51 protein-coding genes and 1 tRNA gene (1 of these 52 running past the window's edge) are annotated in these 56,538 nt (G+C 72.2%); 32 read left to right on the top strand and 20 right to left on the bottom strand.

All coding sequences use genetic code 11. From position 1 onward, the window contains the following. Positions 1 to 91: 91 nt before the first annotated feature. From AB0P17_RS23965 to AB0P17_RS23985, 5 genes are all read right to left on the bottom strand, one after another. On the bottom strand, positions 92 to 370 hold the full coding sequence (locus AB0P17_RS23965; protein ID WP_365813936.1) for a hypothetical protein: 279 nt from the start codon (positions 368 to 370) through the stop codon (positions 92 to 94). A 628-nt stretch (positions 371 to 998) separates the two neighbouring features. Further along, the gene (locus tag AB0P17_RS23970) at positions 999 to 1,832 is read right to left on the bottom strand and encodes an S-methyl-5'-thioadenosine phosphorylase (RefSeq protein WP_365813937.1); all 834 of its coding nucleotides are present in this window, start codon (positions 1,830 to 1,832) and stop codon (positions 999 to 1,001) included. 126 nt (positions 1,833 to 1,958) lie between these two features. Further along, positions 1,959 to 2,336: an FmdB family zinc ribbon protein gene (locus AB0P17_RS23975; protein ID WP_365813938.1), complete on the bottom strand. Its 378-nt coding sequence runs from the start codon at positions 2,334 to 2,336 to the stop codon at positions 1,959 to 1,961. A gap of 66 nt (positions 2,337 to 2,402) precedes the next feature. After that, complete coding sequence (locus AB0P17_RS23980; RefSeq protein WP_365813984.1) at positions 2,403 to 3,779, bottom strand: MFS transporter; 1,377 nt, start codon at positions 3,777 to 3,779, stop codon at positions 2,403 to 2,405. Between the two features lie 393 nt (positions 3,780 to 4,172). Further along, a complete protein-coding gene (locus AB0P17_RS23985) occupies positions 4,173 to 5,726 on the bottom strand; it encodes a potassium/proton antiporter (RefSeq protein ID WP_365813939.1) in 1,554 nt (517 codons plus the stop codon). A gap of 312 nt (positions 5,727 to 6,038) precedes the next feature. Here AB0P17_RS23985 and AB0P17_RS23990 point away from each other — a divergent pair, with 312 nt between their 5' ends. Next, complete coding sequence (locus AB0P17_RS23990; protein WP_365813940.1) at positions 6,039 to 8,873, top strand: penicillin acylase family protein; 2,835 nt, start codon at positions 6,039 to 6,041, stop codon at positions 8,871 to 8,873. A gap of 58 nt (positions 8,874 to 8,931) precedes the next feature. On the opposite strand, the gene AB0P17_RS23995 is transcribed toward AB0P17_RS23990, so the two are convergent. Beyond that, positions 8,932 to 9,555 (bottom strand): 5-formyltetrahydrofolate cyclo-ligase, encoded by a 624-nt coding sequence (locus AB0P17_RS23995; protein ID WP_365813941.1) that lies wholly within the window; start codon positions 9,553 to 9,555, stop codon positions 8,932 to 8,934. Between the two features lie 102 nt (positions 9,556 to 9,657). Here AB0P17_RS23995 and galU point away from each other — a divergent pair, with 102 nt between their 5' ends. The 7 genes from galU (at position 9,658) to AB0P17_RS24030 (ending at position 15,208) form a co-directional block, all read left to right on the top strand. Further along, entirely contained in the window at positions 9,658 to 10,560 is a 903-nt protein-coding gene (galU, locus tag AB0P17_RS24000; protein WP_365813942.1) for a UTP--glucose-1-phosphate uridylyltransferase GalU, read from the top strand. Between the two features lie 87 nt (positions 10,561 to 10,647). Further along, positions 10,648 to 11,928, top strand: a complete 1,281-nt coding sequence (gene glp / locus AB0P17_RS24005) for a gephyrin-like molybdotransferase Glp (RefSeq protein WP_365813985.1) — start codon at positions 10,648 to 10,650, stop codon at positions 11,926 to 11,928. A 71-nt stretch (positions 11,929 to 11,999) separates the two neighbouring features. Then, entirely contained in the window at positions 12,000 to 12,599 is a 600-nt protein-coding gene (moaC, locus tag AB0P17_RS24010; RefSeq protein ID WP_365813943.1) for a cyclic pyranopterin monophosphate synthase MoaC, read from the top strand. Further along, positions 12,596 to 13,126: a MogA/MoaB family molybdenum cofactor biosynthesis protein gene (locus AB0P17_RS24015; RefSeq protein WP_365813944.1), complete on the top strand. Its 531-nt coding sequence runs from the start codon at positions 12,596 to 12,598 to the stop codon at positions 13,124 to 13,126. The genes moaC and AB0P17_RS24015 overlap by 4 nt, the downstream gene beginning before the upstream one ends. Further along, on the top strand, positions 13,123 to 13,746 hold the full coding sequence (locus tag AB0P17_RS24020; protein ID WP_365813945.1) for a GNAT family protein: 624 nt from the start codon (positions 13,123 to 13,125) through the stop codon (positions 13,744 to 13,746). The genes AB0P17_RS24015 and AB0P17_RS24020 overlap by 4 nt, the downstream gene beginning before the upstream one ends. 142 nt (positions 13,747 to 13,888) lie before the next feature. After that, complete coding sequence (glpR, locus tag AB0P17_RS24025) at positions 13,889 to 15,028, top strand: gephyrin-like molybdotransferase receptor GlpR (RefSeq protein ID WP_365813946.1); 1,140 nt, start codon at positions 13,889 to 13,891, stop codon at positions 15,026 to 15,028. Positions 15,029 to 15,134: 106 nt separating this feature from the next. Continuing rightward, positions 15,135 to 15,208: transfer RNA gene (locus AB0P17_RS24030), tRNA-Ala, on the top strand. Positions 15,209 to 15,284: 76 nt separating this feature from the next. On the opposite strand, the gene sigJ is transcribed toward AB0P17_RS24030, so the two are convergent. Further along, on the bottom strand, positions 15,285 to 16,220 hold the full coding sequence (gene sigJ, locus AB0P17_RS24035; protein ID WP_365813947.1) for an RNA polymerase sigma factor SigJ: 936 nt from the start codon (positions 16,218 to 16,220) through the stop codon (positions 15,285 to 15,287). 185 nt (positions 16,221 to 16,405) lie between these two features. On the opposite strand from sigJ, the gene AB0P17_RS24040 reads away from it, so the two are divergent. The 4 genes from AB0P17_RS24040 (at position 16,406) to AB0P17_RS24055 (ending at position 20,935) form a co-directional block, all read left to right on the top strand. Further along, entirely contained in the window at positions 16,406 to 16,816 is a 411-nt protein-coding gene (locus AB0P17_RS24040) for a hypothetical protein (protein ID WP_365813948.1), read from the top strand. Positions 16,817 to 17,129: 313 nt separating this feature from the next. Further along, positions 17,130 to 18,707 carry an amino acid adenylation domain-containing protein gene (locus AB0P17_RS24045; protein ID WP_365813949.1) on the top strand — a complete coding sequence of 526 codons (1,578 nt, stop codon included), beginning with the start codon at positions 17,130 to 17,132 and terminating at the stop codon, positions 18,705 to 18,707. Between the two features lie 134 nt (positions 18,708 to 18,841). Continuing rightward, entirely contained in the window at positions 18,842 to 20,122 is a 1,281-nt protein-coding gene (locus AB0P17_RS24050; protein WP_365813986.1) for a hypothetical protein, read from the top strand. Positions 20,123 to 20,155: 33 nt separating this feature from the next. Continuing rightward, entirely contained in the window at positions 20,156 to 20,935 is a 780-nt protein-coding gene (locus AB0P17_RS24055; protein WP_365813950.1) for an enoyl-CoA hydratase-related protein, read from the top strand. Between the two features lie 56 nt (positions 20,936 to 20,991). Here the strand turns inward: AB0P17_RS24055 and AB0P17_RS24060 are convergent, their stop codons facing one another. Beyond that, a complete protein-coding gene (locus AB0P17_RS24060; RefSeq protein ID WP_365813951.1) occupies positions 20,992 to 22,233 on the bottom strand; it encodes a damage-control phosphatase ARMT1 family protein in 1,242 nt (413 codons plus the stop codon). Positions 22,234 to 22,405: 172 nt separating this feature from the next. Beyond that, entirely contained in the window at positions 22,406 to 23,344 is a 939-nt protein-coding gene (locus AB0P17_RS24065; protein WP_365813952.1) for a nitroreductase/quinone reductase family protein, read from the bottom strand. 539 nt (positions 23,345 to 23,883) lie between these two features. Here AB0P17_RS24065 and AB0P17_RS24070 point away from each other — a divergent pair. Together AB0P17_RS24070 and AB0P17_RS24075 are read left to right on the top strand one after the other, a co-directional pair. Then, positions 23,884 to 24,390, top strand: a complete 507-nt coding sequence (locus tag AB0P17_RS24070; RefSeq protein WP_365813953.1) for a DUF5949 family protein — start codon at positions 23,884 to 23,886, stop codon at positions 24,388 to 24,390. A 16-nt stretch (positions 24,391 to 24,406) separates the two neighbouring features. Beyond that, positions 24,407 to 25,054, top strand: coding sequence for a vitamin K epoxide reductase family protein (locus AB0P17_RS24075; protein WP_365813954.1), 648 nt, complete (start codon positions 24,407 to 24,409; stop codon positions 25,052 to 25,054). A 97-nt stretch (positions 25,055 to 25,151) separates the two neighbouring features. Here AB0P17_RS24075 and AB0P17_RS24080 read toward each other — a convergent pair whose 3' ends face one another. Continuing rightward, positions 25,152 to 25,436: a hypothetical protein gene (locus AB0P17_RS24080; protein ID WP_365813955.1), complete on the bottom strand. Its 285-nt coding sequence runs from the start codon at positions 25,434 to 25,436 to the stop codon at positions 25,152 to 25,154. Positions 25,437 to 25,713: 277 nt separating this feature from the next. After that, positions 25,714 to 25,953 carry a chaplin gene (locus AB0P17_RS24085; RefSeq protein WP_365813956.1) on the bottom strand — a complete coding sequence of 80 codons (240 nt, stop codon included), beginning with the start codon at positions 25,951 to 25,953 and terminating at the stop codon, positions 25,714 to 25,716. 314 nt (positions 25,954 to 26,267) lie between these two features. Between AB0P17_RS24085 and AB0P17_RS24090 the strand changes: the two genes are divergently transcribed. The 9 genes from AB0P17_RS24090 to AB0P17_RS24130 all read left to right on the top strand — a co-directional run bounded on the left by AB0P17_RS24090 (position 26,268) and on the right by AB0P17_RS24130 (position 38,151). Beyond that, on the top strand, positions 26,268 to 27,410 hold the full coding sequence (locus tag AB0P17_RS24090) for a DUF3344 domain-containing protein (protein ID WP_365813957.1): 1,143 nt from the start codon (positions 26,268 to 26,270) through the stop codon (positions 27,408 to 27,410). A 168-nt stretch (positions 27,411 to 27,578) separates the two neighbouring features. Continuing rightward, positions 27,579 to 28,808 (top strand): glycosyltransferase, encoded by a 1,230-nt coding sequence (locus tag AB0P17_RS24095; protein ID WP_365813958.1) that lies wholly within the window; start codon positions 27,579 to 27,581, stop codon positions 28,806 to 28,808. Next, entirely contained in the window at positions 28,805 to 30,457 is a 1,653-nt protein-coding gene (locus tag AB0P17_RS24100) for a sugar transferase (RefSeq protein ID WP_365813959.1), read from the top strand. The genes AB0P17_RS24095 and AB0P17_RS24100 overlap by 4 nt, the downstream gene beginning before the upstream one ends. Further along, on the top strand, positions 30,457 to 31,965 hold the full coding sequence (locus tag AB0P17_RS24105) for an O-antigen ligase family protein (protein ID WP_365813960.1): 1,509 nt from the start codon (positions 30,457 to 30,459) through the stop codon (positions 31,963 to 31,965). Before AB0P17_RS24100 ends, AB0P17_RS24105 begins: the two co-directional genes overlap by 1 nt. Positions 31,966 to 31,970: 5 nt before the next feature. Next, on the top strand, positions 31,971 to 34,091 hold the full coding sequence (locus AB0P17_RS24110) for a lipid II flippase MurJ (protein WP_365813961.1): 2,121 nt from the start codon (positions 31,971 to 31,973) through the stop codon (positions 34,089 to 34,091). Further along, positions 34,081 to 34,932 carry a polysaccharide deacetylase family protein gene (locus tag AB0P17_RS24115; protein ID WP_365813962.1) on the top strand — a complete coding sequence of 284 codons (852 nt, stop codon included), beginning with the start codon at positions 34,081 to 34,083 and terminating at the stop codon, positions 34,930 to 34,932. The genes AB0P17_RS24110 and AB0P17_RS24115 overlap by 11 nt, the downstream gene beginning before the upstream one ends. A gap of 5 nt (positions 34,933 to 34,937) precedes the next feature. Then, entirely contained in the window at positions 34,938 to 36,080 is a 1,143-nt protein-coding gene (locus AB0P17_RS24120) for a glycosyltransferase (protein ID WP_365813987.1), read from the top strand. Continuing rightward, positions 36,077 to 36,901, top strand: a complete 825-nt coding sequence (locus AB0P17_RS24125; protein WP_365813963.1) for a lipopolysaccharide biosynthesis protein — start codon at positions 36,077 to 36,079, stop codon at positions 36,899 to 36,901. Before AB0P17_RS24120 ends, AB0P17_RS24125 begins: the two co-directional genes overlap by 4 nt. Beyond that, positions 36,901 to 38,151 (top strand): GNAT family N-acetyltransferase, encoded by a 1,251-nt coding sequence (locus AB0P17_RS24130; RefSeq protein WP_365813964.1) that lies wholly within the window; start codon positions 36,901 to 36,903, stop codon positions 38,149 to 38,151. Before AB0P17_RS24125 ends, AB0P17_RS24130 begins: the two co-directional genes overlap by 1 nt. Before the next feature lie 33 nt (positions 38,152 to 38,184). Here AB0P17_RS24130 and AB0P17_RS24135 read toward each other — a convergent pair whose 3' ends face one another. Next, positions 38,185 to 39,456: a glycosyl hydrolase gene (locus tag AB0P17_RS24135; RefSeq protein WP_365813965.1), complete on the bottom strand. Its 1,272-nt coding sequence runs from the start codon at positions 39,454 to 39,456 to the stop codon at positions 38,185 to 38,187. 147 nt (positions 39,457 to 39,603) lie between these two features. Between AB0P17_RS24135 and AB0P17_RS24140 the strand changes: the two genes are divergently transcribed. After that, the gene (locus tag AB0P17_RS24140) at positions 39,604 to 41,052 is read left to right on the top strand and encodes an ATP-grasp domain-containing protein (protein ID WP_365813966.1); all 1,449 of its coding nucleotides are present in this window, start codon (positions 39,604 to 39,606) and stop codon (positions 41,050 to 41,052) included. A 68-nt stretch (positions 41,053 to 41,120) separates the two neighbouring features. Then, positions 41,121 to 42,389: an FAD-dependent oxidoreductase gene (locus AB0P17_RS24145; protein ID WP_365813967.1), complete on the top strand. Its 1,269-nt coding sequence runs from the start codon at positions 41,121 to 41,123 to the stop codon at positions 42,387 to 42,389. Positions 42,390 to 42,487: 98 nt separating this feature from the next. On the opposite strand, the gene AB0P17_RS24150 is transcribed toward AB0P17_RS24145, so the two are convergent. The 3 genes from AB0P17_RS24150 to AB0P17_RS24160 all read right to left on the bottom strand — a co-directional run bounded on the left by AB0P17_RS24150 (position 42,488) and on the right by AB0P17_RS24160 (position 44,490). After that, positions 42,488 to 43,375 (bottom strand): chaplin, encoded by an 888-nt coding sequence (locus tag AB0P17_RS24150; protein WP_365813968.1) that lies wholly within the window; start codon positions 43,373 to 43,375, stop codon positions 42,488 to 42,490. A 182-nt stretch (positions 43,376 to 43,557) separates the two neighbouring features. Beyond that, complete coding sequence (locus AB0P17_RS24155; RefSeq protein WP_365813969.1) at positions 43,558 to 43,791, bottom strand: chaplin; 234 nt, start codon at positions 43,789 to 43,791, stop codon at positions 43,558 to 43,560. Between the two features lie 288 nt (positions 43,792 to 44,079). After that, positions 44,080 to 44,490 carry a rodlin gene (locus AB0P17_RS24160; RefSeq protein WP_365813988.1) on the bottom strand — a complete coding sequence of 137 codons (411 nt, stop codon included), beginning with the start codon at positions 44,488 to 44,490 and terminating at the stop codon, positions 44,080 to 44,082. Positions 44,491 to 44,721: 231 nt separating this feature from the next. On the opposite strand from AB0P17_RS24160, the gene AB0P17_RS24165 reads away from it, so the two are divergent. From AB0P17_RS24165 to AB0P17_RS24185, 5 genes are all read left to right on the top strand, one after another. Continuing rightward, positions 44,722 to 45,132 carry a rodlin gene (locus tag AB0P17_RS24165; RefSeq protein WP_365813970.1) on the top strand — a complete coding sequence of 137 codons (411 nt, stop codon included), beginning with the start codon at positions 44,722 to 44,724 and terminating at the stop codon, positions 45,130 to 45,132. 167 nt (positions 45,133 to 45,299) lie between these two features. Beyond that, positions 45,300 to 45,707: a rodlin gene (locus AB0P17_RS24170; RefSeq protein ID WP_365813971.1), complete on the top strand. Its 408-nt coding sequence runs from the start codon at positions 45,300 to 45,302 to the stop codon at positions 45,705 to 45,707. A gap of 29 nt (positions 45,708 to 45,736) precedes the next feature. Then, positions 45,737 to 46,144: a rodlin gene (locus tag AB0P17_RS24175; protein ID WP_365813972.1), complete on the top strand. Its 408-nt coding sequence runs from the start codon at positions 45,737 to 45,739 to the stop codon at positions 46,142 to 46,144. A 134-nt stretch (positions 46,145 to 46,278) separates the two neighbouring features. Continuing rightward, entirely contained in the window at positions 46,279 to 46,953 is a 675-nt protein-coding gene (locus AB0P17_RS24180) for a TetR/AcrR family transcriptional regulator (RefSeq protein WP_365813973.1), read from the top strand. Next, positions 46,950 to 48,077, top strand: a complete 1,128-nt coding sequence (locus AB0P17_RS24185) for an ABC transporter permease (RefSeq protein WP_365813974.1) — start codon at positions 46,950 to 46,952, stop codon at positions 48,075 to 48,077. The genes AB0P17_RS24180 and AB0P17_RS24185 overlap by 4 nt, the downstream gene beginning before the upstream one ends. On the opposite strand, the gene AB0P17_RS24190 is transcribed toward AB0P17_RS24185, so the two are convergent. The 4 genes from AB0P17_RS24190 to AB0P17_RS24205 form a co-directional block, all read right to left on the bottom strand. Then, positions 48,059 to 49,720 (bottom strand): alpha-L-fucosidase, encoded by a 1,662-nt coding sequence (locus tag AB0P17_RS24190; protein WP_365813975.1) that lies wholly within the window; start codon positions 49,718 to 49,720, stop codon positions 48,059 to 48,061. The two genes, AB0P17_RS24185 and AB0P17_RS24190, sit on opposite strands and share 19 nt — an antisense overlap. Further along, a complete protein-coding gene (locus AB0P17_RS24195) occupies positions 49,717 to 51,615 on the bottom strand; it encodes a family 20 glycosylhydrolase (protein ID WP_365813976.1) in 1,899 nt (632 codons plus the stop codon). The genes AB0P17_RS24190 and AB0P17_RS24195 overlap by 4 nt, the downstream gene beginning before the upstream one ends. 169 nt (positions 51,616 to 51,784) lie before the next feature. Continuing rightward, complete coding sequence (locus tag AB0P17_RS24200; protein ID WP_365813977.1) at positions 51,785 to 52,810, bottom strand: hypothetical protein; 1,026 nt, start codon at positions 52,808 to 52,810, stop codon at positions 51,785 to 51,787. Continuing rightward, positions 52,807 to 53,217 (bottom strand): PadR family transcriptional regulator, encoded by a 411-nt coding sequence (locus AB0P17_RS24205; RefSeq protein WP_365813978.1) that lies wholly within the window; start codon positions 53,215 to 53,217, stop codon positions 52,807 to 52,809. Before AB0P17_RS24205 ends, AB0P17_RS24200 begins: the two co-directional genes overlap by 4 nt. A 172-nt stretch (positions 53,218 to 53,389) precedes the next feature. Between AB0P17_RS24205 and AB0P17_RS24210 the strand changes: the two genes are divergently transcribed. Then, positions 53,390 to 54,193 (top strand): exodeoxyribonuclease III, encoded by an 804-nt coding sequence (locus AB0P17_RS24210; RefSeq protein ID WP_365813979.1) that lies wholly within the window; start codon positions 53,390 to 53,392, stop codon positions 54,191 to 54,193. Positions 54,194 to 54,345: 152 nt separating this feature from the next. On the opposite strand, the gene AB0P17_RS24215 is transcribed toward AB0P17_RS24210, so the two are convergent. After that, on the bottom strand, positions 54,346 to 54,978 hold the full coding sequence (locus AB0P17_RS24215) for a MerR family transcriptional regulator (protein WP_365813989.1): 633 nt from the start codon (positions 54,976 to 54,978) through the stop codon (positions 54,346 to 54,348). 142 nt (positions 54,979 to 55,120) lie between these two features. Here AB0P17_RS24215 and AB0P17_RS24220 point away from each other — a divergent pair, with 142 nt between their 5' ends. Continuing rightward, positions 55,121 to 56,538, top strand: partial view of an NAD(P)/FAD-dependent oxidoreductase gene (locus tag AB0P17_RS24220; RefSeq protein WP_365813990.1) — the 5' portion only. The gene runs 172 nt beyond the window's last position; 1,418 of the gene's 1,590 nt are visible here — the first part of the coding sequence; the start codon lies at positions 55,121 to 55,123; its stop codon lies beyond the right edge, outside the window.

Genomic DNA, 56,538 nt, shown 5'->3' on the forward strand with positions numbered 1-56,538 from the left:
CGGCCCAGCTCCACCCCCCTCCGGAGCAGACGTCCTAGAACCGGCCGCGCCCGCGTGGCGCCGCTCCGTACCCGACTCCACACCGCGCGGATCAGCACAGCGTCACCGCCAGCCGCGAGGTGGCGCTCGCTCCGGCCAGCGCCGTGGCGGTGGCGCGCGGCACGGACAGAACGATCAGGGCCCCGCCCTCCGGCGAGATCTCCGGGGCCTTCGGGACATCCGCGACCCGGGCGCCCACCGCCACCACACGCGCCTCGGGCCCGCTCTCCCCGAGCCCCGCGGATCCCGGCGGCGGTACCGCGGACGCGATCACATCGACACGGTCTCCCCGGCGCAGCAGCCGGACCGTCGCCGCGTCGGCGATACGCACGGGCGCGGACACCATTTTCATCGGTCGCGGAGTCCGCTGACCTCGGGAGGGCGGCGGCGACGCGCTGAGGGGGCCCGGGGCGGCCCCCGCACGGGCCTCGGTGCCCGCGGTGCCGCCGGCCGCGCCGCCGGCTCCGGCTGCGGCCAGCGCGGCAGCCGTCACGGCCAGACCGGCCGCCGCCGCCCGCCGTCGTTTCCTCAGGACCCTGCGCAGCCGCTGCCGTGATCCGCCCACGCACAGCGGGGGGAACGGCGGCACGTCGCGCGGCTCCGGCGTAGCACCGGACGGAAGAAACAGGGGACGCGGGGCGACGAGGGGCGGGTGTGCGTAGGGGGGAAGCGCGGGGGCGCGGGAGGGATCATGCGTGAAGGAACCGGACACGGCGAACACCGCCTGACGTGAGAAGTTTCTGCGATCGCTCCTCACGATGCACCGGCTGCCGAGATCCCGCTGAGGCCTGTGGACCCGTTCCCGATTGTGGATAACTCCCTCACCCGCAAGGGTGGTTCAGGGGGTTACCCGTCGAATTGCCCCGCTTCCGTGCGTAGCCTGAGCGGGAGTCCGGCAATTCAAGATCGCGCGACGATTCAAGATCAACGGGCGAGTCCAAGATCAAGACGCATCGGGGTCAGGGCAGTTGAATCCCGGTGTCGATTCCGTCCAGCGCGTGCGCGCACAGACAGTCGCGTGCGTCGTTCGACGGCAGTCCGGCCACGGCATCGAAAAGCACGGTGCGCAGCCGGTCGACGTTGGCGGCGAAGACCTTGAGGACCTCCTCGTGGGAGACGCCCTCGCCGGCCTCGGCCCCCGCGTCCAGATCCGTCACGAGTGTCATGGAGGTGTAGCAGAGACCCAGTTCACGGGCGAGTACGGCCTCGGGGTGACCGGTCATCCCGACGACCGACCAGCCCATCGCCGCATGCCAGCGTGACTCCGCCCGCGTGGAGAAGCGCGGGCCCTCGATCACGACGAGCGTTCCGCCGTCCACCGGCTCCCAGTCACGCCCACGCGCTGCCGCCAGGGTTGTCCTGCGCCCTTCGGGACAGTACGGATCGGCGAGTGAGATATGGACGACTTTGGAGGCGCTGCCGTCCGGCAACGGCAGTCCGTCGTAGTACGTCTGGGTGCGGGCTTTCGTGCGGTCCACCAGCTGATCGGGTACGAGCAGTGTGCCCGGGCCGAACTCCGGCCGCAGTCCGCCTACCGCGCACGGTCCCAGGACCTGCCTCACGCCCACGGAGCGCAGGGCCCACAGATTGGCGCGGTAGTTGATGCGGTGCGGGGGAAGGCCGTGCGAGCGCCCGTGCCGGGGCAGGAACGCGACCTTCCGGCCGGCGATCTCACCGAGGAAGAGAGAGTCGCTGGGCAGTCCGTACGGGGTCTCCACCTGGACCTCCGTCACATCCTCCAGGAAGGAGTAGAAGCCGGAGCCACCGATCACGCCGATCTCTGCATTCATCATCCGGTCACAGTAGCGGGACCCTCGCACCCACATTCGGTACGGGCCTGCCGGGCCCGCGTGTGTGGGGCCACGCAAAGGACCCCGGCCGTGGGGAACGGCGGGGTCCTGGCGGTGAAAGGAGAAGAATCAGGCGGCCGAGGAGCCGCTGGAGCTGCTCGACGAGCCGGACGACCCGCTCGTCGACGAGGAGCCGGAGCTCGACGAGGAGGACGAGGCGGACGCCGAGGCCTTGGAGTCCGAGGACGGCTTCGCACCCGAGGAGCCGGAAGAACCGGAGCCGGAAGACCCCGAGGAGCTCGCCGCCGCGGGCGCGCTGCTCGACGACGAGCCGCGGCTGTCGTTGCGGTAGAACCCGGAGCCCTTGAAGACGATGCCGACCGCGGAGAAGACCTTCTTCAGGCGTCCTTCGCAATTCGGGCACACCGTGAGGGCGTCATCGGTGAACTTCTGCACCGCCTCGAGGCCCTCGCCACACTGGGTGCACTGGTACTGGTAGGTCGGCACTTGCTCCTCCTGGCACTCTCACTCAATGAGTGCTAACGACGCTCCATAGTGACCTATTCCGAGCGATCAGTCCACTGTCACCGGGGCGCGGTGACTCATGCCACGCGCGGCGACCCGTCCCGAAGCCTTCGGGGCGAGCCGTGAACGCAGTGCCACCAGGGTGGCCAGCGCCAGCGCCGTGCCCGCGAGCGGGACCACGAATCCGGCGCTCGAGCCATGGGCGTCGGCGAGCTGCCCGGCGGCCGTGACCGCTGCCGCCTGCCCGAGCGCGACCGCGCCGGTCAGCCAGGTGAACGCCTCGGTGCGCGCCGAGGCGGGCACCAGCGACTCGACCAGTGTGTAGCTCGTGATCAGGGCGGGAGCGATACACAGGCCGACCAGCAGTCCGAGGCCGGCGAGGAGCGGTACCGAGTGCACGGTCCAGAGCGCGGAAGCGGCCACGGTCAGCCCCGCGTATCCCACCAGCAATCTGCGGCGCGGCCCGATCTTCCAGGCCACGGCACCGCAGACGATCCCGGCGAGCATGTTGCCCGCCGCGAAGATCCCGTACAGGAGGCCGTTCAGACCGGGATCGCCGATCTCCTCCGCGAACGCGGTGAGGGAGACCTGCATCCCGCCGAAGACCGAACCGATCCCGAGGAGGGCCACAGCCAGTACACGCACGCCGGACACGGAAAGAGCCGATACCCGAGGGGAGCCTGAGCCGGCGGCCCCGTCGTGCCGGTCCGGCCGGGGCTCCGTGGTGCGCTGGGCGGCGAAGAGCAGGCCGCCGACCAGCGTGAGCGTGGCCTCGGCGATCAGTCCGGCCGCCGGATGGATGCCCGCACAGAGCGCGGTGGCGATCACGGGACCGATGACAAAGGTGAACTCGTCCGTCACGGACTCGAAAGCGGCGGCGGTCGGCAGCAGGGACGACGAGCCGCGCCCACCCGAGCCCGAGCCCGGGCCCGAATCCGCGCCGGCACTCGAACCCGTGCCCGCGTCCGAAACCGAGCCGGAGTCCGCCCCGGGGGACGTTCCGGCCGGGCCGAGCAGCGCGGCCCAGCGTGAGCGGACCATCGGGCCGATCTGCGGGACGGAGGCGCCCGTCGGCAGGGCCGCGGCGAACAGCGCCCAGAGCGGAGCGCCGGTCAGGGTGAGCGCCACCAGCGCTGCCACGGACGCCGCGTGGATCACCACGCCCGGCACCAGCACGGCGCGCTGCCCGTACCGGTCCGCGAGCTTGCCGCCCTGCGGGGCGAAGAGCGCCATGGACACACCTGTCACCGCGGCGACGGCGCCGGCTGTGCCGTAGGAGCCGGTGGTGTGCTGGACGAGAAGGACGATGCCGATCGTCAGCATCGCGAAGGGCTGCCGTGCGGCGAAGCCGGGGAGCAGGAACGTCCAGGCGCCCGGGGTGCGCAGTAGCCGCCCGTACCCGGGGCGGGGCGTCGCGCCCTCCACCCCGAAAGCGCCCGTGCCGGTACCGGCGCCGGTGTCGACCGTGTTGCGGGACACGGCCCTTGCCTTTCTGCCGCCTGGTAGCGCGCCCCTGTACGGCCTCCGCCGGTCACGGGGCCGGGCGCAGCCGAGAGCTGTCCTCTTGCGCGGAACTGCGGTAGATACCAGGGCCCACTGAGGGGACAGCCACGGCCGCCATACGGTCGCGCCAGCACTGCGTCAGGCAGATTTGGTCGATCAGTAGATGCAGATGTCGAAGGATTACAGAGAGACGCAGACGACGGACGGGGCCGATCATCTGCGTCTTTATCGTACAGGCAGGTGTCTCCTGAGCACCTGGGCAAGCCCGCTCACAGAGAGCGGGCGAAGGGCGGGCGAGGAGTGGGCAGAGGGCGGTTACGGGGTCTTTCCGCCCGTGCCGGCCCCCGTACCGACCCCGTTGCCCGTGCCCAGCCAGCCGGCCAGCTTTCCGCCCTGTCCGACGGCCCGCAGGCGCCGTTCCGCCGCGTCGCGCACCGGGTCCGTGGCCACCACGAGCAGTTCGTCGCCGCGGCGCAGCACGGTCGCGGGAAGCGGTACGAAGCTCTTCCCGTCCCGTACGACCAGCGTGACCGCGGACCCCGGCGGCAGCCGCAGCTCCGCGACCTCCACGCCGTGCATCTTCGACCCCTCGGGGATCGCCACGGAGAGGAGGTGGCCGCGCAGCCGTTCCAGCGGTGCCGACTCGATCCCCAGGTCGGACGCCTCGGAGGAGTCCCCGAGCCGCAGCGCCTTCGCCAGCCAGGGCAGCGTCGGCCCCTGCACCAGCGTGTACACGACGACCAGGATGAAGACGATGTTGAAGATCCGCAGGCTGCCCTCCACCTGTGTGACCATCGGAATGGTCGCCAGGATGATGGGCACCGCGCCGCGCAGCCCCGCCCAGGACATCAGGGCCTGTTCCTGCCAGGGGATCCGGAAGGGCAGCAGGCTGACCAGGACGGACAGCGGCCGGGCCACCACGGTCAGGACCAGGCCGACGACCACGGCGGGCAGGAAGTCGTCGCCCAGTTCATGCGGGGTCACCAGCAGGCCGAGCAGGACGAACATGCCGATCTGCGCGATCCAGCCCAGTCCTTCGGCGAAGCCGCGGTTCGCCGGGGCGTGCGGCAGCTTCGAGTTCCCGAGGATCATGGAGGCGATGTACACGGCGAGGAAGCCGCTGCCGTGCGCCGTGGCGCCGACCGCGTACGCCGACACCGCGATGGCCATCACGGCGATGGGGTAGAGCCCGGAGGCCGGCAGGGCGACGTGCTTCAGCCCGTACGCGCCCGCCCAGCCGACCGTCAGCCCGACGACGGCGCCGATGGCCAGTTCCAGGACGATCTCGCCGACGAGGATGTACCAGTGCTCGACCGGTCCCGCCGCCGAGAGCGCGACCACCATGATCACCACGGGGGCGTCGTTGAAGCCGGACTCGGCTTCCAGTGCTCCGGTCACCCGGGACGGCAGCGGGACCTTGCGCAGCACGGAGAAGACCGCCGCGGCGTCCGTCGAGGAGACGACGGCCCCGACGATCAGTGCCTGCCGCCAGTCCAGACCGATCAGATAGTGCGCGGCGGACGCTGTGACGCCGACGCTCACCGCGACCCCCACCGTCGACAGGGCGGCAGCGACGGGCAGCGCCGGTTTCACTTCCTTCCACTTGGTGCCCAGGCCGCCTTCCGCCAGGATCACCACCAGTGCGGCATAGCCGATGACCTGGGTCAGTTCGACGTTGTCGAACTTCACGTGGAAGAGGCCGTCCTGCCCTATGACGACACCGATCCCCAGGTACAGCAGCAGGCTGGGGAGGCCGCTCCGCGACGAGATCCGGACGGCGGCGACCGCGATCAGCAGCACGAGCGAGCTGATGAGCAGCAGTTCATTGAGATGGTGAACAGACAGCGGCCGATCCTTCCCCTCGCGCACGCCGGATCGTTCCTCCGGGAGCGGTACTTCGTTACCTTACCTAATCTTTAACGTTTTCTTGACGCTTTCGATCGCCAGTGCGAGCGTTGATGTGATTTCCATCGCGGTCGACGGGTGCGTCAGGCGTACGAGGCGGTACGACAAGGGCGAAGGGTGGTGAATTAGCAGGGGAATCCATGTGTCAGTCTCTGTGTGATCATTCTGTGATCGTCGCATCAGTCGCACTACATGACACCGAGTCGGGGGCGTGGAACCCCTGCGCCTATGGTTGCTCCAGCATTCCAGGACCACCCTGCCCCTCGAAGGACAGCGATGCCCGCCAACACAGCCCCCCCTTCCGTCAAAAAGAAGGGGCGACGCGCCCGTCTGATCGTGATCGTCCTGGTGCTGGCGCTTGTCGCGGGTGTCGGCTATGGCGCGTTCTGGGGCGTCAGTACGGTCCGTGCCTCCTTCCCCCAGACCACGGGAAAGGTCACGCTCAAGGGCCTGTCAGGACCCGTGGACGTCCGGCGCGACAGTTACGGCGTCCCGCAGATCTACGCGAACAGCGACGCCGACCTGTTCCGCGCGCAGGGGTACGTCCAGGCGCAGGACCGCTTCTGGGAGATGGACGTACGGCGGCACATGACCGCCGGCCGGCTCTCCGAGATGTTCGGGAAGGGCCAGGTCAAGACCGACACCTTCCTGCGCACCCTGGACTGGCGCGGAGTCGCCCAACGCGAGTACGACACCGTGCTGTCGGAGGAGACCAAGAAGAACCTCCAGGCGTACGCGGACGGCGTCAACGAGTACCTCAAGGGCCGTGACGGCAAGGACATCTCGGTCGAGTACGCGGCCCTGAGCTTCACCAACGACTACACGCCCGAGAAGTGGACCCCGGTCGACTCGGTGGCGTGGCTCAAGGCGATGGCCTGGGACCTGCGCGGCAACATGAAGGACGAGATCGACCGTTCGCTGCTGACCAGCCGGCTGAGCGAGCAGGAGATCAAGGACCTGTACCCGGCGTACCCGTACGACCGGAACAAGCCCATCGTCAGCGAGGGCGGGATCGACCCGATCACGGGCGCGTACGACCCCGAGGCCCAGCCCGCCGGCGACAGCGCGGGGACCGGCACCGGCACCGGCACCGGCAGCAGCGTAGGCACGGACGGCAGCACAGGCACCGGCACAGGTACGGGCACTGGCACCGGTACCGGCACCGGAATCAACACCGACGGAGGCATCGACCAGGCAGGCGACGCCGCCCAGGGCTTCGAGGCGCAGCTCGGCGCCCTCTCCGGCACCCTGGACGAGATCCCCTCCCTGCTCGGCCCGAACGGCAGCGGCATCGGCTCCAACTCCTGGGTCGTCTCCGGCACGTACACGACGACGGGCAAGCCCCTCCTCGCCAACGACCCGCACCTCGCGCCGCAGCTCCCCTCGCTCTGGTACCAGATGGGGCTGCACTGCCGCAGCGTCTCGGCTACCTGTAAGTACGACGTCGCCGGCTACACCTTTGCCGGACTGCCCGGTGTGATAATCGGTCACAACAAGGAGATCGCCTGGGGCTTCACCAACCTGGGCGCCGACGTGACCGATCTCTACCTGGAGAAGGTCAGCGGCGACACGTACCAGTACGGCACGCAGAAGAAGAAGTTCAAGATCCGCGAGGAGACCATCAAGGTCGCCGGCGGTGCCAGCAGGAAGATCACGGTCCGCTCGACCGACCACGGTCCCGTGGTCTCCGACCGCAACAGCGAGCTGGAGAAGGTCGGCGAGAAGGCGCCGGTGGGCGATGTCGCCCCGGACCGGGGCACCGGCTACGCGGTCTCCCTGGAGTGGACCGCGCTCCAGCCCGGCAAGTCCATGGACGCCGTCTTCGAACTCAACAGGGCCAAGGACTTCGCCGGCTTCCGCAAGGCCGCCGAGCACTTCGAGGTCCCCTCGCAGAACCTCATCTACGCCGACGAGAAGGGCAACATCGGCTACCAGGCGCCCGGCCGGATCCCGATCCGCGCCGAGGGCGACGGCAGGATGCCGGCGCCGGGCTGGGACCCGAAGTACAAGTGGAAGGGGTACATCCCCTTCGACGAGCTGCCGTACGAGTACAACCCCGAGCGCGGCTACATCGTCACCGCCAACCAGGCCGTCGTGAACGCGGAGAAGTACCCGTACCTGCTGACCGAGGACTGGGGCTACGGTGCCCGCAGCCAGCGGATCAACGACCTCATAGAGTCGAAGACCAAGGACGGCGGGAAGATCTCGACCGACGACATGCAGACCATGCAGATGGACAACACCAGCGAGATCGCCAAGGTGCTGATGCCGTATCTGCTGAAGATCGATGTCCCGGACCCGGCCATCCGCGAGGCGCAGAAGCTCCTCGAAGGCTGGGACTACACGCAGGAGCCCGACTCGGGTGCCGCCGCCTACTTCAACGCGGTCTGGCGCAACGTCCTCAAGCTGGCCTTCGGGAACAAGCTTCCCAAGGAGGTGCGCGTCAAGGGCGAGTGCCTCAATGTGCGTTCCGCCGACTCGACCGGTCCGGTGGACGGCCAGGACCAGCTCGTACGGGAGTGCGGCCAGCGCGACCCCGAAGAGGCGCAGCCGGACGGCGGTGACCGCTGGTACGAGGTGGTGCGCGGCATCATCAAGGACGAGGACAACTCCTGGTGGAGCTCTCCGAAGAGCCGCAAGGACGACGCCACGACGACGCGTGACGGGCTCCTGAAGCGCGCCATGACGGACGCGCGCTGGGAGTTGACGGCCAAGCTCGGCAAGGATGTGTCCAGTTGGAGCTGGGGCCGTCTGCACCAGCTCCAGCTGGAGAACCAGACCCTCGGCACCGAAGGTCCCGGTTTCCTCAAGGAGATGCTCAACCGCGGCCCGTGGAACCTCGGCGGCGGTGAGGCGGCGGTCAACGCGACCGGCTGGAACGCGGCGGGCGGTTACGAGGTCGTCTGGGTGCCGTCCATGCGGATGGTCGTCAACGTGGGGGAGTGGGACAAGTCCCGCTGGATCAACCTGACGGGCGCCTCGGGGCACGCGTACGGCGCGCACTACACCGACCAGACGGACAAGTGGGCCAAGGGTGAGCTGCTCGACTGGGCCTACACCCCCAACGCGGTGCAGAGCGCCACGAAGGACACGCTGACGCTCGAACCATAGGGCGCGGGCTCCGCGGGCTCCGCGGGCCCCTTCGGCGCCCGGCCCGATGACCGCGGGTTCACCCGGTCATCGGGCCGTCGGATGATCGGAAGTGTCTGACGCCCTCCGGTGTGACCACGGCCTGTACGGGGTGGTCGTGCGGTTCCTCCGGGACCCGCGCGACCACCTCGTTCGCGTACAGCAGCACCACGAGGGACGGCGCGGCCCCCGCGCGTGCCAGCCGGCTCAGCACTCGGTCGTACGAGCCGCCGCCCCGGCCCAGCCGCATCCCCCGCCCGTCCACCGCGAGACCGGGCAGCAGGACCGCCTCCGCCTCCAGGACGGCCTCTCGGCCCAGGCGGGGCCCGTCGGGCTCCAGCAGCCCCCGTCCGGCCCTCACGAGCCGTTCAGCGCCCTCGTAGCGGGCCCAGTCGAGATCGTTGTCGGCCATCAGCACCGGCAGCAGGACCCGGACGCCCCGGGCGCGCAGCGCGTCGAGCAGCGCGCGCGTGCCCGGCTCGCGTCCGACCGACACGTAGGCCGCGACGGTACGGGCGCGGGCCAGGTCCGGCAGATCCAGTGCCCTCCGGGAGAGAACTTCCGCGGCCTTCCGTACGTCTTCACTGGACAGCAGCCCGCGCGCGGCGAGGAGTTCACCTCGCAGAACGCTCTTTCCCGGCGCGCCGGGAACGTCGTCGCTCATGGGGCGTCACAAACCTCTCGTATCTCTCCTATGGGCTTGTATGAGGCGAAAGTTAACCGAAACATCATCTTCCGCCCATAATCACCGGATAGGCTCCGCGCCATGACTCATTCGCCCTCCAGGATCACCAAGGCTGTCATCCCCGCCGCCGGCCTCGGCACCCGGTTCCTTCCCGCCACCAAGGCCACGCCCAAGGAGATGCTGCCGGTCGTCGACAAGCCGGCGATCCAGTACGTGGTCGAGGAGGCGGTGGCCGCGGGGCTTTCCGACGTCCTCATGGTCACCGGCCGTAACAAGCGCCCTCTTGAGGACCACTTCGACCGGAACTACGAACTGGAGCAGGCGCTGACCCGCAAGGGCGACGCCGGGCGCCTCGCGAAGGTCCAGGAGTCCAGCGACCTCGCCACCATGCACTACGTACGCCAGGGCGACCCCAGGGGCCTCGGACACGCCGTCCTGTGCGCCGCCCCGCACGTCGGGGACCAGCCCTTCGCGGTCCTGCTGGGCGACGACCTGATCGACCCGCGCGACCCGCTGCTCGCGCGCATGGTCGAGGTCCAGGAGCGCGAGGGGGGCAGCGTCGTGGCCCTCATGGAGGTCGATCCGGCGCAGATCCATCTGTACGGCTGTGCCGCCGTGGAGCCCACGGGCGACGCCGACGTGGTCAAGGTGCACGATCTGGTCGAGAAGCCCGACGCCGCCGACGCCCCCAGCAACTACGCCATCATCGGCCGCTACGTGCTGGACCCCGCCGTCTTCGGCATACTGCGCACGACCGAGCCGGGCCGCGGGGGTGAGATCCAGCTCACCGACGCCCTCCAGCAGCTCTCCGCGGACGAGAAGGTCGGCGGACCGGTCCACGGCGTCGTCTTCCAGGGGCGGCGCTACGACACCGGTGACCGGGGCGACTATCTTCGTGCCATTGTCAGACTCGCGTGCGAACGTGAAGACCTGGGCCCGGACTTCCGGACCTGGCTCCGCAGTTACGTCAGCGAGGAGATGTAGCACTTGAGCAGTTCGGCAGAACCGGCACCCGCGCCTGCCCCGGACCCGGCCGCCGCCCCGGCCGCCGGGCAGGACCGCCTCTGGTCGGTGGAGGACCATCTCGCGGACATCCTCGCCGCGGTCCGTCCGCTCGACCCCATCGAGCTGCAGCTGCTCGATGCGCAGGGCTGCGTCCTCGTGGAGGACGTCACGGTTCCGGTCGCGCTGCCGCCGTTCGACAACAGCTCCATGGACGGGTACGCGGTCCGTACGGCCGACGTGGCGGGGGCGACCGAGGAGTTCCCCGCCGTGCTGACCGTCGTGGGGGACGTCGCCGCGGGCAGCGGCGCGCTCCCGGAGGTCGGCCCCGGGCAGGCCGCCAGGATCATGACCGGAGCCCCGCTGCCGCCCGGCGCCGAGGCCGTCGTCCCGGTCGAGTGGACCGACGGCGGTACGGGCGCCGGCGCGGCCACCTCCATGCGGCCTGCCGGGGAGGGAGGAGCCGGCGCGAGCGGTGAGGTACGGGTCCACCGCTCGGCCGAGGCCCGCGCCCATGTCCGCGCCCGCGGCAGCGATGTGGGCGCCGGCGACCTCGCCCTGAAGGCCGGTACGGTCCTCGGCCCGCCGCAGATCGGCCTGCTGGCCGCCATCGGCCGGGGCAGGGTCCGGGTCCGCCCGCGCCCGCGCGTGGTCGTCCTCTCCACCGGGAGCGAGCTGGTCCAGCCGGGCGAGTCGCTCGGCGAGGGCCAGATCCACGACTCCAACAGCTTCGCCCTCACGGCCGCCGCCAGGGACGCGGGCGCCCTCGCCTACCGGGTCGGCGCCGTCACCGACGACGCGGAGACCCTGCGCGCCACGATCGAGGACCAGCTCATCCGCGCCGACATGGTCGTCACCACGGGCGGCGTCAGTGTCGGGGCGTACGACATCGTCAAGGAGGCGCTCTCCTCCGTGGGGGACGAGGACGAGGCGGGCAGCGGTATCGACTTCCGCAGAGTCGCGATGCAGCCCGGCAAGCCGCAGGGCTTCGGCTCGATCGGCCCGGAGCACACCCCGCTGCTCGCGTTCCCCGGTAACCCGGTGTCGTGCTACGTCTCCTTCGAGCTGTTCGCCCGCCCCGCGATCCGCGCCCTCATGGGCCTGGAGGACCTCCACCGCCCGACGGTCGGGGCGACGCTCACGGCGGAGGCGGCGCTCTCGTCCCCGGCAGGCCGCCGCCAGTTCCTGCGGGGTACGTACGACGCCGAGGCGGGCGCCGTCGCCCCGGTCGGCGGCGCCGGCTCCCATCTCGTGGCGGCCTTGGCCCACGCGGACGCGCTGATCGTCATCCCCGAGGAGACGGTCACCGTCGAGCCGGGCACGGAGGTCGAGGTGGTTCTGATCGGCTGACGCCCCGCTGTGGCGGTACCGTATCTGCCCACACAGGCCCTGTCGGGCCCGGACCGGGAGCGCCACAGCGAATGACCGTGTTTTCCCGGGGGGCGACCCCCGGACACCCTCAGCAGGCCGACGAGAGCGGCACGAGCGGTCAGGACGGCCTGACCGATGCGGGACAGGACCGCCTGACCCACATCGACGAGTCGGGCGCCGCCCGGATGGTCGACGTCTCCGCCAAGGAGATCACGGCGCGCACGGCACGCGCCAGCGGCCGGGTGCTGGTCTCGCCGCGCGTCGTCGAACTGCTCAGGGGCGGGGGAGTGCCGAAGGGGGACGCCCTGGCCACGGCCCGTATCGCGGGCATCATGGGCGCCAAGCGGACCCCGGACCTGATCCCGCTCTGCCACCCGCTGGCCGTCTCGGGCGTCACGCTCGACCTCTCGGTCGCGGACGACGCGGTCGAGATCCTGGCCACGGTGAAGACCACGGACCGCACGGGCGTCGAGATGGAGGCCCTGACCGCCGTCTCGGTGGCCGCGCTGACGGTGGTCGACATGGTGAAGGCCGTCGACAAGGGCGCGGTCATCACGGACGTACGGGTCGAGGAGAAGACCGGCGGCAGGTCCGGCACCTGGAGCCGCCCGGAAGCGGCCGGTGGCGCGGCGGCCGGAGGCACGGCATGAGCACCACGCCATCCGGGCCGCGCGGCGGCGCCTCCCCGGCGCCGTACCGGGCCCTGGTCGTCACGGCGTCCAACCGGGCGGCCGCGGGCGTCTACGCCGACAAGGGCGGCCCGCTCCTCGCCGACGGCCTCGGCGCGCTCGGCTTCGCCGTCGACGGCCCCTGGGTCGTCCCCGACGGCGACCCGGTCGAACAGGCCCTGCGCGACGGCGTGGCCGCCGCGTACGACGTGATCCTCACCACCGGCGGTACGGGCATCTCACCCACCGACCGCACCCCCGACGCCACGCGCCGCGTGCTCGACTACGAGATCCCCGGCATCCCCGAGGCGGTCCGCGCCGAGGGCGCCGCGAAGGTCCCCACCGCGGCGCTCTCCCGCGGCCTGGCGGGCGTCGCGGGGCGGACCCTGATCGTGAACCTGCCCGGCTCGACCGGCGGCGTACGCGACGGACTCGCCGTACTCGACAGGCTGTTGGTCCACGCCGTGGACCAGCTCCGCGGCGGCGATCACCCCCGCGTCTCCGGATGAACCCGGCCTGGCCCGCGATGCTGGTGGACGGTGAAGTGACCCTCCGCCCCATAAGACTGCGCGACCAGCGCGCCTGGCGTGAGGTGAACCGGCGCAACCGCGACTGGCTGCGCCCCTGGGAGGCGACGATTCCGCCGCCGCCCCCCGGCGGCCCGGTCGCCCAGCGCCCCACGTACCGCCAGATGGTCCGCCATCTCCGTGCCGAGGCCGGCGCGGGCCGGATGCTGCCGTTCGTCATCGAGTACCAGGGGCGGCTGGTCGGTCAGCTCACGGTCGCCGGGATCACCTGGGGCTCGATGTGTTCCGGTCATGTCGGCTACTGGGTGGACCGCGAGGTGGCGGGCCGCGGCGTGATGCCGACGGCCGTCGCGCTCGCGGTGGACCACTGCTTCCGGATGGTCGGGCTGCACCGCGTCGAGATCTGCATCCGCCCGGAGAACGGGCCCAGCCGCCGCGTCGTCGAGAAGCTCGGCTTCCGCGAGGAGGGGCTGCGACCGCGCTATCTCCACATCGACGGGGCCTGGCGGGACCATCTCGTCTATGTGCTCACGGCGGAGGAGGTGCCCGAGGGAATGGTCCATCGGTGGCACCGGGCCCGCCCCGGAACGACAAGAAAATAAAACGCTTATTCGATTTTATGTTCCATACGAACATAAACCGATACGAACAATCACAAAAAAAGTCCGTGGTATCAGCCGGATCGTGCGACACACCGGCTCAATTGGCCGATGCCCTCGTGCGAACCCCTCTACGGTGTGAACCGTGAGCAGCAGCGGCCTCATCTACGCAGTCATCGTCGGGGCCTGGGCCGCCTATTTGGTGCCGATGTGGCTCCGCAGGCAGGACGAGCTCAACGAGGCGCGTCCGACGGAACGCTTCAGCACCGCCATCCGGCTGCTGTCCGGACGGGCGGCCATGGAGCGCCGTTACGCCAAGGAGCTTCAGGGGCGGGCCGCCGAAGGGGCGGGGACCGACGCGGAACCGGAGAGCCGTACGGAGTCGATGAGCTCCGTCGACGTCCGGTCCTTCGCCGCGCCCCCGGACCACACCGAACTCCGGATGAGCGTCCACGCGGAGATCCCCGCTCCGGCCAGGCCGGTACAGCCCAGGTCCGCGGCGCCCGTTCCCGCGCCCCACCCCGAGATCCGTCCGGCCTCCGAGCGCCCCGCGGCCAAGCGGCGCACGCGCCCTGCGGGCACTCCGGCCGAACGGGCCCGGCGCGCGCAGCGCCTCCAGGTCCTCGCCCGCCGCCGGCGCACCACCATGATCCTCTTCCTCTCCTTCACCCTCGGTGCGATCGTCGCGGCCGTCGGCGGCCTGGGCTTCCTCTGGGCGCCCGCGGTCCCGGCCGTACTCCTCAGCACGTACATCGTTCACCTGCGCGGTCAGGAGCGGCGCCGCTTCGCGTTCACCATGGACCGGCGCCGCGCCGAGGCCGCCGCCCAGCGGCTCCGCGAGAACCGCGCCCCTCGCCGGCAGTCGGCCGCGCCCGCGGCCCGCGAGCCCGAACAGGAGCCGGAACCCTGCCCCGAGCCCGAACCGGCCGTCACGGTCTCCCCCCAGGAGGCCGGCCGCCGCGCCCTGGTCGAGCAGACCGACCACGCGGAGTGGGTGGACCAGCAGCGCGAACGCGGCCCCGCCCGCGGCGAGAGCTGGGAGCCGGTCCCGGTCCCGCTGCCCACGTACGTCACGGCCCCGGTCGCCCCGCGCGCCACTGGCGGCGTGGAGGTCGGCGACCCGGAGACCTGGAGCGCGGCCCGCTCCTCCACCGCCGAACCGGCCACGGACACGGCCCCGTCCCCACGCACCCCACCCCCGCGCCGCACCCGCGACCACGGCAGGACCCCGCTCTTCGACCAGTACGACGAAGCCGACGACCGCCCCCGCGCGGCCAACGAGTAACCACCCGCCGCCACCCCACGACCGACCGGCGGCCCGCACACCGTGACCAGCGGCTGACGGATTTCCGGGCACGGGCGACAGGGTGCTAGAGTTTCACTCGTTGCAAGGGCCTGTGGCGCAGACTGGTAGCGCACCTCGTTCGCATCGAGGGGGTCAGGGGTTCAAATCCCCTCAGGTCCACAACATGACTGTTCTTGAGTTCGCTCGGGAAGGGTCGGCGGAATCCCGCCCGATCGGTTGATCGGGCGGGATTTTTTTATGTGCGGGGGGTCGTCCACGGGCGGAGCTTCTCGGGGTTGCGTACCGCCCAGATGTGCGTGATCAGGTTGTCCGTGACCGCGAACGCGGCCACCGTCGCCGTGGTGCCCGCGTGTTGGGCGACCAGGCCGGGGCGGCCGTTGACCGAGCGGGTCAGGAGTGTCATGCCGGGGGCCCTGGCGTCGATGCCGAGGATGTAGTGGGCGATTCGCTCGGCGCCCGTGATCGGGTGGAGCGCCGCGCCGGTGCGGCCGCCGCCGTCGACGGTCATCGTGGCGGCGGGGTTGAGCAGGCCGACGAGGGTCGCGATGTCCTTGGCCTCCCACGCCTGCTTGAAGTCCCGCATGACGCGGGCCTGCTGGGCCGTCGGAGCCGCGGGGGTCCGTGCCGCGCGGACGCGGCGGCGGGCCGATGAGGCCAGTTGCCGGCAGGCCGCCGGGGTGCGGTCGACGATCGTGGCCACTTCGGTGAAGGGGTACCGGAAGACGTCGTGCAGGATGAACGCGACCCGCTCGGCCGGGGTCATCGATTCGAGCACGACGAGAAAGGCCATGTCGACCGACTCGTCCAGGGTGACCCGGTCGGCCGGGTCGCCGTCGCCCGCTCGTCCGTTCAGCCACTCCGTACCGCCGGGCAGCGGCTCCGGGATCCATTCGCCCACGTACCTCTCGCGCCGTGCCCGCGCCGAGCCGAGCACGTCCAGGCAGATGCGGCCGGTCACCCTGGTCAGCCAGGCGCCGGGGGAGTCGATGGCCTCCTGTTCCCGCCGGGGCATGGCGTACCAGCGGGCGTAGGTCTCCTGTACGGCGTCCTCGGCCTCGGCCAGCGAGCCGAGGAACCGGTAGGCGAGATTGATCAGCTGCGGGCGCTCGTTCATGATCGCGCCCGGGCTCGGACCGGGGCGGCCGTGTGCGGGCCCGGATCTGATGGTCATGGTCGTGATGACTCCCTTGTTCGAGTCTTCCCCCACCATGATCGGCGAGACCCCTGCGAGCGGTGAGGCCGGTGCTCCGTCTCACAATCCCGGTGGCTGCGTCGTCGGAGTGCTGAGAGGCGGGGCACCGGCCCCGGCTTCTGCCGAGAAGCAGTGTTGAGAAGCTGAGAAGGGGAGGGTTCGCCATGCCCACACGGACGACGGCACAGCAGCACGGTCCGGGGTTCTCGAAGTTCCTGCGCGCCGCGATCGCCCTGCAGACCGTGGCCATATTCTTCCAGGCGGTCACCGCCGGTCTGCTGCTGTCCACGACGTACGGGGAGACGCTGCACAGCGTCGGCGCCCGCGTGATGTACGCGGCGTCGATGCTGTACGTGCTCGCCGCCGTCCTGGCGTGGCGGCCGGGCGGCGGCTCGCCCAGGCCCGTGCTCCACGCGACCGGGTTCCTGGTGCTCGCGTCGGTGCAGGTGGTCCTCGGTATCGCGCATGTGACGAGTCTGCATGTTCCTCTGGGCACGCTGATGTTCGGTCTGAGCACCCTTCAGCTGGGCCGGACGCTGATCGGTCACCGCGTCCGCGCGGGTGCCGCCGTGTGACGGCCGAAGGCTTCCGCGGCCGTGCTTCCCGCGGGTGCGTCCGGGACCTCGGCCAGGCGGCCCACAGCTTCCCCCACCTGTGGTGTCGCCGCACCGTGTGGCGAAGGTTGCCGGTGGGGCGGAAGGCGGCACATGTGGCTGATTCGACGTCAATTGTTGTCCGAGCGCGAGTAGTTGAGAGTTCAAGCGCGGCCGTTACAGTCGGACGGAAGACCGCGAGGGGCGTCGTCCCCCGCCGGCACGTGGACCGCAAGGCGTTCGAAATACCGGACCCCCATCCGTCGCTCGAAACAGCCAGGAGGTCTCCCCTCCCATGCATCTGGACCACCTCACCCCGCGGGACCGTGAGCTCTTCCGGCGGTTCGGGCACGGGCCCGTCGTGCCCGTGCCCCACGCCCTCGTCCACCACGCGTTCGAGCGGCAGGCGCTGGCCACGCCCGGCGCCATAGCCGCCGAACACCGCGGCGCCACCCTCACCTACGCGGAGCTCGACCGGCGCGCCGACCGGCTCGCGGCCTGGCTCCGCCGGGCCGGGGTACGGCCGGGCGACCGCGTCGGGCTCTTCGTGCGGCGCTCGATCCCGATGCTCGTCGGGCTGCTCGGCACCCTCAAGGCCGGTGCGGCGTACGTACCGCAGGACATCGGCCTCGCGCCCGCCGCCCAGCTCCGCCACGTCATCCGTACGGCCGCCACCCGGGTCGTCCTCACGCAGCGGGAGTACGCGCACCGCGTGCCCTTACCGGCCGGGGTGCGCCATCTCGTCGCCCTGGAGGACATCGACCGCCTCGACCCGCACCCCGACGAGCGGGACGGCCACGCCGACGGGGCCCGTCCGCGTGGCGCGCGGCCCGACGACGGCTGCTACGTCCTGTTCACCTCCGGCACCACCGGCCGCCCCAACGGGGTCACCGTCACCCACCGGAACGTGGCCAACATCCTGCTCACCGAACCCGGCAGCCTCGGTATCGGGCCCGGCCGGCGGGTGGCGCAGATCCTCAACATCGCCTTCGACATGGCGGCCTGGGAGATCCTCGGCTGTCTCAGCCACGGCGGCACCCTCGTCATCCGTGGCAAGGACATCGCGGAGACGGCCCGCACCGCCGACGTCCTGATCGCGACGCCCACCGTCCTCGCCGCCATCGACCCGGCCACCTGCACCCGCGTGCGGGCGGTCGCGGTCGCCGGGGAACCCTGCCCGCGCCCCCTCGCCGACCGGTGGGCCCGGCGCTGCGCCTTCCACAACGCGTGCGGCCCTACGGAGACCACGATCGTCAATACGATGCAGCGCCATCACCCGGACGCGGAGCTGCTGACGATCGGCCGCCCGACCCCCAACAACACGGTGTACGTCCTCGACGAGCGGCGCCGCCCCGTCCCCATCGGCGAGGTGGGCGAGATGTGGGCGGGCGGCGACTGCGTGTCGGCCGGCTACCTCGGCGACGACGCGCTGACCGCCGAACGGTACGCGCCCGACCCGTATCTCGGCGGGGGCCGCCGCATGTTCCGTACGAGGGACCTCGGCCGGTGGACCCCGGACGGCGAGCTGGAACACCTCGGCAGGACGGACGACCAGGTCAAGATCCGCGGCTTCCGGGTGGAGCCGGACTCCGTCTCCGCCGTCCTGGAGTCCGTCCCGGGGTGCACCCGCGCGGTCACGCTCCGGCGGGACGCGCGGCATCTCGTCTCGTTCGTCTGCCCCCAGGACGTCGACCCGGAGGCGGCGCGCGGGGCGGTCGCGGCGGCACTCCCGTACTACTGCGTGCCGTCCGCCGTGCTGCCGCTCGCCGCCCTGCCCGAGACCGACCGGGGAAAGATCGACAAGGAGGCGCTGCTGCGGCTCGCCACGGGGGACGCCGGCCGGGGCGCGCGCGTGGGGGCGGTGGGGGCGTGACCTTCTCCGTCGACGAGCAGAGCGTTCCTCGTGACTCACGGGTGTCCCGGGGGCTTTCGTCGTCCCGGAATGGCTCTTCGGACTCTTCGGACTCTTCGGACTCTTCGGCGTCGCCGCCCGTCGACGTCGACACCATCACCCTTCCCCCACTCACCTCCTGGCCCAGGCGCCTCTTCAAGCACCCCCGCCTGATGCACTACAACCGTCTCGCCGCCCTCGTTCTCCTCGCCAACCTCGGCTTCCTCGCGGCCGGTCCGTACAGCCCCCGTACCCTCGGCCACGCCGCCCTCGCCAACCTCGCGCTCGCCGTCGTCGTACGCCAGCAGTACGTCATCAACCTGCTGTTCCGGCTGGCCACCCGGCCGTCCACGCGGCGGCCGCTCAAGCTCCGCTGGACGCTCGCGAAGGTGTACCACTTCGGAGGAGTACACGTGGGCGGGGCGGTGGCGGGGGCGCTCTGGTTCCTCGGCCAGACCGTCGTGCTGACCGGGGCCGGGGAGCCGGTCACGGCAAGCGGTGCGGGCATCGCGCTGCTCGTCGTCGCGTACGTGCTGATCGCCCTGCTCGCCTGTGTCATCGCCACCGCCCTGCCGCCCTTCCGCGCCCGCTTCCACGACCGCTTCGAGAAGATCCACCGCTACGGGGGCTGGGCGGCGCTCGCGCTCTTCTGGGCGCATACGGTGCTCTCCGCGCTGCCTCCGCTCTCCGCCGGCGGACCGGTCGCCGCGGAACCCGGCCTCTGGGTGCTCGCCCTCGTCACCTTCTCCGTCGCGCTGCCCTGGCTGCGCCTGCGCAAGGTCGACGTACGGATCGAACGGCCCTCGTCCCATGTCGCGCTGGCCCACTTCGACCACGGCGTGACACCGTTCGCCGGCTCGTCCACCGCGATCAGCCGCAGTCCGCTCAAGGAGTGGCACTCCTTCGCCAATGTGCCCGCCCCCGGCCGCTCCGGCTTCCGGCTCACCATCTCCCGCGCGGGGGACTGGACCGGCTCCTTCATCGACGACGCCCCGGCGCGGGTGTGGGTCAAGGGCATCACCACGGCGGGCGTCGCCAACATCGAGACCCTGTTCAGCAAGGTGGTGTACGTGGCCACCGGCAGCGGCATCGGCCCCTGTCTGCCCCATCTCCTCGCCGCCGAGGTGCCCGCACGGCTGGTGTGGGCGACCCGCGACCCCCGCGCGACCTACGGGGACGGGCTCGTCGACGAGATCCTCGCCGTCCAGCCGGACGCGCTCGTCTGGGACACGTCGCGCCACGGCAAACCCGACATGGTGCGGCTCGCGTACGCCGCCTACCGCGACTTCGGGGCCGAGGCCGTCATCTGCATCTCCAACAAGAAGCTCACCTGGCAGGTCGTGCACGGTCTCGAACGCCGGGGCATCCCCGCGTACGGCGCGATCTGGGACTCGTGACATCCCGCCGGACCCCCTGACCGGAGGCATTTCGTGGAGCAGAACATCAAGACCGAACGGCACGGCCCGGACGGCCGGATCGTGACCGTACGGCTCCACCGGCCCCATGTGCTCAACGCCCTCAGCGGCGCGCTCATGAGGGAACTCATCGGCACGCTGGCGGCATTGGACCGCGATCCGGGGGTCGGCTGCTTCGTCGTCACCGGATCGGAGAGGGTCTTCGCGGCCGGCGCCGACATCCGGGAGATGTCGGGGAAGACGGCCGTCGAGATGGCGGACGAGGACTACTTCGCGGAGTGGGAGGAGTTCGCGGCCTTCCGTACGCCGAAGATCGCCGCCGTCAACGGATACGCGCTCGGCGGTGGCTGTGAGCTGGCGATGATGTGCGACATCGTGATCGCGGGGGAGTCCGCCGTCTTCGGGCAGCCGGAGATCAAGCTCGGCGTGATCCCCGGCATCGGCGGCACCCAGCGACTCACCCGGCTGGTGGGCCGGGCCAAGGCCATGGATCTGGTCCTCACCGGACGCACGATGGACGCGGCCGAGGCCGAGCGGTCCGGTCTGGTGTCCCGGGTGGTGCCGGACGACCGCGTGCTGGAGGAGGCGACGCGGGCCGCCACCGCCGTCGCCTCGGGCGCCCGGCAGGCGGTGACGGCGGCCCGGGAGGCGGTCGACCGGGCGCTGGAGACCGGCCTGCGTGACGGGGTCCTCTTCGAACGGCGGCTGTTCCACGCGCTGTTCGCGACCGAGGACCAGAGCGAGGGCATGCGCGCGTTCCTGGAGAAGCGCGCGCCCCGCTTCACCGGCCGCTGAGCGCAGGGGCGGCGGCCCGGTCCGCGACCGCCCCGACCCGCTCGACGCCGCCTTCCCTACGGCCGGGTCTGGATCAGCGCGTGGGTGCCGCTGGTCCGCCAGGAGGGGCCGTGCGCCGCGGCCGAGTCCAGCCGCGCCAGTGTCCCGTCGCTCAGCCCGACGACCACATCGGACTTCAGCGTGCGCAGCGCGGTGACCGGTCCCGGGAAGTACGCGGTGCGCCCGGCGAACGGCAGGGTGGCGGGCCAGGCCCGGTCGCCCACCAGGCGGCGGTAGTTGAGGTCGCCCTTCACCAGCGTCACCGCGGCCTCGGCGAGTTCGCTCCGCAGGTCGCCGGGCATCGCCTCGAACGGCAGCGGCGCGCGGAAGAAGTCGTGCGCCCGTACGTCGAGCCGCCCCGACGCCATCGCCGACCACAGCCGCTTGCCGATCTCGGCCGCGTACCCGGGCGCCTCGCCCAGCCGGCGCAGCGCGTCGACGACATCCGCGAGGGTCGCGTCGGACACGTAGTACGGGCAGGGCTTGACGTGCAGTACGGCGCGGCCGGCCCGGCCGGTACGGAGCAGATGGTCGAGGAGGACGAGATCGGGGATGAGTTCGCGGCCGGAGTTGTCCGCGATCAGGTGGACGGGGCGGGCGGCGGAGTCCGGCGTGCCACCGGCCGCCAGCAGGGACCACAGCCGGGCGCTCTCGTCCGCCACGAGCGGCGAGTCCGGGTCGGCCGGGCCTCCGGGCGCGGCGGCGGGGGCCGGTGCGGGCGACATACGGAACCCCAGATCGGCCCGGTTGCCCCAGAGCGACGCGAGCAGGAGCGCGTACGCCTGGTCGTCGCCGTGCCGCCCGGGTCCCTCCGGCACCGTGGCGAGCCCGTCCAGGGCGAGGAGCTCGTCGTCCACCGCGGCGGTGCGCAGCTCGGCGCGCTTGAACGGGGCGAAGGGATCGACGCCCCGCCAGGGACCGGCGGCGAAGTAGCCGACGGCCCCCAGCAGCCTGCGGTAGAAGTAGCTCTCGCTCCACAGGAACGGCGCGTCGAACCACGACCGGCCCACATGATCGTCGTACCCCCAGCTCCGCCACGTGCCGAGGTCGTGGTCGTCCTGGGCGCCGAGCGGCTCCATGACCCCGTCCGTGATCTCCCCGAGGAGCGCGTCGAGGGCCCGGTGCTGCGCGGGGCCGTAGGGGAACGCGTCGCGGACCTGCTGGATGAGGGCCGGATGGCGGGTGGCCAGGACGCTCCGGGCGAACGAGCCGGGCTCGTTGCCCAGGATCACGGGCGCGTCGTCGTCTGCTGCGGGCACTGCGGGCTCTCCGGGCGGCGTCGCCGTCATGTACTTCTTCACTCCATTGAGGGCGTTGAGGACGTTGAGCACCCATGGTGCCCGTCTGGTGCCCGCCGTGCCCCCCTCAGGACGACGCGACGCCGGGGTGTCCCGACCGTTCGTCCGTTACGTCACGTCACGTCACGCCGCGTCACGGCTTCGGCGGCACGGGCGGGTACGGTATGCCGGCCAGAAGCGGCAGCAGCTTCTCCTCCTCGTAGTCGAGGTGTGCCGTCAACTCCACTGTCATCCGGTCCAGTTCGGTACGGAACCGGTCGGGGTCCGCCGTACCGACGTCCGCCAGCAGCGCGCTCAGCCCGCCCTGGACGCGGGCGACCGTACGGTGTTCGTCGGCGAGGCGGGCGAAGACGTCCGACAGGTGCGGGTACTGGCCCGCGAGCGCCGGGAACAGATGGGCGTCCTCGCTGGTGTGGTGGAACGTCAGTGACTCGCAGAACGCCAGGCAGTGCTGGCGCAGTTGGAGCCCCAGTCCGGGCGCGGGCGGCGCCCCCGGCCCCTGGTGCGCCGCCCGCGCGGCGAAGTGGGCGTCGGCCTCGCGGCGTACGTGGCCCAGCTGGGAGCGGAGCCAGGTGTGGATCTCCACCAGTTTCTCCGCGAGATCGGCAGGGCCCCGCGCCGCGGACTCCGCACCCGCCTCCGCTCCCGCCGCTCCCGTGTCGGGCTCGGAGCGCTCCAGCACCACGACCGGCAGGATCCTGTCGGTGCCGGCCTGGTAGTCGGCGTACCCGGGCGCCGCGCGCACCACGCGCTCGAAGAGCAGGTCGCGCCGCTTGCCCTCGGCGGGGACGGCGATCGCCCCGTACGTCTGCGTACCGATCTCCACCCGCACCATCGGGTGGGCGAGCAGATTGTGGTACCAGGCGGGGTGGCGGTGGCTGCCGCCGGCCGAGCCGACGACGAGCAGGAGGTCACCGTCGCGCACATAGCCGAGCGGCGTGGTGTGCTCCGCTCCCGACCGCGCGCCGGTGGTGGTCAGCAGGAGCAGGTCACCGCCCTCGAAAGGGCCACCGACCTTTCCCTGGTTGGCTCGGAATTCGTCGATGACGGACTGGTTGAAGGACAGGGGCATGCGGCTGTGACTCTCCAGGAAAAGAGAAAAGGGAAGGGTAAAGGGAAGGGTGAGGCCACGCGCGGCTCTTGCCCGGTGAATCCGAGCGCCGCCGCGGCAGCCGGTGACGGCACGGAATGACCGCGGGAAGCAGTCCGGAGGACAAGCGAGAACAAGCGAGGACAAGGGCGACGCGTGAACGCGGGTGTGCCGACTACGGCAGTCGTGCCGGGCGCGGCAGTCGCGTCAGGTAAGCCGGTGCGTCGAAGGCGTCAGACGCGGGGTGCGGAGTATGAACTCATGGCATCGTCCCTCGGTAAAGGTGTCCGCTCGAACGCCGACCTGCCCACAGCTCTCCGGTCGGTGTCACGCTACACGCCGACCATTAGAGTCACCCCGCCGTTCTCTGTCAATCCTGTCCCGTCCGGAAGCCCTCACCCCTCTCGTACGGAGAGACGATTTCCGGCCGGTGTCCCGTAACCTCAACTGGCGCCTGCAATAGCCCACGTGGGTGACACGGGCTCACGGTAATTCTCCGCGGGCCACTACTGTCCCCAGACATGACCTCTACCAATACCGCGGCGAGCAATGCGCAGTACGCCTCCCTCCTGGGCACCCTCTCGGTGATTGCCTGGACGAGCGACCCCGCCGCCGGAGAGCGCAACGCGCCTTTCCTGCTGGCCTATTCACTCGGGGACGGGCGCGACGGCCCCGAGGCCGGCGGGGAGGCGATGCGCAGGGTCCTCGTGGACATCGGGCTGCAGCCCGGCGGCGATCTGGTCGATGTCGCGCAGTCGCCCAGCGTTCCGGTCAAGCTGATCGTCGAGGCGGGCCGGGCCGTGCTGACGATGCCGTATCTGAACGCGCAGTGCACCGTCCCGCCGGAGTGGGAGCAGGACGCGCGCGACATCGGGCAGGTCTACTTCCTGGTCGCCACGCGGCCGTGGGCCGAGGGCGTCCCCGGAAGGCCGGTCGGCGAGGACCAGTTGCGCGCCTTCGCGGGCGACACAGAGATGCTCACGAGCGCCGCCCACTGCCTGCTGCCGGTACGCGGCCTGCGCGGCTGAGCGGCCGGGCAGCGACATGACAGCGGCACCGACCGAGTACAGGACCGCCCGGGACGCGGCGGACGGCGGCGACCGGGACGCGCCCGGCGGATGGGGGGCGAGCCGGGCGTTCGCCCTGCTGCTGGTCGTCACGGGCGCGGCGGGGCTGCTGGCCGCGTGGGTGATCACGATCGACAAGTTCGCGTTGCTGGAGGACCCCGATTTCACTCCGGGGTGCAGCCTGAACCCGGTGGTGTCCTGCGGCAACATCATGAAGAGCGACCAGGCGTCGGTCTTCGGCTTCCCCAACCCGATGCTGGGTCTCGCGGCCTACGCGGGCGTCGTCTGCATCGGTACGGGGCTGCTGGCGGGGGCCCGCTACCGCGGCTGGTTCTGGTTGGGACTGAACGCGGGGACGCTCTTCGGTGTCGGGTTCTGCACCTGGCTCCAGTACCAGTCGCTGTACGAGATCAACGCGCTCTGCCTGTGGTGCTCACTGGCCTGGGTCGCGACGATCCTGATGTTCTGGTACGTCACGGCCCACACCGTCCGGCACCGGATCCTGCCCGCGCCGGCCGCGCTGCGCGACTTCCTGGCCGAGTTCGCCTGGGTGCCGCCCGTGCTGCACATCGGGGTCATCGGGATGCTGATCCTGGCCCGCTGGTGGGACTTCTGGACGAGCTGACCCGTAGCGCGCCACCGTACGGACCGGCGTGGCGCCGATCGGCCCCGCCCGCCCCTCAAGGCAGTAGCCATGAGGGGCGGTGGCGGGACGGCGACTCCTACTTGCCGAGCGGGAGGCCGCCGAGCAGGTTGCTCTTCTGCTGGGGCTTGTTCAGGCTGTCGGTGGCGCCCTTGACCGCGTTGAGCACGGAGCCCTCGTTCTCGGTGTCCAGCGCGTTGGTGTGCAGCGGCTTGGCGTCGCGCAGACCCTCGCTGGCCACGGTGTCCAGCGCTCCGTTGAGGCTGAACGAGGGGGACTGCGTCCCGGCGGCGAACGCCGGGGCGGCGGCACCCAGCGCCACCATCGAACCGGCGACGACGGCGGCGACCTTCATGGGCTTCATGTGCATCCTTTTCCGCTGGGTGTCGTGACGATCGGGTGTCCCGACACGTGATTTCGGTGCGCCCAGCCGCGAGTCGACTCTGCAGTGACTCAACTCGCCGCACGCACAGGCCCTTTGGGGATTTCCTCCCGGGGCCTCGTCTTCTCTAACGATTCCCCGCCGCCCCGGAAACCCCGTGCGGAAGTAAAACTGGGCGGGGCACCCGAATCACCCGGATGAAGGACGCGGAAAAGCCGCTCTGCCCCGAGGGGAAGAGCGGCTCCGCCGGTGAACGGCGTCAGTGGTTGACGCAGAGGTTGCCGAAGGCCGGGTTGAGCAGACCGATGATGTCGACGGTGTTGCCGCAGATGTTGATCGGCACGTGGAGCGGGACCTGGATGATGTTGCCGGACAGGACGCCCGGGGAGCCGATGGCCTCGGCCGCCGCGCCACTGTCGGCAAAGGCGGAGCCGGAAGCGCCGGCGACAGCGGCGGCGGCCGCGGTGGAGAGAACAACAGCCTTGGCGATACGCGACATGGGGAAGGGCTCCTCGGTCGTATGGGGATGACATTGAGCACCGGGCGCGATTGCCCGGACTTCTGGATCAACGTCGAGGCCATCCGGAGGTTGCGGGCCCGAAGGAGTGAAGTTGGGCCGGCCGGGGGACACCGACGGACGTCGATTGAAGTCCTTTTCCCCAGTCGGTTGTACGTTCTGCGCGTTTCAGCGCGTCTGGCGTGATTTTCAGCCCGCGCTCTGTAATGGTCCCGTCTTGTTTCAACCTCATGTTTCAACCTCACGTTTCATCCTCTTGTTTCGATGTGTTTCGACCTTCGAGGTGGAGAGCCAGTATGCGGAATTCTGCGGTTCTTGCTGTGGGGCGCGGCCTCTTGTGCGGTCTGGCTACTCTCGCCCTGTCCGCGATGGCGTTCCCGGCGGCTCCGGTGACGGGCGCGAAGACCGGTGCGAAGGCCGGCGCGAAGTCCGGTGCACGGGCCGGGGCGCGCGAAGAGCCTCGTATCCCTTTCGCGCGGCGCTATCAGGCGGTGCAGCACGGCGGGATCGTACGGGCCGCCAATTCGGCCGTCAGCTGCCGGGCCGAGGGCGGTGCGGCGGATTCCTGCGAGGCCGCGCGGGCCGGCGGGAACGCCGCCAACAGCGAATTCGACATGTTCTACTCCGACATCGACGGCGACCCGAACACCTACAACTCCACCCGGGCCGAACTGCCCCTGCCGGACGGCGCGCGGGTCAGCTACGCGCGGCTGTACTGGGGCGGGAACCTGCGGGCCGGTGAGCAGAAGCCGGCCGCCGACAACGGACGGGTGCTCTTCGCCGAACCCGGCGGCGTGTACCGGGAGGTCCTCGCGGACACGGTGATCGGCCACCGTACGGACGAGGTCGCCGACGCGTACCAGGCGTCGGCCGATGTCACCCCGCTCGTCCGGGACAGCGGCCCCGGGCTGTACACCGTGGCGCAGGTCAATGTGGCGATGGGGCGCTCCGCGGTCGGAGCCTGGGGCGGCTGGACCCTGGTCGTCGCGTACGAGAAGGACGACGCGCCACGGCGCCATCTCGCGCTCTGGGACGGGTTCGAGGCGCTCGGCACGGACCACAGGAGCGCGGGGGTCGACATCGGTCCGTTGCACATGCCGGTAGGGGCCTCCGGGCGGCTGGGCGTCGTCGTGTACGACGGGGACCGGGGGTTGACGGGGGACACGCTCACGGTGGAGACCGGGCCGGGCGAGAGCGTGGCGCTCCACAACGAGGCAAATCCTTCTGATGATGTGATGAACTCCGGTATTACGGATCCTGGATTCGGAGGAGGCGAGCGGCAGCCTTCTTATGCGAACACCCTTGGCTATGACTCGGACGTCTTCGACCTGAGTGACGCACTGGTCTCCGGAAGTGAACAGCTTGGCGTTCGATTCGGCACCGAGCGTGACTCGCTCTGGCTCGGGGCGCTCTTCGTAGAGGCCGACGCACGGAACTGAAACCTGGTGATCCGTGCGGTTCGCCGGCCGCGGCGCCTTCCACACCGGTCCAGCTCGAAAGACCGAACTCCCCATCCTTTGCCCGCCTTTCCCGCATCGCAGCCTTCCTGCATTCCCCGTATTCCTGTACTCCCGTATCCCCGTATCCCCGAGTGGAAAGAGTCGCGCGTGCAGCCACAACGGTGCCGGCCCGGGACCGGCTTCACCGCACTCCACCTCGTCCAGCCCGTCGACGGCGGCGTGGCCCAGGTGGTTCTCGACCTCGTCGCGGCACAGGTGGCCGCCGGGTTCCGGGTCGCCGTCGGCTGTCCCAGGACCGGACCGCTCGCCGGCGCGGCGGCTCGGCGGGGAGCCGAGATCCACGCCTGGCAGGCCGGCCGCGAGCCGGGCCCCGGACTGCTCCGTGAGGTACGGGAGGCCACCCGTCTGGTCGGCCGGGTGCGCCCCGATCTGATCCACGCGCACAGCGCCAAGGCCGGACTCGTCGGCCGGCTGGCCGTCAGGGGCCGTGTTCCGACCGTCTTCCAGCCGCACGCCTGGTCGTTCGAAGCGGTCGGCGGGGTGACCGGACGGCTGGCCAGGCGCTGGGAACGGTGGGCGGTCCGGTGGACCGACCGGGTCGTCTGCGTCAGCGACGCGGAGCGGCGCACCGGCGAGCGCGCGGGCATCGACGCCCACTGGACCGTCGTACGCAACGGCGTGGACATCGGACGGTTCACCCCCGGGGACCCCGGCACGGCGGGGGGCGCCGGCACCGCCGCCGGTGGCGCGGGAACCGTCACCGGAACCGGCGCCGCGCGGGCCGCGCTGCCGCTGCTCGCCGGAGTGCCGGCCGGCGCCCCCGTCGTCGTGTGCGTCGGCCGGCTCTGCCGCCAGAAGGGCCAGGACATCCTGCTCCGGGCCTGGGAAACGGTCGTACGCAGGCTTCCGCAGGCCAGGCTGGTGCTCGTCGGCGACGGCCCGGACGCCGCCGCGCTGCGCGCCGCCGCCCCGCCGTCCGTGCTCTTCGCGGGCGCCGTACCGGACACCGCGCCCTGGTACCGGGCGGCGGACCTGGTGGTGCTGCCGTCGCGCTGGGAGGGGATGGCGGTGGCGCCGCTGGAGGCCATGGCGAGCGGCCGGACCGTTGTCCTCAGCGATGTGGACGGCGCGCGCGAGAGCCTGCCGCCCGGGCGCGAGCGGTTCTGTCTCACCCCGCCCGAGAACCCGCCCGCGCTGGCGGCGGCCGTCAGCACTCTGCTTCACGACCGGCCGCTGCGCGAAGCCATCGGCCGCCAGGGCCAACAGCACGTACTCAGCACCTACGACGTGCGGCAGACCGCGCAGGCCATCGCGGACGTGTACCGCGAAATCGCCGCCGTGCCGCGCCCCGAGCGCAGGGAGCCGATTCCCCAGTGACCACGGAAAGCACCAGTGTTCCGCAGCCGTCCGGCCGGACATCCCTCACCAAGCCGTCCCTCACCAAGCCGTCCCTCGGCCGGCAGTCTCTCGGCGAGCAGTCCCTCGGCGGGCGTGTCCCCCTCGCCCCGCCCCGCGACAGCACCGACCGCGTTACGCTGCCGGCCCGCCGCGCCCCGGCCCACGGCGCGCTCCGCTTCGGTCTGCCGCTCGTCGCGGTGGACGCGTTCGCGACGCTGCTCTCCACCGCCGTACTCAGCGACGAGCAGCGTGACACGCTCCTCGTCGTCCAGCTGCTCGCGTGCGTGACCGCGCTGAACGCGGTCGCCGGGCTCTACCGGCCCGGAACCGTCCTCTCCGGCCTCGACCAGCTGCCCGCGCTGGCCGCCAGGACCGCGGTCGCCTGGTGCGCCGCCGCGGCCGTACTCGCCGCCCTCTTCCCCGTGCACGCCCTGAGTCTGGCCGCGCTGGCCGGCGGTGGCGCCGTACAGCTCGCCGTGTGCTGCGCCGGTCGCTCGCTGCTGCACACGCGTCGTCGCTCGCGCGCCCGTGGCCGGCTGCGGTCCGCCCTCGTCGTCGGTACGGGGACGGCCGCGCGCCGACTGGTCGCGCTGCTCACCCAGCATCCGGAGTACGGACTGCGCCCCGTCGGGATCGCGGACCCCGCGCCCCTCCCCCGCGGGGGCGGTGACCACGAGACCGGCCAGGACGGGTATCCCCACGGTGGCGGTACGGAGTCCCCCGCGCTCCCCATCCTGCCCGTGCTGATCACCGTCGAGGAGATCCACCGCGCCGTCATCCAGAACGGCGTCCAGGAAGCCCTGTTCATCGACTCCGGAGCCGGCCCCGGCGGCCATGGCGGACCCGGCGGCACCGGCGGCCATGGCAGCTCCGACGGCCCCGCCGAGTGGGCCGGCCGCGCCGGGCTCGTCACGCTCTTCCACGAGTACGGGTGCGCCACCTCCTTCGTCGGCCCCGGCCCCTGGGGCGCCGCCGCCCCGCCCGCCGCCATGGAGCGCCACCTCTGGGGCTTCAGCCGCCACCGGACCGAGCCGCCCGCCCCGCGCCGCGCCGGCGCCGTGGCCAAACGGCTGCTGGACGTGGTGATCGCGGCCCCGGCCCTGCTGGCGCTCTCCCCGGTGCTGGCGGTCTGCGCCCTCGCCGTACGGTGCTGCGACGGCCGCGGTGTGCTGTTCCGGCAGGAGCGCGTCGGCCAGCACGGCCGCCCCTTCACCCTGCTGAAGTTCCGTACCCTGCGCCCCTCCGACGACCACGAGTCGGCGACCCGCTGGAACATCGCGGGCGACCTGCGCATGAGCCCCGTCGGCAGCTTCCTGCGCCGCACGTCGATGGACGAGCTGCCGCAGCTCTGGAACGTGCTGCGCGGTGACATGAGCCTGGTCGGCCCGCGGCCCGAACGCCCCTTCTTCGTCACCAACTTCAGCAAGACCCTCCCCGGCTACGCGGCCCGTCACCGGATGCCCGTCGGCATCACCGGGCTGGCGCAGGTCCACGGGCTGCGCGGGGACACCTCCATCGAGGAGCGGTCCCGCTTCGACAACCACTACATCGACCACTGGTCGCTCTGGCAGGACATCTGCATCCTGGTGCGGACCGCGCTCTCCCTCGTCCGCCCGGCGGGCAGCTGATGACCACCTGCGTCGTCGGCACTGCGGGCACTGCGGGCACTGCGGACACCGCGGACACCGCGGACACCGCTGAGACCGCCGACACCGCCGGGTCCGCGTGGTCCGCCGGGTCCGGCGGTGTCGGCGGTCTCCGCGCGGCCCCGGTACGGTCCCGCGCCGACGCGTGGTCCGCCGCGCTGCGCCGGGCGGCGCCGCTGCTGCCCGCCGTGGCCGTCGTCGCGCTGCTCGCCGTGCCCACGCCGCCGGCCGGCGACGGCTCCGCCGGGTTCGGGAGCGCGGCCGACGCCGCCTCCGCCGTACTCGTCCTGCACTGTCTCGTCCGCGTACTGCGCGCGCGGGCCCGCCCGTTGACCCGTACCGCCGCACTCGTCCTCGGGCTCCCGGTGCTCGGCGTGACCGTCGCCTCGCTCACCGCCGACGACCCCGCCGCCACCCTGCCGGGAGTGGCGCGCTACCTCCAGATCTTCGTGCTCGTACCGGGGGCGCTGCTGCTCCTCGTCCGTGACCGCCGTGACTTCCGGCTGGTCGCCGGGTCGGTGGTGGTGCTCGCGCTGGCGCAGGGGGCGGTCGGCGTCGCGCAGTACCTGACCGGCACCGGCGCCTCCTACCAGGGCGAGGACATCCGCGCCGTCGGCACCTTCGGACCCACCGACATCATGGGGATGGCCACGGTCGTCGCGTACGGGCTGGTCATCGCCGTCGGTTACGCCCTGGGCGGCTCCGCGCGGGCGCCGCGCGGTCAGCGGGCCCTCGCACTCGGCTGCGCCGCGCTGCTCTCCGTACCGCTGCTGCTCTCCTTCAGCCGCGGCGCCTGGATCGCCACCGCCGTGGCGCTCGCGCTGCAACTCGCGCTCTCGGGGATCCGCAGGGCCGTCGTCGTGGGCCTGGCCGCCGGGGCGCTCGGGGTGGTCCTGGTCGGCGGGCTCGGCATCGGCTCGCAGCTGATCAGCGAACGGGCCGGCTCGATCGCCCAAGTCGCCGACGCACCCGACCAGTCGGTCACCGACCGGTACACGATGTGGGCGGCGGCCACCGGCATGTGGCGCGAGCGGCCCGTCACCGGCGTGGGGCTGAAGGGCTTCCCCGCCTACCGCGACAACCACGCCTCCCTCGCGCTCTCCGCGGGCAGCGACACCTCGGGCGCGGGGATGGGGTTCCAGCGCCAGCCGCTGCTGTCGCCGCACAACATGTATCTGCTCGTCCTGAGCGAACAGGGGCTGTTCGGCGTCGTCGCCTTCGCGGGCAGCTGGGCGGGGCTCCTGGTGTGCGCGGTACGCACGGTGCCGGCGGCGCGCCGCTCCGGTACGGGCGCGGAGTGCGGGCTCGTCGTCACGGGGCTGCTGGTCTGGCAGTTGGCGGACTTCTGTTACGCGGACATCGGCGGCCCGTCGACGGTCCTGACGGCGGTGATGCTCGGCCTGGCGGCGTGGTGGGCACTGGGCTCCGCGCCCGGCCTTCCCGCGGTGCCGGCCGGGCGGCACCCGAACGGTGAGGCCGGTCCGGCGTGAACGATATGAGGCCCCCTTTCCCGGCGGTCCCGCCGCCCTCCACACCACCGCCCCCGGGCACGACCGCGCCGGCGGCGGCCCTCACCGGTCCTGGTGCCGCCACGCCGGGCGCCGCCGCCGTGGCCGCCGCCGCTTCGGGAACGATCGCTCCGGGCGCGACCGCTTCGGCCGTCACCGCTTCGGCCGTCACCGCTCCGGCCGTCACCGCTCCGGCGGGTGCGGCTCCCGGCACGGCCGTCCTCGAACCGGCCGGCACGGCGCCGGAGTCCGAGAAGCACAGGAAGCCCGGCGAGCCCGGGGAGTTCAGGGAGCCCGGCGGGCGCGGGGAGTCCGGGGAGCCCGGCGGAAGTGGGGCGCTCTCCTCCGGGCGGTTCCTGGCGCGGGCCGCGTTCCTGACCGCCGCGCTCACCGCCGCGGGGTCGCTTCTCGGGCTGCTCCGCGACCAGACCATCGCCCACCTCTACGGCGCGGGCCCCGACACCGACGCCTTCCTCGTCGCCTGGACCGTGCCCGAGGTGGCCGCCACGCTCCTCATCGAGGACGCCATGGCGCTGATCCTCGTACCGGCGTTCAGCCTGGCGCTCGCCCGCCGGGCCGCCCGGTCGCCGCAGGACCGGGCGCGCGACCTGGCACAGGACCTGGACCTCGACCCCGTACGGCAGCTCACCCGTGCCACGCTGCCCCGGCTCTTCCTCGCCCTCAGCGCGTGCGCGGCGCTGCTGATCGCCCTCGCGCCGTGGGCGGTCGCCGTCCTCGCGCCCGGTCTCCCCGAACCCGGGCTGGCCGTCGACTGCACCCGGCTGACCGCCACGTCGGTCTTCACCTACGGCGTCGCGGGCTACTGCAGCGCGGCGCTGCGTGCGCACGGCTCCTTCGTGGCGCCGGCCGCGATCTACGTCGCCTCCAACGTCGGCATCATCTCCACGATGCTGCTGGCCGGCGCGGAGGCGGGGGTACGCGCGGCCGGGGCCGGGGTCGCCGTCGGCGGCGTGATGATGGTCCTGATCCAGCTCCCCACCCTGTGGAACAGGCTGACGGAGCGCCGGCCCGTGAGCGGTCCCGAGCCCGCGCCTGTTTCCGCCACGCCCGCACCCGTACCCGCGCCCGCACCTGTACCCGCACCCGAGACGGAGACGGCAGCGGCCTCCGTCTCCGCCCCCGTCACAGAGGCCACCCCTGTCACGGCGGAGACCGCCCCCGGCCCCACGCCCGCCCCCATCCCCCCGCCCACCCCCGCCGTGACCCCGCTCGCCTCGCCCGTCGCCCTCGGACTGCTCGTCCCCGTCGTCGCGTTCGCGCTCAGCCGCCAGTCGCAGGTCCTCGTCGAGCGGTTCCTCGCCGCGCCGCTGCCCGCCGGGGCCATCTCGCACCTCAACTACGCGCAGAAGGTCGCGCAGATCCCGATGACCCTCTCCCTGATGCTCTGCACCGTCACCTTCCCGGTGGTCGCCCGTGCCATGGCGGCGGGGGAGACCGACCGGGCCAGGCGCCGCGTCGAACGGGATCTCGCCCTCGCCGCGATCATCGTGCTGACCGGGGCCGCCACCGTCATCTCCTGTGCCCCACAGATCATCGAAGTCCTCTTCCAGCGCGGCGAGTTCCACCCCGCCGACACCGCCGCCACCGCCGCCGTGATGCGGGTGTACGCGCTGGGCCTGCTCGGCCACACCCTGGTCGGGGCGCTCGTACGCTGTTACTTCTCCGCCGCGCGCCCTCTCTGGTTCCCCGCGCTCGCCATGACCGCCGGGCTCGCGCTGACGGGCGGCGCGGGCGCCCTGCTGGTCGGCGTCTGGGGGGTGCGCGGCATCGCCGCCGCCAACGCCCTCGGCATCACCCTCACCGCCGTACTCATGCTGGGCGCGCTCCACCGCCACAGCGTGCCGGTCAGGACCCGCCACATGACCGGCGGGCTGGTCAAGCTCGGCGCCGCCGCCGCCGCGGCCACCGGCTCCGGGTGGCTCTGCGCCGCGCTCCTGCCCTCCCCGGTCCTCGCGATTCTCTCCGCCGGCCTCGTGGTGACCGCGGTGTTCCTCGTCATCGCGTACGCCCTGAAGGCCCCCGAGACCGACTCCATCCTCCGCTCCCTCGCCCGCCCCTTCTCACGAAAGCTCGCCGATGCCCGCTGACACGACGCCCGGCGGTCCCCTGTGGGCCGTCATGTACCACTCGGTCGCCGACCCCACCGACGACCCCTACCAGGTGACCGTCTCCCCCGACCGGCTCGAACGCCAGCTCCGCTGGCTGCGCCGGCGCGGACTGACCGGCGTCTCCATGGCCGAACTGCTGCGCGCCCGCGCCGAGGGGCGGGGCGCCGGTCTCGTCGGGCTCACCTTCGACGACGGGTACGCCGACTTCGTGACGACGGCCGTCCCGCTGCTCCGGCGGTACGGCTGCACCGCGACCGTCTTCGTCCTGCCGGGACGCCCCGGCGGCAGCAACGAGTGGGACCGCCTCGGCCCCCGTAAACCCCTGCTCACCGAGGACGGCGTCCGCGAGGCCGCCGCGGCCGGGATGGAGATCGGCTCCCACGGCCTGCTCCACGTCGACCTCGTCACGGCCGACGACGCCACGCTCGCCGCCGAGACCGGCCGCAGCCGGGAACTGCTGCGCGCCCTCACCGGCACCGAGGTGGGCGGCTTCTGCTACCCGTACGGCACGGTCGACGCCCGGGTCGTCGCGGCGGTGCGCGCCGCCGGGTACGCGTACGGCTGCGCCATCGACCCGGGGCCGCTGACCGGGCTGCTCGCGCTGCCCCGTATCCACGTGGGGGAGCGGGACACCGGCCTCAAGCTGACGCTGAAGCGGCGGCTGCACCGCTGGCGGCGTGAACCCGTCCCGGCCGCAGCCTTCGCGGAGTACGCCCGCTCCGCCGCGTACCGCGCGTCCGTCGCCGGAACGACGGCACCCGCGGCGGTCGGGGCATCCGGGGCAACGGCGGCACCGACGGCACCGACGGTCACCCCGTGAAGGGCCTGAAGGTCCTGCATGTCATCACCGGCCTCGGCATCGGCGGCGCCGAGCAGCAACTACGTCTGATGCTCCGCCAGTTGCCCACCCACAACGAGGTCGTCACCCTCACGGAACCGGGCCCGGTCGCCGACGGCATCGTCGCCGATGGGGTACGCGTCGCCCACCTCGGCATGACCGGGAACCGCGACCTCGCCGCTCTGCCCCGGCTGGCGCGCCTGGTCGGACGGGGCCGGTACGACATCGTCCACACCCATCTCTACCGCGCCTGCCTCTACGGCCGGATCGCGGCCCGCATGGCCGGGGTGCGGACGATCGTCGCCACCGAACACTCCCTGGGCGCCGTCCAGATCGAGGGCCGGCCGCTGACCACCGGCGCCCGCGCGCTCTACCTCACCGGGGAGCGGCTCGGCACCGCGACCGTCGCCGTCTCCACCACCGTCGCGCGCCGGCTGGAGCGCTGGGGGGTGCGCCGCGACCGTATCCACATCGTCCCCAACGGCATCGAGTCCGCGCGCTTCGCCTTCGACGAGAAGGCGCGCCGCGCCGCGCGCGAGCGGCTCGGGCTGGCCGAGGACGCGTTCGTCGTGGGCGGCGTCGGACGGCTCGCCCCCGGCAAGCGGTACGACCGGCTCGTCCGGGCCGTCGCCGAACTGCCGGGCGCCCGGCTGCTGTTGGTCGGTGAGGGCCCGGAGCGTACCAACCTGCTGCGGCTCGCCGAGGAGCGCGGCCTGGCCGACCGGATCCTGCTGCCCGGCGCGTGTGAGGACCCACCGCCCGTCCCGCACCCCGCCGACCTGCCCTCGCTGCTCGCCGCCATGGACGTCTTCGTCTCCACCTCCCACGACGAGGCGTTCGGGCTCGCCGTGATCGAGGCGCTCGCCGCCGGGCTGCCGGTGCTCCACGTGACCTGCCCGGCGCTCCAGGACCTGCCGCCTGAGGCCGCGCCCGGCGCGCGCCGGATCAGCGGCTCCGTCCCCGGGCTCGCCGAGGAGCTGCGGCGGCTGCGGGACCCGCGCCCGCCCCGGCAGCCCGTGCCGTCCGCCGTACGCCACTACGACATCTCCCGCAGCGCCGGGCAGTTGATGGGCGTGTACGAGACCGCCCTCCACCGCCAGCTCCCCACCCGAGAGGCGAGTCGCCCATGACCCGACAAGCACCCCAGGCACCCCAGCAGGCATCCCAGGCACCCCAGCAGACACCCCAGGCACCCCAACCGGCGCCCCAGTCCACCCAGCAGACACCCCAGCAGCCGAGCCGCAGGCCGCCCCGGCGCGGCGCTCCCCCCGGCCCGCGCACGGAGTCCGCGCGGCGCCCGACGGCCCAGGCGCCACTGCTGCCGTTGACACAGCTGAGGCGGCTGTTCCGGCCGGCGGTGCCGGCGGCCCGCTGGATCGTGCCGGCCGCCGTACTGGCCGGGGCGGCGGCCGGTGGCGCGTACGGACTGCTCCTCACTCCCGAGTACGCGGCGACCAGCTATGTGGTCGTCGTACCGACGGAGAAGTCGGAGCCGACCGCCGCGCTCGGCTTCGCCACGGCGTACGGACGGGTCGCCTCGCAGGTCGCGGTGGTCGGCGACGCGGCGGTCTGGGCCGGGGTCTCCGCGCGGACCCTCAAGGAGAACGTCCAGACGGCGACCTCGCCCGACGCGCCGATGATCTCGGTGACGGCGACCTCGTCCGACGCGGCGACCGCCGTGAACATGGCGGACGGCGTGGCGCGCTCACTCGTCCTCAACGGCGGCCACCTGCAGGCCAGTACGCACGTCCGTGTCCTCCAGTTCTCCCGGGCCGTCCCGCCGACGAGCCCGGTCACGCCCTCCGCGCCACTGGCCGCGCTGGTCGGCGGCTGCGCGGGCGGGCTGCTCGGCGGACTCGGCCTGCTGGTCCGGCCGAAGCACCGCCCCGGGGCCCCCGCGCACGCCGCCGCCCCGGTCGTGTCCCCCCAGCCGCGGTCGGAAACGGTCTGATGGCCCCCGGATCCCGGACGCGGAGCGCCGCGCCTCCCCGCGTCCCCGTATCGGCGCTGCTCACCGCCGCCCGGTCCGGCGCGGTGTTCACCACGGAGGTGTGCCGCGACACCGGCCGGTTCGCCGAACTCGCCCCGGAATGGGGCACCCTGTACCGCCGCTGCCGTACGGCCACCCCTTTCCAGAGCCACGCGTGGCTGTACTCCTGGTGGCTGTCGTACGGCCAGGGCTGCGGGGCCGGCGGCGCCCGCGGTGGCCGGGCCGCCCGGCGTGTTCGCGGTGGCCGCGGCCGGCTGCGCGTCGTCGTCGTACGCCGGTCGGGGGAGCCCGTCGCGGCGGCCGCGCTCATGCTCACACACCGCCCCCTGCCCGTCCTCGTCCATCTCGGCGGTCCCATCTCCGACTTCTCCGACGTCCTCCTCGACGACGAGCACGCCGGCACCGCCGCGCCCGCGCTCGCCGGGGCGCTCGCGGAGGTGGCCCGTACGGCGGTGATCGACCTGCGCGAGGTACGGCCCGGGGCCGCCGCGGAGCGCGTCTACGACTGCTGGCACGGGCCGCGCCGGCGGCTGACCGACTCCGCCTGCCTGGAACTGCCCGCCGTCCCCATGGACGGACTGCTCGCCAGGCTGCCCGCCGCGCGCGCCCAGCGCGTCCGCGCCAAGCTGCGCAAGCTGGACGCGCTCGGCATCGAGGAGCGGATGGTCGAGGGCGCGGAGATCCCGGCCGCCGTGGAACGGCTGCTGGCGCTGCACCGCCTCCAGTGGCAGGGCCGCGGCGTCACCCCCGAACACCTCAGCGGACGCTTCGCGGAACACCTCACCCGGGCCGTGCGCGCCATGGCCGACTCCGGCGACGCGCGGGTCACCGAGTTCACGCTGGCGGGCGCGGTGGTGGCCGCCGACGTCACCCTGATGTCGGGTCAGCTCGCGGGCGGCTATCTGTACGGGGCCGACCCCGAACTGCGTGCCAGGAAGGCGGACGTCGCCACGATGCTGCTGCGCGGCGGCGCGGGATGGATCGGCGCGAGCGGCCGGTCCACCCTGAGCATGCTGCGCGGCAACGAACCGTACAAGCACCACTGGCGCCCGGAGACCGTCACCAACCAGCGGCTGCTGCTCGCGCGCTCCGCCCTCTCGCCGTCCCTGCACCTCCTGGTCGCGCGGGCGGTGGGACGCGGCCGGGCGGCCGATCTGGTGAAGCGGGCGCGGCCCCGGCCGCGGGCACGGAGAGGCGGCGACAAGGGATGACCTCGCCGCCGCTGTCCGTGCCGGGGCGCGACCTCAGACGCGCCGCCACCAGTCGAGACGGATGCAGATCCTGCCGCCCAGCAAGTTCTCCAGCCAGGCACCGAGGTTCAGCGGCCGGCAGCCCTGCGGGCGCTCCGGCGTCGGAGTCGTCGGAGGAGTGGGAGCCGGAGTGGGCGTCGGCGTCGGGGGAACGGGAGGCGTCGGGGTCGGCGTGGGCTGCGGCTCGCGTTCGGACAGCGTCGACCGGAACACCTTCGAGGACTCGGGATTCCGGTCGCACTGCCAGACACCGTGGGGGCAGTAATCCGTGACGGTGCTGTACAGCGGCTTGTACGTGTCGATCCATTCCAGCATGCGCCGCATGTACTCGGGGTTGTCCCCGTTGCGGAAGAGACCCCATTCCGGATAGGAGACGACCTTTCCATGCGCGGCGGCGAAGTCCACATGCTGCTGGAGACCGTATTCCTCGGTGACCTGCTCGTCGAAGGTGCGTCCCGGCGGCTGGTCGTACGAGTCCATGCCCATGATGTCCACGACGCCGTCGCCCGGGTAACACCGGGTCCAGGGAATGTCGTCCCGTCCCCTGTTCGGGGCGAAATCGAATCGGAATTTCTGTCCGGGCACCTCACGCATGGCGGTGACGATACGGTTCCAGTACGCCTTCCACGCCTCCGGATCAGGACCGCACCGATGCGTGTACGTGTTTCCGTTCATCTCCCAGCCGAGCACGATCACCGTGTCGGGGACGCCGAGCGCGACAAGCCGTCGCGCCAGCGTCCTGAAGTGCCCGTCGTACCGCCCGGCCGCGCCTCTGCGCAGCTCACGGCGGACCAGACGGTCGGGCACCCGCTCCTCGTTCCGCTCCAGCATGGGCACGTTGAGGACGAACAGCCGGTTCTCGCGGGCCTTGCGCCACTCGGCCCAGCTCTCCAGGAAGTCCGGAGCGCCCTCGATGTTGGGCCACGTGTCCCCGGGGAGATAGGTGTGCCCCACGCGCATTTCCCGGCCGCCGAGCCATTTCTCCATGGCGGCGATGCGCCGTACGCCGTCCCGGCCGTAGTCGAGATACGCGCCCAGGGCGGGTGAGGGTGCCGCAGGCGGCTTCTGTCTTTCCGTACCGTTTCCCGTGCCGCTTTCCGTGCCACTTTCCGTACGGCTTTCCGCTTGGCTTTCCGTGTGGCCTTCCGTGCCATCGGAATCCGCGGCGGCTCGCTGAACGGGCAGCGCGGCACCGGAGACAAGAAGGCCGGCCGAGATCACACCGAGACAGGTGGTCGTCAGCCTGCGACGTCGTCGAGGGGTCATGTCCGCTCCTTGCGATCGAACGTGCTTCCGTGGCCGCGGGCCGTGGTCACGATGATCACAAAAATATTTCTAATGGGCCGGTCGGGAGCCGGGCCTGGTGTTCCAGTAGTCCATTCGTGAATTTCATCCCTCGCATGGGGTATCGAAATGAAGGGCACCACCGTGCCGAGCTTTGACACCCGCGTTCCGGCCGTCCTCGTACGGCTCGACCGGAACCCGTTCCACCACGGCACGCTGGGCGCCGTACGCTCCCTCGGCCGCGCCGGGATCGAGGTGCACGCGGTGATCGAGGGCGCGCGCAGCCCCGTCGGACGATCCCGCTATCTGCGCCAGGCCCATCTACGGCCCGGACAGGCACCGGAACTGACGGCCTCTCGGCAACCGGCCGGGGGGCCCGGGCCCGAGCTGGCGGAGGTTCAGCGGCTGCTCCTCGCCATCTCCGACGGGCTCACGGCCCCGGCCGTCCTCATCGCGATGGACGACCTCAGCGCGATCGCCGTGGGCCGGCTCCAGCCGGAGCTGGCGGGCCGTTACCTGCTGCCTGAACAGCCGTCAGGGCTGCCCGAGCGCGTCGCGGACAAGGCCGAGCTGGCCGGGATCTGCCAGGAGCTGGGCATGCCGCACCCGCGCACGGTGATCCCGGACGGCGCGGCGGAGGCCGCGGCCGCCGCCTGGTCGCTGGGGTTGCCCGTGATCGCCAAGTGGAGCAGACCGTGGCTGCTCCCCGAGGGGTCGGGGCTGCGCAGCACGCGCGTCGTCCGCTCCCCCCAGGAGGCGCGCGAGCTGTACGGGCGCAGCGGCGAGGCGGGCAGCAGGCTGCTGCTCCAGGAGTTCCTGCCGCACGGACCCGACCGCGACTGGTTCTTCCACGGGTACAGCGGGCGCGGCCCCGCCGGCGGCTGTCCCCGGTTGCTCGGTGCGGCCGGCCGCAAGGACCGGGCCTGGCCGGTGGGCGCGGGACTGACCGCGGTGGGCCGGTGGCTGCCCAACCCGTCCGTGGAGCGGCTGGCCGGCGAACTGGTCGCCGCGCTCGGCTACCGGGGGATCCTCGACCTCGACTTCCGCCGGGAGGCCGCGACGGGCGCGTACCACCTGCTCGACTTCAATCCCCGGCCGGGCGCCCAGTTCCGGCTCTTCACCGACCGCTCCGGCACGGACGTGGTCCGCGCGCTCCACCTCGATCTGACCGGGCGGGGCCTTCCGGTGCAGGAGGCGGCGCACGGCCGCGCGTTCGTCGTGGAGAACTACGCGTTGCTGTCGCTCCTCTCCCCGGCCGGAAAGGGCGCCCGCCGGACGTCCGGGACGCCGCGCCGGTCCGTCGAGACGGCGTGGTGGGCGCTGGACGATCCGCTGCCCGCCTGCGCGATGGCCGTCGCGTGGGGGGCGCATCTCGGGCGCCGCGGCTGGCGGCTGCTGCGCCGGGTCCTGCCATACCGGCGCACGGGGGAGGCGGGCCGGTCGCCGCGCACCCCGCCCGTACGGCAGCGGCGCGGCAGCCCGGACCATGCCGACCACTCCGACCATGCCGACCATGCCGACCTCCCGGACCACACAAGCCCCCTGGGCGACGCCCCCGCACAGCGCCGCACCCGATGAACCTGCCCGATCTGCCCGACCCTGCCACCCCCTGGCCCAGCAGACACACACAGAGAGCGGGACACACCATGCACGACCTGGTAGTTGTGGGCGCCGGCCCCTACGGACTCTCGATCGCCGCGCACGCCGCCGCGGCCGGGCTCGACCTTCGGGTGTTCGGCACGCCGATGGCCTCGTGGCGGGAGCACATGCCGCCGGGGATGTTCCTGAAGTCCGAACCGTGGGCGTCGAACCTCTCCGACCCGAAGGGCGCCTTCGGCCTCGCCGCCTACGCCGCCACCCTCGGCATGGAGGCCCGGCACGGCGTTCCGCTGCCGGTCGGCCTCTTCGCCTCGTACGGCCTGTGGTTCGCCGAGCGCGCGGCACCGGCGGTCGACGAACGGAACATCACCTCCGTACGGGCCTGCCCGGGCGGGTTCCGGCTGACCGCCGAGGACGGTGAGCAGGTCCTCGCCCGTACGGTGGCGCTCGCCGTCGGCGTGATGCCGTTCATCGACATCCCCGCGCCGCTGCTCGGGTTCGGCCGCGAGCACGTCACGCACAGCAGCCACCACTGCGACCTGGGGCGCTTCGCGGGCGGTGACGTGACGGTCATCGGGGCGGGCCAGGCGGCCCTGGAGACCGCCGCGCTCCTCGCCGAACAGGGCACATCCGTACGGCTGGTGGCCCGTTCGGCGCGGCTGAACTGGAACACCCTGCCGCCGCCCCTGGACCGCCCCGCGGGCGCGTCGGCCCGCGCCCCGCACACCGGGCTCGGCTGCGGCTGGAAGAACTGGCTCTACGCGGAGACTCCCGGCGTCTTCCGCCGGTTCCCCGAGGCGACCCGCGCCCGGATCTTCACCTCCGCGCTCGGCCCGGCTGGCGCGTGGTGGCTGCGCGAGCGCTTCGAGTCGGCGGCGCGGATCGAGGTACGGCTCGGCGAGAGCGTGGTGACGGCGGCCCCGGCGGGCGGGCGCCTGCGGCTGGAGCTGTTCGCCACCACGGGGCGGACGGAGACCGTGGAGACCGACCACGTCATCGCCGCCACCGGCTTCACCCCGGGGCTCGACCGGCTCGGGCTGCTGGAGGGCGGACTGGCCGACGGCCTGCGGACCGTGGGCCCGAGCAGGGCGCCCGAGGCGAGCGCCGCCTTCGAGTCCTCGTACCCGGGCCTCTTCCTGGCCGGCCTGCTGAGCGCCCCGTCGTTCGGCCCGTCGATGCGCTTCGTGTACGGGTCGGCCTACACCGCGGAGCGGCTGGTGGCCGGTGTACGGCGCCGGGTCGGCGCCCGGGGCGGGCCGCTCGCGAAGGTGCGCCAGCGCCAGGGAACGCGTCAGGGGCAGCTCTCCGTGAAGTGACGGACGGAGGCCGAGTCCCGCCGTGGAGCGGGGACTCGGCCTCCGTCGGGCCGCCGGGCCCGATCATGGGCCGGGCGGCGATTCCCTGCGTAACGCGGTCAGACGCGGGCCGGGACGCGGGTGCGCCGGTACAGCAGCGCACCGCCGAGGATCAGCCCGGCGCTCGCCGCCGCGGCGCCGAGGAGACGCGGGTCGCCGCCGGTGGCCGCGAGCTGCGGATCGCCGGCGGCGGGCGGTGCGGCCGACCTCGGGGCGAACAGCATGGCGGACGTGACCGCGTGCGCGCCCTCGGCGCCCGGCTCGTGGTGCGGCGGCCCGGCGGGGGAGGATGGGCGTCCGGAGCGGCTCTCCGGCGGCGTGCTGTCCTCAGGCGCCTCGTCGGGCGTCTCGTCGGGCGTCTCCGGACCCTCGGGAGCGGCGGGCCGCTCCGGGTGCGCCGGCGGCGCCCCGTTGGCGCAGGTGTTGCCGAACACCGGGTTGAGGACGCCCGCCAGGTCGGCGGAGTTGCCGCAGACGTTCACGGGGACGTCGACCGGCGCCTCGACGCTGTTGCCCCCGAGCACGCCGGGCGAGCCCTGGGCGATGCTGCTGGCCTCGCTGCCGGATCCGGTGACCGCCTGGTGGGGAGCGCCGGGGGCGCCGTACTGCGGGGGAGCGTGGTGCTCCTGAGGAGTGTCCTGCCCGTGCGGACCATGATGTTGCTGCGGCGTGTGGTGCTGCTGAGGCGCGTGGTGCTCCGGCGGCTTCGACACGTTGGCGCAGGTGTTGCCGAAGGCGGGGTTGAGGACACCCACCGGGTCCACGGTGTTGCCACAGACGTTCACCGGGATGTCCAGCGGCACCTGGACGTTGTTGCCGGACAGCAGCCCCGGCGACCCGACGGCGGCGCCGTTCGCGTCGGCGGCCTGGGCGTAACCGCCGCCCATGGACAGCACACTGGACGCCGCGGCGGCCGTGAGCAGTCCCTTGCTGATGAGGTCTCGCACTCTGTTTTCTCCTCCTGCTGCCGGCGGACCGGCCGGCCGTTGTCGCGGGTGGGAGACGGGGCCTGATCCGAAGGCCGGGCCCCGTCCCACCGAGGCCGGTCCCGGAGCGCGATCGGCACGCGTTCCGGGACCGGGAGGGGGTGTCCCGCGGGACACCCCCGGGACGTCACGGGGTCACAACGTCACTTGTTGACACACTTGTTGCCGGCGGTGGGGTTGAGGAACGCGATGACGTCGATGGTGTTGCCACAGACGTTGATCGGTACGTGGACGGGAATCTGGACGACGTTGCCCGAGAGGATGCCCGGGGAACCGATGGCAACGCCCTCGGCCTCCGCGTCGGCCATGGCGGGGGTCGCCGCCCCCAGGGCCAGGACCAGCCCGGCGACGATCGTTGCAGCCTTCTTGCACTTCATGATGGATCGAGCCTTTCCGCAGGGGCGAACACATCCGCACGACGGTCGTACGGACACGAGTGGGGGAGCCTTCGGCTTCCCGTTCGTACGCCCACTGCGGGAACTCCAACGAGACGGCGGTTCCGAGGAAACTGGCCGGTATGACGATTTCGTCCGTTTCACCCGTTCGCCCCCTTGCGGGATGTCGTTTCCTCGTCGACGGGCCAGGCGGGGAAAGGCGAACGGGCCGTACGGGGCGCCATTGCCCCGTACGGCCCGTTTGGTGCGCGCGAGCGGTGTCCGGCTGGATCAGCCGTTGGCGACACCGTTGCCGGAGAGCACCGGGATGTCGTCCAGGATGTGCGACAGCGGCTCGTCGCCCTTGGCCTGGGTGGAGTTCTCCGCGCACTGCTGGTTCTGCGGGGAGGACAGCACGTTGACGTCCTGGACGGCGACGGCGGCGAGCACGCCGACGAGCGCACCCACGTTGGCCTTGACCGGCGCGCCGACGCACAGCTTGTTGAGCGAGCCCTGGATCAGCTCCAGCTGGGGGCTCTGGTCGCCCTTGGTCACCGCATTGCCGAAGGACTCCCTGGCGCCGTTGCCGCTGAACGACGTGGTGCCGCCGTCATCGGCGATGGCGAGTGCCGGGGCCGCGGCGGCGGCGGTGATGCCGGCGACGGAGACGGCCACGGCCGCACCCGCCATAATCTTCTTGATCACGGTCTGTTCCTTTTCTCAGGAAATGCATGTGGAGCGACCTGACCAACCAGATGGCGGTGATTTTGGTTCTCCTCGGTTCTCCTGCTTCACCCGATCGGCTTGCTCCGCCCCGCGAGGTAGATCGCCGGTAATAGGCCGTTGGAGTGAAGCGCCACAACCAAACCGGTGGCGGGGAGTTGCACAGGGGGCCCCGGCGATTTTGGGGCATCCTTCAGAAGGGGACTCATCGTGATCAAGAAGGTTATGGCCGGCGCGGCCGTCGCCGCCTCCGTAGTCGGCGTCTCCGCCGCCACGGCGGCCCCGGCACTCGCCATCGCCAACGACGGCGGTACCACGTCGGCCAGCGGCAACGGCGCTGAGCAGTGGTACGGCAACTCGGCGACCTACGGCAACATGAGCCCGCAGATGGCGCTCATCCAGGGCTCGTTCAACAAGCCCTGCATCGCCCTCCCCGCCAAGGCGAACGTCGGCTCGCTGCTGGGTGTGCTGCCGATCTCGGTCCAGGACCTCAACATCCTGTCCTCCCCGCAGAACCAGCAGTGTGTCGAGAACTCGACGCAGGCGAAGGGCGACGAGCCGCTGTCGCACATCCTGGACAGCATTCCGATCCTGTCCGGGAACGGCACCGCGAACCACTGAGAAATCGGCCGTCGGGGCCGGGCTGCCGCTGTTCTCCGCGGCGGCCCGGTCTTTTTATCTGCTGGGCGGTACTCCATTAGGGGGAACCGCAGAAACTAATCCACCCGTAGGCAGTTGAACGCAATGGATTCCACCGGTGGAGTCCGACTTTCCGGAAAGGTATTTACATGAAGAAGCTGTGGGCGACCGCCGCTGTGGCCGCGACCCTTGTCGGTGCTACGGCCGCCATGGCGTCGCCGGCGCTGGCCATCGCCGATGACGGTGGTACGACGTCCTTCAGCGGCAACGGCGCCGAGCAGTCCTTCGGCAACGCGGTGACCAAGGGTGACCAGAGCCCCCAGCTCGGCCTGGTGCAGGGGTCGCTGAACAAGCCCTGCATCGGTCTGCCGGTCAAGGCGAACGTCGGGGGTCTGGCCGGTCTCCTCGCGGTCGCGGTCCAGGACGTCAATGTCCTGTCGTCCCCGCAGAACCAGCAGTGTGTCGAGAACTCGACGCAGGCGAAGGGCGACGAGCCGCTGTCGCACATCCTCGACGACATCCCGGTCCTGTCCGGGAACGGCGTCGGCAACCACTGAGAACCCAACTTTCCGGAAAGGCATTCACCATGAAGAAGCTGTGGGCAACCGCCGCTGTGGCCGCGACCCTCGTCGGCGCGACCGCCGCCATGGCGTCGCCGGCGCTCGCCATCGCCGATGACGGTGGTACGACGTCCTTCAGCGGCAACGGCGCGGACAGCAAGTTCGGCAACGCGGTGACCAAGGGTGACCAGAGCCCTCAACTCGGCCTGGTGCAGGGGTCGCTGAACAAGCCCTGCATCGGTCTGCCGGTCAAGGCGAACGTCGGCGGTCTGATCGGTGCCGTCGCGGTCGCGGTCCAGGACGTCAATGTCCTGTCGTCCCCGCAGAACCAGCAGTGTGTCGAGAACTCGACGCAGGCCAAGGGTGACGAGCCGCTGTCGCACATCCTCGACGACATCCCGGTCCTGTCCGGCAACGGCGCCGGCAACCACTGACGTCAGACGGAGGCCCGGCCCGGCGGTTCACACCGCGGGGCCGGGCCTCCGGCATGTGCGGGCTCATTTTGCATACACGGCGTATCGGATACATGATGTATTCGTTGACCGGAGCGCGAGAGAGGGTTCCTTCCATGCCGAAGTCACCGACCAAACGCCGCCCCCTCACGGTGGCCTCGCTGACCGACAGCGCGCTGGCCCTCTTCATCGAGCGCGGCTTCCACGCCACCTCCATCAGCGACATCGTCGAGCGCGCCGGTCTCACCCGGGGCGCCTTCTACTCCAACTACCGTGACAAGGAAGAGCTGTTCCTCGCGCTGTACGACGCGCAGGCCGACCGTCTGCTGACGGACCTGCGGGCCGAGGCCGCCCGGCTGGACCCGGGCGAGGACCTGCTCGACGGGCTGCTGGGCTACCTGGCGGACCGGGCCGACCGGCAGCGGCAGTGGTTCCTCGTCTCCATGGAGTTCACCCTGCACGCCGCCCGCACCCCCGCCGTGGCCGAGCTGCTGGCCGTCCACGAGGAACGCCAGGTCCAGGGCGTGGCCGGAATGATCACGGAGACCCTGGCCAGGACCGAGCTGCGCCCCACGATCGACGCCGCCGACGGGGCCCGGCTGCTCATCGCCCTGTTCAAGGGCATCAGCGCCCTCGGGTCGGCGGGGACCCCCGGGGCCGTCCCGGGGGCGCAGGGGCTCCGGGGGACCGAGGGGCTGACGCGGCGGATCGCCCCGTACCTCGTCCGCGCCCTGACCACGGCGGCGGACCCCTCCCACCCGAACGATTCCGAAGGAACCCGCGAGCGATGAGCGCCGAGCTGTCCGAGCTGTCTGATCCATCCATATCCGGCGCCGCGCCGTCCCGCGGGTTCGCCGCCGAGCTGCGGGACGCGCTCAGCGCGCGCGGTGTGCTGCTCGTCGTCGGGGGGCTGGTCCTCCAGCTCGCGTTCATCCTGTCGTACATCGGGGCCTTCCACGCGCCCTCCCCGCACCGGATCCCCCTCGCCGTCGTGGCGCCGGGCCAGGTCGCCGCGGGGACCGTCGACCGGCTGGGCGCCCTGGACGGCGAACCCCTCGCACCGCGCACCGCCGCGGACGAGGCCGCCGGGCGCGCGCTGATCCACGACCGCACCGTCGACGCCGTCCTCCTCGTGAACCCGCAGGGCACCGAGGACAGGCTGCTCGTGGCGTCCGCGGGCGGGCCCGCCGTCCCGACCGCGGTCACCCAGATCATCGAGAAGGCCGAAGCGGCGCGGGACCGTACGGTCACGACCGAGGACATCCTGCCGCCCGGGGCGGGCGACGGGCGCGGTCTCTCCTCGTTCTACCTGGCCATCGGCTGGATCGTGGGCGGCTATCTCGCCGCTGCCATCCTCGGCGTCGCCTCCGGGGCCCGGCCGGCCAACCTTCACCGTACGGTCGTCCGGCTCGGCGTCCTGGCCGCGTACGCGGTGGTCTCCGGGCTGGGTGGCGCCCTGATCGCGGGGCCCGTGCTCGGGGCGCTGGACGGCCACTTCGCCCGGCTCTGGGCGATCGGCGCGCTGACCGTCTTCGCCGCCGCGGCGGCCACCGTCGCCCTCCAGGTGCTGCTGGGCATCATCGGGATCGGCGTGACGATCCTCGTCTTCGTCGTCCTGGGCAACCCCAGCGCGGGCGGCGCCTTCCCCAACGCGCTGCTGCCGCCGTTCTGGCGGGCCATCGGTGACTACATCCCCACCGGGGCGGGCACCACCGCCGTACGCAACACCGTGTACTTCTCCGGCAACGCGCTCGCGGGACCGCTCTGGGTGCTGGCCGTCTACGCGGTGGCCGGCATCGCTGTCGCCGTGCTCGCCTCGGCCCGCCACCGGGGCGGGAAGGCCGTGGAGACCACGGAGCCTGCCGGGGTGGCGGACCGGGCGGACATGGCGAGCGGTCAGAGCGTGGAGCGGTAGAGGCCGAACTCGGCGATGCGGGCCTGCTGCCGGGAGGCGAGGACCCGCAGCCGCCAGCGGCGGGCGGTGACCGGGGCGGGCAGCAGCAGGATACGGCTGGCGCCGATCGTGCCCGTACGGGTGACCTCCGTCCAGCCCGTGGGCAACTCGGCCTCCACCACCGCCCGTTCGACCTGCTGGCCGTGGCGGATGTTCTCGGCCAGCCGGATCCGGTCGACGGCCGTCGGGCCGCCCAGGTCCAGGGTGAGCGTCCCGGTGGACGGAGCCGGGGCCGTCCACGAGGTGTCCGGGTCGCCGTCGACGGCCCGGCCCGGGTCGGTGCCGTCGCCGCCGGTCCGGGCACGCCTGGCCAGGTCCTCGGGGAGTTCGCGGCGTACGCGGTCGGCGAAGGCGCTGAGGGCCGCCACGTCCGCCGGGTCGAACTGTCCGCGCCGGTCGGGCGGGACGTTCAGCAGGAGGACCGCGTTGCGGCCGACCGACTGGAAGTAGAGGTCGGTGAGCTGCCGGGCCGTCTTGGGGCGTTCGTCCGCGTGGAAGAACCAGCCCGGGCGGATCGACACATCGCACTCGGCGGGCCACCACTGGAGGAAGTCGCTGTTCGGCCGGGCCCGGACCAGGGCGTCACGGCTGCCCTGGTCGGGGGTGTCGTACGAGAGGGCGAAGTCCGTACGGCCGTTGGCCACCGCCTTGACGGGGACGGTGCTCCACTCGTTCTCGCGGGCCGAACCGCCCTCGTTGCCGACCCAGCGGACATCGGGCCCGGAGACGGCGACGGCCGCCTGCGGGGCGAGGGCGCGGATCAGCTCGTACCAGCTGTCCCAGTCGTAGACCTCGACGTGTTCGGGCGGGATACGGCCCTGGGCGCCGTCGAACCAGACCTCGTCCACGGGGCCGTACTCGGTGAGCACCTCGTAGAGGTGGTTGAGCATATGGGCGCCGTAGTCGGTGGCGGGGAGGCGGAAGACGGGGAGCCCCGGGGCCGGGGACCCGTCCTGTCCGGCGCGGTCGTCGCCGTCCACCAGGGTGGGGATGGCGCGGGGGGTGCGGGCGCTGCCGTTGGCGTAGACGCCGTGCAGGTACTGGTTCTCGTCGGCGGGGGAGATGTACACGCCGACCTTGATGCCGTGGGCGCGCATCGAGTCCGCGAAGGAGCGCAGCACATCGCCGCTGCCCGCCTCCCAGGTGCTGGAGGCGACGCTGTGGCCGGTGTAGCGGGTGGGGTGGAGAACGAATCCGTCGTGGTGCTTGACGGTGAGGATGGCGAGCGAGAAGCCGCCGTCGCGCAGGGCGCGCGCCCACTGGTCGGTGTCCAGGCCGACGGGCTGGAAGACATCGGGGTCCTCGTCACCGGTGCCCCATTCGAGGCCGGTGAAGGTGTTCACGCCGAAGTGCAGGAACGCGGTCCGCTCCAGCCGCTGCCACGCTATCTGGCGCTCGGTGGGGCGCAGGCCGGCCGCCTTCGCCACGAGCTGGTCGGGGGTGTCGCCGGGGCCGACGGGGACGCGGGAGGCCGTCTCGTCGGCGAGGGTACGGCGGGGGGCCGCGTGCGCGGTCGCGTACGGGAGGAGGGTTTCCCCGGCGAGCGCGCCGGCCGCGCCGAGTGCGCCGAGGCCCGCCACGAACGGGCGTCTTCCGAGGGTCATGAGCGGTTTCCCTTCTGCTGCGCGGTGGTGGCGGTGGCCGTCCAGACGGTGGGCGGGCGCTGGTCCGGCGGGTACTGGACCCACCGTCCGTCGGCGGTGAGGACGACGGACATCCGGGTGATCGCGTTGGTGAGGTGGAATCCGCCCTGCGCCGGGACCAGTTGCCAGCGCTGCAGGGTGTTGGCGGCGGAGCAGACCTCCTGGGTGACCTGGCTGCCCGGCTCCAGCGGGGTGTTGAGGGTCAGCTTGCCGCTCCTGGTCTCCGCGCACCGGCCCGTGGCGGGGTCGGTGAGGGTGACGTAGCCGTCGGCGGTACGGGTGATCCGCCGGGCGGTGGCGGGCAGTTGGCCGGCCGCGTCGCGCAGCGCGTAGGTGCCGTCGGGCAGCGGGGGGCGGGTGAGGTCGGTGTGGCCCGGCGCGTGTCCGAGGGCGTTGGCGCGGGCGGTGAACTCGGCGTAGCCCGGGTCGGGGCGTGGGACGCCCCAGGTGGTCTGGGCGATGTAGCGCAGCGGCAGGAACATGCCCGCGGCGACCTCGTTCTCGGTCTCGCCGCGTCCGTTGTCGGGCCAGAGGCTGATCTTCGCGCCGGTGATCCCGGCGGTGGAGGCGACCTTCTCGCCCTCGAAGCTGCGCGGGTCCCAGCCCTGCTCGTACAGGGAGGCGGTGTTCATGTGGAAGCCGCCGCGGATGAGGTAGAGGGAGTACGAGGCGTTCATGAGCGGATAGCCCTGGGCGAGGAGTTCGCTGGGCTTGGTCCTGACGTTGAGCCAGTGCTCGACGGTGGTGCCCGCGGCGACGGGGACGGTGTGGTCGCCGGTCAGCCCGTCGTTCCAGATCCGCAGGCGTTTGCCGCGGTCGGCCGCGTAGGACTGGACGCGGTTGACGAAGTCGATGAAGGCGTCCTGCGGGGTGGCGGTGGGGCCGTACTGGCGGCGCGCGTACTCCAGGATGTGCGGGTACTTCGCGAAGTCGGAACCGAGCATGTACTCGTCCGCGCCCATGTGCCAGACGGGCGCGGTGAAGACCTCGGCGTACTCGTCCATGAGGCTGGTGTAGTAGGAGAAGGCGGCCGGGCTGGTGACGTCGAGGCGCGAGGGCTGGGCGGCGCCGTCGGAGTCGGTGAGCTGGAGATCGGGGCGGCGCTCGATCCACGGGTCCATATGGCCGGGGGAGTTGATCTCCGGGACGATCGTGATGTGGTAGCGGTCGCCGATCGCGACGAGCCGCCGTATCTCGTCCTTCGTGTAGTAGCCCCAGGCGTTGGCCTCCGGGTGGCTGTCGCTCTTCACCTTCAGCTCCAGCAGCAGCTGGTTGAGCTTCAGGTACGCCATGTCGCGGACCAGGTTCTCCAGCCAGTCCGGGGTGATGTGGATGTAGCAGGCGCAGACGCCCACGCCCCGCTCCTTGTAGGCGGGTACGTCGACGGTGCGGCCCGCGGGTACGCGGTCGGCGTTGGCGAGGAGCTGGAGCAGGGTGCGGGTGCCGTAGAAGGCGCCGGCGGCGGTGGCTCCGGTGATACGGACCCGGTCGGTGACGCCGAGTTCGTATCCCTCGGCCCCCAGGGTGGCGCCCCGCCCGGGGTCGGTCGCGATCAGGATGTCCCCGGGGCGGCCGCTGCCGCGTACGGCGGCGACGGGGACGGTGCCCCGGCCCGCGGCGCCGAGGTCCTCGGCGAGGGTGTCGGCGGTGCGGCGCGCGGCGGCGTCGCCCGGGGGGACGACGAGCCGGGTGGCGCCGGTGAAGGTGAACTCACCTGACTGCGCGGTCCAGTTGGTGAGGGCGGGGACGGTACGGGGAGCGGTGGCCTGGGTGGCGGCCTCGGGGGCGGCGGCGGCGGTGGACGGCGCGGCGGGTGCGGCGGGCGCGATCCCCGTGACCAGCAGCAGTGCTGTCACGAGGACCCCGGTGAGCCGCGCTATCCCTCGGATCTTTGATGAGGCGGATGTTGTTCTGGCACGGTGGAGCATGGATACGGCACCTCCTGAGGAATCAGGTCATCCGATGTGTACCCCTCGGAGGTGGCTGATGCTCCACTGCTCGCCCTCAAGTTGGCGGCTGGTCCTGCTACTTGCCCGACGGCTGGTTCGACGGCCTGCCCGTCAGCGCCGCCACGGCGCGGATCAGTCCGGCGCCGGCCAGCAGCGCGGTGACGACCCAGAACACCCAGCCGGTGTCTCCCTGGTAGAGCCGGACCGCCCAGACGGTGAGGACGACGGCGGTGATGACCGACTCCAGCCGGGCGGAGCGCGACCACCAGGCCCGGGGGCCCGCGTGCTCGGCCAGCCGGAGCGCGTACACCGCCACGGAACCGAACTCCTCCGCGGGTGAACTCCCGCTCACGGCAAGGTGGTCACGGGCCTCGGCGACCAGCTCGGTGGCGCGGCGGCGCGGCAGCTTGTGGCGTCCCCGCAGCAGCGCTTCGAGCCGGCGCAGCCACTGCTCGGGGTCGGTGGGGTCGGCGGGCTCGGGCGGCGCGGTGGCGGACCCGTCGTCCTCGGGCCTGAGCCGTACGGTCAGGGCGTGCAGCGCCACGCAGACCGGGAGCAGCGCCAGGGTCGGGAAACGGGTGAGCCGGTCGTCCGGCAGCGAGAGGAGGGCGAGCGCGGCCCCGACCACCAGCACGGCGGCGCCGCCACCGGCGACGGCGGCGCTCCGCAGCCGCCCGTCGGCGTGGCGCCCGAGGGCGAGCCAGCAGAGCTGGGAGGCCCCGATGATCAGCGCGATGCCGCTCAGCCCCGACACCGTCACGTCGAACCAGAGGCCCGTCTCGACGAGGGTGAAGACGGCGAAGAGCGCCAGCATGCCGGTGAGGGCGATCAGACCGGTGGACCAGTAGTACGAAGGTGCCCGGAAGGCCCAGTCGCGCCGCGCCCGCTCCTCGACCGGCACCCGGTCGCGGGCCGCCTGGACGGCGAACTCGTCGGGCGGGCCGAACGCCTCCTCGGGGTGCAGGCCGGTCTCGGCGCAGTGCGCGGTGACCTCGTCGAGTATCTCGGTGATCGTGGCACGGTTCATGCCGGGCCGACCTGCCAGCCGGTACTTCAGCCGGTCCGACCACTGCTCTGCCGTCATGCTGTGCGTCTCGGTCATCGTTTCTCCTGAAGCGATCGCTCCGGTGCCTGTGATGCGTGCGATGAGTGTGGTGCGGGTGGTACGTCCGGTGCTTGGGTCAGCAGTCCGTCCATGAGCACCGAGAACCGGGCCCATTCCGTCCGCTGCTCCCCGAGCCGCTTCCGGCCGGCCGGGGTGAGCGCGTACACCTTCCGGCCGGGACCGCCCTCCCCCGGCTCCCAGTTCGCGCTCACCACGCCGTCCCGCTCCATCCGGCCCAGCACCGGGTAGAGCGCGGCGCCCTTGACCTTGCCGAAGCCGTGTTCGTCCAGCCGCTGGGCCAGCGCGTAGCCGTGGCCGTCGCCCTCGGCGAGGACGGCGGCGAGGGCGAGTTCGAGCGCGCCGCGCAGCCAGCCTGCCTGCCAGTCCACCGGTTTCCCCGGCATGCGGCCTCCCGTCGTCCTTGTCTCGTTGTCGAGTAGACGCGTAAATCGACTAGTTCGAATTCAGACTAGCAGAGGGGGTGGGTGCGTCGGCGGGATCCAGGAGCGCGGACGCGGCCCGCGCCCGGCGACCGGGTAGGCTGCCCGCCTGTTCTGTGCGACGGAAGATGATGTTTTGTACACCGTGACCAGCGTGAACGTGAACGGGCTCCGCGCCGCCGCGAAGAAGGGCTTCGTGGAATGGCTCGCGGCCACCTCCGCCGATGTGGTCTGCCTCCAGGAGGTACGGGCGGAGCCCCACCAGCTCCCCGACGCCGTTCGGGCGCCCGACGGCTGGCATGCGCTGCACGCGCCCGCCACCGCCAAGGGGCGCGCCGGGGTCTCGCTCTACTCGCGCCGGGAGCCGGACGCGACCCGGATCGGCTTCGGCAGCGCGGAGTTCGACGCGAGCGGGCGGTACGCGGAGATCGATCTGCCCGGGATCACGGTCGCGAGCCTCTACCTGCCGTCGGGCGAGGTCGGCACCGAGCGGCAGGACGAGAAGATCCGCTTCATGGACGCGTTCCTGCCGTACCTGGAGGGGCTGCGCGAGCGCGCGGCGGCCGACGGGCGCGAGGTGGTCGTCTGCGGCGACTGGAACATCGCCCACCGGGAGGCCGACCTCAAGAACTGGAAGGCCAACCGCAAGGCCTCCGGCTTCCTCCCCGAGGAGCGCGCCTGGCTGACCCGGGTCTTCGAGGAGCCGGGCGCGGGGTACGTCGACGTGGTGCGCGCGCTCCATCCGGATCAGGAGGGCCCGTACTCCTGGTGGTCCTACCGTGGCCGCGCCTTCGACAACGACTCGGGCTGGCGCATCGATTACCACGTCGCGACGCCGGGGCTGGCCGGCCGCGCGGTGAAGGCGTACGTGGAGCGGGCCGCGAGCCACGCGGAGCGGTGGAGCGACCATGCGCCGGTGACGGCGGTGTACGACCTGTAGGCGGCACGGCGGTGTACGGCCTGCAGGCGGCACGGCGGTGTACGGCCTGCAGGCGGCACGGCGGTGTACGGCCTGCAGGCGGTGGCGGCCGTCGGGTTCCGGGGACCGCCGTCAGGTTCCGGAGGTCCTCGGTCCGGTCGCCGTGGGCGGTATCAGTCGGGCCGCGCCGGGCGCAGGCGGCGGTCCAGGGCCATCGACAGCTCCGCCTCCACCACGCTCCGCGCCAGCGGGCGCAGCTTCGCCGGGTCCGACGCGGGGGCGTGGGTGCGGAGGACCGCCGCGAAGAGGTCGGCCATCGCGTCCGCGTGGGCACGGACCTCGCGGGCCGCCGCCAGGACCGCTGAGAGGGGGACGCCCTCGCGGACCAGGGCCGAGGAGACGTCCAGCAGGCGGCGGCTGATGTGGACGATCTCGTCGCCGTCCGTGGCCAGGTAGCCGAGTTCCAGCGCCGTCGCCAGGTTCTCCGGGGTGACCCCGTCCCCGAAGTGGTCGGCCAGTTCCTCCGGGGAGAGTCGTACCGGGGTCTCCTCCGTCGGTTCGCCGGGCCCGAGGCCGAGGACCTCGCCGACGTCGCGTCCGCTCTCGAAGGTGGTGGCGAGGTCCGCGATCCCGGTGAGGGTGTGGCCGCGTTCCAGGAGCGCCGCGATGGTGCGGAGCCGGGCCAGGTGGTGGTCGTCGTACCAGGCGATCCGGCCCTCGCGCCGGGGTGCCGGGAGGAGGCCCCGCTCGCGGTAGAAGCGCACGGTGCGCACCGTGATGCCCGCGGCGCGGGCCAGCTCCTCCATGCGGTATTCCATGCCGGGCAGCTTAGGGCGTACCGCCGGTAACTTGCTTTGGTCCGACCCCTACCCATGGGTAGCCGACTGCTCTACCCTCACCATCGTGCCAGTGATCGCTGGCGCGGTGGCGTGGGATCGGAGGGTGGCCGTGGACGGGCACGACGAGCGCCGGCACGTACGGGTGGCCGTGATCGGATCCGGATTCGGCGGGCTCGGCGCCGCCGTCCGGCTGCGCCGGGAGGGGATCACCGACTTCGTCGTCCTGGAGCGCGCCGGCTCCGTCGGCGGGACCTGGCGGGACAACGACTATCCGGGGTGCGCCTGCGACGTACCCTCGCACCTCTACTCGTTCTCCTTCGCGCCCAACCCCGACTGGCCGCGCACCTTCTCCGGGCAGCGCCACATCAGGGCGTACCTGGAGCATGTCGCGGACACCTTCGGGCTCCGGCCCCATCTGCGCCTGGGGCACGAGGTGCGGCTGATGCGCTGGGACGGTGACGCCCGGCACTGGGAGATCGAGACCTCCCGGGGGAGCCTCACGGCGGACGTCGTCGTCTCCGCGACCGGGGCGCTCTCCGACCCCAAGGTCCCCGCGATCCCCGGGCTCGACGGCTTCCCCGGGAAGGTCTTCCACTCGGCGCGCTGGGACCACGGTTACGACCTGCGCGGCAAGCGCGTCGCCGTGGTCGGCACCGGCGCCTCGGCGATCCAGATCGTGCCCGCGATCCAGCCCGACGTGGCGAGGCTGACGCTCTTCCAGCGGACGCCGGCCTGGGTGATGCCGCGCGCCGACCGCGCGATCACCGGCGCCGAGCGCGCCCTGCACCGGAGCCTGCCCTTCACCGGGGCGGTGCGGCGCTCGGTCCTCCGGGGCATCAGGGAGGTGCAGGTGCAGGCCTTCACCAAGCATCCGAACCAGCTCGGGCTCGTCGAGTCCCTCGCCCGGGCCAACATCGCCCGGGCGGTCAAGGACCCGGTGCTCCGGGCGAAGCTGACGCCCTCGTACCGCATCGGCTGCAAGCGCATCCTGCTCTCCAGCGCCTACTATCCGGCGCTCGCCCGCCCCAACGTGGATCTCGTCGCCTCCGGGCTGGCCGAGGTGCGCGGCTCCACGCTGGTCGCGGCGGACGGTACGGAGGTGGTGGCCGACGCGATCGTCTTCGGGACCGGCTTCCACGTCACCGACCTGCCGGTCACCGAACGGGTGGTGGGCGCGGACGGCCGGACGCTGGCGGAGTGGTGGAAGGACGGCATGGCGTCGCTGCGCGGCGCGACCGCCGCCGGGTTCCCCAACTGGATGACGATCATCGGCCCCAACACCGGCCTCGGCAACTCCTCGATGATCCTGATGATCGAGGCCCAACTCGCCTACATGGCCGACTATCTGCGGCAGCTCGACGCGCTGGGCGGGCGAGGAGCCGTACTGACGCCGCGCCCGGCCGCCGTGGCCGCCTGGAACCGGCGGGTGCAGGAGCGCCTGCGCCGCACGGTCTGGAGCACGGGCGGCTGTTCGAGCTGGTACCTGGACGCGGGCGGCCGCAACACCACGATGTGGCCGGGTACTCC

This window comes from Streptomyces sp. NPDC088124 (assembly GCF_040685895.1).
Lineage (GTDB): Bacteria > Actinomycetota > Actinomycetes > Streptomycetales > Streptomycetaceae > Streptomyces.

Bases quoted from the DNA above. Each gene is read 5' to 3' on its own strand.
- AB0P17_RS23970 (WP_365813937.1), bottom strand. From the start codon at position 1,832: ATGATGAATGCAGAGATCGGCGTGATCGGTGGCTCCGGCTTCTACTCC.
- AB0P17_RS23990 (WP_365813940.1), top strand. From the start codon at position 6,039: ATGCCCGCCAACACAGCCCCCCCTTCCGTCAAAAAGAAGGGGCGACGC.
- AB0P17_RS23995 (WP_365813941.1), bottom strand. From the start codon at position 9,555: ATGAGCGACGACGTTCCCGGCGCGCCGGGAAAGAGCGTTCTGCGAGGT.
- galU (WP_365813942.1), top strand. From the start codon at position 9,658: ATGACTCATTCGCCCTCCAGGATCACCAAGGCTGTCATCCCCGCCGCC.
- moaC (WP_365813943.1), top strand. From the start codon at position 12,000: ATGACCGTGTTTTCCCGGGGGGCGACCCCCGGACACCCTCAGCAGGCC.
- AB0P17_RS24015 (WP_365813944.1), top strand. From the start codon at position 12,596: ATGAGCACCACGCCATCCGGGCCGCGCGGCGGCGCCTCCCCGGCGCCG.
- AB0P17_RS24020 (WP_365813945.1), top strand. From the start codon at position 13,123: ATGAACCCGGCCTGGCCCGCGATGCTGGTGGACGGTGAAGTGACCCTC.
- sigJ (WP_365813947.1), bottom strand. From the start codon at position 16,220: ATGACCATCAGATCCGGGCCCGCACACGGCCGCCCCGGTCCGAGCCCG.
- AB0P17_RS24040 (WP_365813948.1), top strand. From the start codon at position 16,406: ATGCCCACACGGACGACGGCACAGCAGCACGGTCCGGGGTTCTCGAAG.
- AB0P17_RS24045 (WP_365813949.1), top strand. From the start codon at position 17,130: ATGCATCTGGACCACCTCACCCCGCGGGACCGTGAGCTCTTCCGGCGG.
- AB0P17_RS24065 (WP_365813952.1), bottom strand. From the start codon at position 23,344: ATGCCCCTGTCCTTCAACCAGTCCGTCATCGACGAATTCCGAGCCAAC.
- AB0P17_RS24070 (WP_365813953.1), top strand. From the start codon at position 23,884: ATGACCTCTACCAATACCGCGGCGAGCAATGCGCAGTACGCCTCCCTC.
- AB0P17_RS24075 (WP_365813954.1), top strand. From the start codon at position 24,407: ATGACAGCGGCACCGACCGAGTACAGGACCGCCCGGGACGCGGCGGAC.
- AB0P17_RS24080 (WP_365813955.1), bottom strand. From the start codon at position 25,436: ATGAAGCCCATGAAGGTCGCCGCCGTCGTCGCCGGTTCGATGGTGGCG.
- AB0P17_RS24085 (WP_365813956.1), bottom strand. From the start codon at position 25,953: ATGTCGCGTATCGCCAAGGCTGTTGTTCTCTCCACCGCGGCCGCCGCC.
- AB0P17_RS24090 (WP_365813957.1), top strand. From the start codon at position 26,268: ATGCGGAATTCTGCGGTTCTTGCTGTGGGGCGCGGCCTCTTGTGCGGT.
- AB0P17_RS24105 (WP_365813960.1), top strand. From the start codon at position 30,457: ATGACCACCTGCGTCGTCGGCACTGCGGGCACTGCGGGCACTGCGGAC.
- AB0P17_RS24110 (WP_365813961.1), top strand. From the start codon at position 31,971: ATGAGGCCCCCTTTCCCGGCGGTCCCGCCGCCCTCCACACCACCGCCC.
- AB0P17_RS24115 (WP_365813962.1), top strand. From the start codon at position 34,081: ATGCCCGCTGACACGACGCCCGGCGGTCCCCTGTGGGCCGTCATGTAC.
- AB0P17_RS24125 (WP_365813963.1), top strand. From the start codon at position 36,077: ATGACCCGACAAGCACCCCAGGCACCCCAGCAGGCATCCCAGGCACCC.
- AB0P17_RS24130 (WP_365813964.1), top strand. From the start codon at position 36,901: ATGGCCCCCGGATCCCGGACGCGGAGCGCCGCGCCTCCCCGCGTCCCC.
- AB0P17_RS24135 (WP_365813965.1), bottom strand. From the start codon at position 39,456: ATGACCCCTCGACGACGTCGCAGGCTGACGACCACCTGTCTCGGTGTG.
- AB0P17_RS24140 (WP_365813966.1), top strand. From the start codon at position 39,604: ATGAAGGGCACCACCGTGCCGAGCTTTGACACCCGCGTTCCGGCCGTC.
- AB0P17_RS24145 (WP_365813967.1), top strand. From the start codon at position 41,121: ATGCACGACCTGGTAGTTGTGGGCGCCGGCCCCTACGGACTCTCGATC.
- AB0P17_RS24155 (WP_365813969.1), bottom strand. From the start codon at position 43,791: ATGAAGTGCAAGAAGGCTGCAACGATCGTCGCCGGGCTGGTCCTGGCC.
- AB0P17_RS24170 (WP_365813971.1), top strand. From the start codon at position 45,300: ATGAAGAAGCTGTGGGCGACCGCCGCTGTGGCCGCGACCCTTGTCGGT.
- AB0P17_RS24175 (WP_365813972.1), top strand. From the start codon at position 45,737: ATGAAGAAGCTGTGGGCAACCGCCGCTGTGGCCGCGACCCTCGTCGGC.
- AB0P17_RS24180 (WP_365813973.1), top strand. From the start codon at position 46,279: ATGCCGAAGTCACCGACCAAACGCCGCCCCCTCACGGTGGCCTCGCTG.
- AB0P17_RS24185 (WP_365813974.1), top strand. From the start codon at position 46,950: ATGAGCGCCGAGCTGTCCGAGCTGTCTGATCCATCCATATCCGGCGCC.
- AB0P17_RS24190 (WP_365813975.1), bottom strand. From the start codon at position 49,720: ATGACCCTCGGAAGACGCCCGTTCGTGGCGGGCCTCGGCGCACTCGGC.
- AB0P17_RS24200 (WP_365813977.1), bottom strand. From the start codon at position 52,810: ATGACCGAGACGCACAGCATGACGGCAGAGCAGTGGTCGGACCGGCTG.
- AB0P17_RS24205 (WP_365813978.1), bottom strand. From the start codon at position 53,217: ATGCCGGGGAAACCGGTGGACTGGCAGGCAGGCTGGCTGCGCGGCGCG.
- AB0P17_RS24215 (WP_365813989.1), bottom strand. From the start codon at position 54,978: ATGGAGGAGCTGGCCCGCGCCGCGGGCATCACGGTGCGCACCGTGCGC.